At 33.4% G+C, this 57,671-nt stretch carries 36 protein-coding genes (2 of these 36 cut by a window edge); 16 read left to right on the forward strand and 20 right to left on the reverse strand.

Features of this window, described 5'->3' with window-relative positions; genetic code table 11:
• Nucleotides 1-436: the 3' end of a biosynthetic arginine decarboxylase gene (gene speA / locus RINTHH_RS02230; RefSeq protein WP_008232395.1), read on the forward strand. It extends 1,598 nt beyond the left edge of the window; the window shows 436 of its 2,034 coding nt (coding positions 1,599-2,034); its start codon lies beyond the left edge, outside the window; its stop codon occupies nucleotides 434-436.
• A gap of 465 nt (nucleotides 437-901) precedes the next feature.
• Here the strand turns inward: speA and pcrA are convergent, their stop codons facing one another.
• Nucleotides 902-3,238, reverse strand: a complete 2,337-nt coding sequence (gene pcrA / locus RINTHH_RS02235) for a DNA helicase PcrA (RefSeq protein ID WP_044304413.1) — start codon at nucleotides 3,236-3,238, stop codon at nucleotides 902-904.
• A gap of 547 nt (nucleotides 3,239-3,785) precedes the next feature.
• Nucleotides 3,786-6,431: an alanine--tRNA ligase gene (alaS, locus tag RINTHH_RS02240; RefSeq protein WP_008232405.1), complete on the reverse strand. Its 2,646-nt coding sequence runs from the start codon at nucleotides 6,429-6,431 to the stop codon at nucleotides 3,786-3,788.
• A 1,983-nt stretch (nucleotides 6,432-8,414) separates the two neighbouring features.
• Here alaS and RINTHH_RS02245 point away from each other — a divergent pair.
• Nucleotides 8,415-9,419 (forward strand): diguanylate cyclase, encoded by a 1,005-nt coding sequence (locus tag RINTHH_RS02245; protein WP_008232408.1) that lies wholly within the window; start codon nucleotides 8,415-8,417, stop codon nucleotides 9,417-9,419.
• Nucleotides 9,420-11,384: 1,965 nt separating this feature from the next.
• Here the strand turns inward: RINTHH_RS02245 and RINTHH_RS02250 are convergent.
• A complete protein-coding gene (locus tag RINTHH_RS02250) occupies nucleotides 11,385-12,650 on the reverse strand; it encodes a glutamate-5-semialdehyde dehydrogenase (RefSeq protein ID WP_008232411.1) in 1,266 nt (421 codons plus the stop codon).
• A gap of 1,037 nt (nucleotides 12,651-13,687) precedes the next feature.
• On the opposite strand from RINTHH_RS02250, the gene RINTHH_RS02255 reads away from it, so the two are divergent.
• The 3 genes from RINTHH_RS02255 (at nucleotide 13,688) to RINTHH_RS02265 (ending at nucleotide 15,643) form a co-directional block, all read left to right on the forward strand.
• A complete protein-coding gene (locus RINTHH_RS02255) occupies nucleotides 13,688-14,179 on the forward strand; it encodes a YbjN domain-containing protein (protein WP_008232413.1) in 492 nt (163 codons plus the stop codon).
• Nucleotides 14,180-14,634: 455 nt separating this feature from the next.
• Nucleotides 14,635-15,312: a lipoate--protein ligase family protein gene (locus RINTHH_RS02260; protein ID WP_008232415.1), complete on the forward strand. Its 678-nt coding sequence runs from the start codon at nucleotides 14,635-14,637 to the stop codon at nucleotides 15,310-15,312.
• A 46-nt stretch (nucleotides 15,313-15,358) separates the two neighbouring features.
• Nucleotides 15,359-15,643, forward strand: a complete 285-nt coding sequence (locus RINTHH_RS02265; RefSeq protein ID WP_008232417.1) for a DUF3288 family protein — start codon at nucleotides 15,359-15,361, stop codon at nucleotides 15,641-15,643.
• 960 nt (nucleotides 15,644-16,603) lie between these two features.
• Here RINTHH_RS02265 and RINTHH_RS02270 read toward each other — a convergent pair.
• Entirely contained in the window at nucleotides 16,604-17,029 is a 426-nt protein-coding gene (locus tag RINTHH_RS02270; RefSeq protein ID WP_044304415.1) for an NUDIX hydrolase, read from the reverse strand.
• 1,367 nt (nucleotides 17,030-18,396) lie between these two features.
• Between RINTHH_RS02270 and folD the strand changes: the two genes are divergently transcribed.
• The 3 genes from folD (at nucleotide 18,397) to RINTHH_RS02285 (ending at nucleotide 20,987) form a co-directional block, all read left to right on the forward strand.
• A complete protein-coding gene (gene folD / locus RINTHH_RS02275) occupies nucleotides 18,397-19,275 on the forward strand; it encodes a bifunctional methylenetetrahydrofolate dehydrogenase/methenyltetrahydrofolate cyclohydrolase FolD (protein WP_008232423.1) in 879 nt (292 codons plus the stop codon).
• A gap of 75 nt (nucleotides 19,276-19,350) precedes the next feature.
• Nucleotides 19,351-20,277, forward strand: coding sequence for a geranylgeranyl diphosphate synthase CrtE (gene crtE, locus RINTHH_RS02280; RefSeq protein WP_044304416.1), 927 nt, complete (start codon nucleotides 19,351-19,353; stop codon nucleotides 20,275-20,277).
• A gap of 254 nt (nucleotides 20,278-20,531) precedes the next feature.
• On the forward strand, nucleotides 20,532-20,987 hold the full coding sequence (locus RINTHH_RS02285; RefSeq protein ID WP_008232427.1) for a divergent PAP2 family protein: 456 nt from the start codon (nucleotides 20,532-20,534) through the stop codon (nucleotides 20,985-20,987).
• Nucleotides 20,988-21,067: 80 nt separating this feature from the next.
• On the opposite strand, the gene RINTHH_RS02290 is transcribed toward RINTHH_RS02285, so the two are convergent.
• The 5 genes from RINTHH_RS02290 to recN form a co-directional block, all read right to left on the reverse strand.
• On the reverse strand, nucleotides 21,068-21,751 hold the full coding sequence (locus RINTHH_RS02290) for a hypothetical protein (RefSeq protein ID WP_008232429.1): 684 nt from the start codon (nucleotides 21,749-21,751) through the stop codon (nucleotides 21,068-21,070).
• 186 nt (nucleotides 21,752-21,937) lie between these two features.
• Complete coding sequence (locus tag RINTHH_RS02295) at nucleotides 21,938-22,267, reverse strand: MgPME-cyclase complex family protein (RefSeq protein WP_008232431.1); 330 nt, start codon at nucleotides 22,265-22,267, stop codon at nucleotides 21,938-21,940.
• Nucleotides 22,268-23,245: 978 nt separating this feature from the next.
• Nucleotides 23,246-23,971, reverse strand: coding sequence for an ester cyclase (locus tag RINTHH_RS02300; protein WP_044304417.1), 726 nt, complete (start codon nucleotides 23,969-23,971; stop codon nucleotides 23,246-23,248).
• A 114-nt stretch (nucleotides 23,972-24,085) separates the two neighbouring features.
• The gene (locus RINTHH_RS02305; protein WP_044304418.1) at nucleotides 24,086-24,850 is read right to left on the reverse strand and encodes a pyridoxine 5'-phosphate synthase; all 765 of its coding nucleotides are present in this window, start codon (nucleotides 24,848-24,850) and stop codon (nucleotides 24,086-24,088) included.
• 1,211 nt (nucleotides 24,851-26,061) lie between these two features.
• On the reverse strand, nucleotides 26,062-27,807 hold the full coding sequence (gene recN, locus RINTHH_RS02310; protein WP_008232437.1) for a DNA repair protein RecN: 1,746 nt from the start codon (nucleotides 27,805-27,807) through the stop codon (nucleotides 26,062-26,064).
• 427 nt (nucleotides 27,808-28,234) lie between these two features.
• Between recN and RINTHH_RS02315 the strand changes: the two genes are divergently transcribed.
• A complete protein-coding gene (locus RINTHH_RS02315; RefSeq protein WP_008232439.1) occupies nucleotides 28,235-30,220 on the forward strand; it encodes an ABC1 kinase family protein in 1,986 nt (661 codons plus the stop codon).
• A 1,497-nt stretch (nucleotides 30,221-31,717) separates the two neighbouring features.
• Here RINTHH_RS02315 and RINTHH_RS02320 read toward each other — a convergent pair.
• The 3 genes from RINTHH_RS02320 to RINTHH_RS02330 form a co-directional block, all read right to left on the reverse strand.
• Nucleotides 31,718-32,146: an acyl-CoA thioesterase gene (locus RINTHH_RS02320; protein ID WP_008232441.1), complete on the reverse strand. Its 429-nt coding sequence runs from the start codon at nucleotides 32,144-32,146 to the stop codon at nucleotides 31,718-31,720.
• Nucleotides 32,147-33,339: 1,193 nt separating this feature from the next.
• Nucleotides 33,340-34,419, reverse strand: a complete 1,080-nt coding sequence (locus RINTHH_RS02325; protein ID WP_008232444.1) for a T3SS effector HopA1 family protein — start codon at nucleotides 34,417-34,419, stop codon at nucleotides 33,340-33,342.
• Nucleotides 34,420-34,476: 57 nt separating this feature from the next.
• Entirely contained in the window at nucleotides 34,477-35,649 is a 1,173-nt protein-coding gene (locus RINTHH_RS02330; protein WP_331270887.1) for a phosphotransferase, read from the reverse strand.
• 1,615 nt (nucleotides 35,650-37,264) lie between these two features.
• Here RINTHH_RS02330 and RINTHH_RS02335 point away from each other — a divergent pair.
• Entirely contained in the window at nucleotides 37,265-38,515 is a 1,251-nt protein-coding gene (locus RINTHH_RS02335; protein WP_008232447.1) for a hypothetical protein, read from the forward strand.
• 233 nt (nucleotides 38,516-38,748) lie between these two features.
• Here RINTHH_RS02335 and RINTHH_RS02340 read toward each other — a convergent pair whose 3' ends face one another.
• The 6 genes from RINTHH_RS02340 to RINTHH_RS02360 all read right to left on the reverse strand — a co-directional run bounded on the left by RINTHH_RS02340 (nucleotide 38,749) and on the right by RINTHH_RS02360 (nucleotide 46,913).
• Complete coding sequence (locus tag RINTHH_RS02340) at nucleotides 38,749-39,330, reverse strand: CPBP family intramembrane glutamic endopeptidase (protein WP_008232448.1); 582 nt, start codon at nucleotides 39,328-39,330, stop codon at nucleotides 38,749-38,751.
• Nucleotides 39,331-39,360: 30 nt separating this feature from the next.
• Complete coding sequence (locus RINTHH_RS02345) at nucleotides 39,361-40,434, reverse strand: DUF3326 domain-containing protein (protein WP_008232449.1); 1,074 nt, start codon at nucleotides 40,432-40,434, stop codon at nucleotides 39,361-39,363.
• 34 nt (nucleotides 40,435-40,468) lie between these two features.
• Entirely contained in the window at nucleotides 40,469-41,050 is a 582-nt protein-coding gene (folK, locus tag RINTHH_RS02350) for a 2-amino-4-hydroxy-6-hydroxymethyldihydropteridine diphosphokinase (protein ID WP_008232450.1), read from the reverse strand.
• Nucleotides 41,051-41,155: 105 nt separating this feature from the next.
• Complete coding sequence (locus RINTHH_RS10645; RefSeq protein WP_155943887.1) at nucleotides 41,156-41,404, reverse strand: hypothetical protein; 249 nt, start codon at nucleotides 41,402-41,404, stop codon at nucleotides 41,156-41,158.
• A 1,554-nt stretch (nucleotides 41,405-42,958) separates the two neighbouring features.
• Entirely contained in the window at nucleotides 42,959-43,633 is a 675-nt protein-coding gene (locus tag RINTHH_RS02355) for an aspartyl/asparaginyl beta-hydroxylase domain-containing protein (RefSeq protein WP_231291144.1), read from the reverse strand.
• A gap of 1,582 nt (nucleotides 43,634-45,215) precedes the next feature.
• Nucleotides 45,216-46,913: a GH3 auxin-responsive promoter family protein gene (locus RINTHH_RS02360; protein WP_008232456.1), complete on the reverse strand. Its 1,698-nt coding sequence runs from the start codon at nucleotides 46,911-46,913 to the stop codon at nucleotides 45,216-45,218.
• Between the two features lie 457 nt (nucleotides 46,914-47,370).
• Between RINTHH_RS02360 and RINTHH_RS02365 the strand changes: the two genes are divergently transcribed.
• The 5 genes from RINTHH_RS02365 to RINTHH_RS02380 all read left to right on the forward strand — a co-directional run bounded on the left by RINTHH_RS02365 (nucleotide 47,371) and on the right by RINTHH_RS02380 (nucleotide 53,447).
• Nucleotides 47,371-48,633, forward strand: coding sequence for an FtsX-like permease family protein (locus RINTHH_RS02365; RefSeq protein WP_008232458.1), 1,263 nt, complete (start codon nucleotides 47,371-47,373; stop codon nucleotides 48,631-48,633).
• A gap of 531 nt (nucleotides 48,634-49,164) precedes the next feature.
• Nucleotides 49,165-49,818: an ABC transporter ATP-binding protein gene (locus tag RINTHH_RS02370; RefSeq protein ID WP_081606218.1), complete on the forward strand. Its 654-nt coding sequence runs from the start codon at nucleotides 49,165-49,167 to the stop codon at nucleotides 49,816-49,818.
• Between the two features lie 1,515 nt (nucleotides 49,819-51,333).
• A complete protein-coding gene (locus RINTHH_RS02375) occupies nucleotides 51,334-51,738 on the forward strand; it encodes a hypothetical protein (protein ID WP_052312022.1) in 405 nt (134 codons plus the stop codon).
• Between the two features lie 1,174 nt (nucleotides 51,739-52,912).
• On the forward strand, nucleotides 52,913-53,035 hold the full coding sequence (locus RINTHH_RS11330) for a hypothetical protein (protein ID WP_008232464.1): 123 nt from the start codon (nucleotides 52,913-52,915) through the stop codon (nucleotides 53,033-53,035).
• 73 nt (nucleotides 53,036-53,108) lie between these two features.
• Entirely contained in the window at nucleotides 53,109-53,447 is a 339-nt protein-coding gene (locus RINTHH_RS02380; protein WP_044304419.1) for a P-II family nitrogen regulator, read from the forward strand.
• 44 nt (nucleotides 53,448-53,491) lie between these two features.
• Here RINTHH_RS02380 and rdgB read toward each other — a convergent pair whose 3' ends face one another.
• Both rdgB and RINTHH_RS02390 read right to left on the reverse strand, forming a co-directional pair.
• Entirely contained in the window at nucleotides 53,492-54,085 is a 594-nt protein-coding gene (gene rdgB, locus RINTHH_RS02385) for an RdgB/HAM1 family non-canonical purine NTP pyrophosphatase (RefSeq protein ID WP_008232466.1), read from the reverse strand.
• A gap of 391 nt (nucleotides 54,086-54,476) precedes the next feature.
• Nucleotides 54,477-55,913: a phosphoglucomutase/phosphomannomutase family protein gene (locus RINTHH_RS02390; protein ID WP_008232467.1), complete on the reverse strand. Its 1,437-nt coding sequence runs from the start codon at nucleotides 55,911-55,913 to the stop codon at nucleotides 54,477-54,479.
• A gap of 1,465 nt (nucleotides 55,914-57,378) precedes the next feature.
• Between RINTHH_RS02390 and hetI the strand changes: the two genes are divergently transcribed.
• Nucleotides 57,379-57,671, forward strand: partial view of a 4'-phosphopantetheinyl transferase HetI gene (hetI, locus tag RINTHH_RS02395; RefSeq protein WP_008232468.1) — the 5' portion only. The gene runs 427 nt beyond the window's last position; 293 of the gene's 720 nt are visible here — the first part of the coding sequence; its start codon is at nucleotides 57,379-57,381; its stop codon lies off the right edge, out of view.

Consider the following 57,671-nt stretch of genomic DNA (forward strand, 5'->3'; position numbering starts at 1 on the left):
GCCAAATCGCCGCGCAATTCTGGCAGATCTTACCTGTGATAGTGATGGCAAAATTGATAGCTTTATTGATCTTAGAGATGTTAAGTCAATTTTAGAGCTACATTCACTACAAGCTGGACAGCCTTACTATTTAGGAATGTTCCTAAATGGAGCCTACCAAGAAATTATGGGAAACTTGCACAATCTCTTTGGTGATACTAATGCAGTTCATATCCAACTCACTCCCAAAGGCTACAAAATTAAACACATCGTTAAGGGTGATACTATGGATGAGGTACTAGTTTATGTACAATATGATACAGAAGATATGATAGAAAGAATTCGTCAACGTTGTGAAAGAGCCTTAGAAGAAAAACAAATTTCCCTAACAGAGTCTCAAAAACTGCTGCAAACATACGAAAAGAGCCTCAGTAAATATACTTATCTTTGCAGCTAGTTTTTTTGAAAAGTAAGGTTACTAAGAAATTAAAATATACTAATGAGATAATATTAGTGATTGTAAATATGTAAAGAGAACAAAAGATATTTTGTTTACCGAACAAATATTCAGCCGAGAATGAATGATGTTGGCAATATGTGGTTTAACAGGAAGATGAATGACAATCTATTAGGAATATCCAGCGATATAACCATTATCACTTATAACTAATAATAACATATTATGAATTATAAGAAGGCAATACTAGCTACAATAAATGATCAGTGATGAATTAACATTTAAAGGGTGAAGTGCTTTCCATATCTTAATTAAGGACTATAGATATGTTTATCCAATACTCCAATATAGGTAAAGATTTATAGGTACATTCATACTCGCGAATATTATAGATACCATCCCAAATGACCATTTTATAGAAGGTATTCTGGAGTTCAGCGTGAAATAGTCAAAATTTAGTCAAATTCAATTAACCTGTTGTAGTTGTAAAGGATTGACAATTTTTTGCCCTAGATAATCAAATTTAACGGCTAAAGAAATTTTATCCCCCCCACCAAAAACATGCGTAATTTCACCCATCCCAAAAGTTCTATGTAAGACCTTATTACCTACCTTCCAGCATGGCATACTTGCATAATTGCTAATATCAGATGATTTAGGAAGAAAAGTATTTTTTGTATCTTTTTGACTTTTGCAAAACTGCGTTACAAGCAAATCCTCCGGTAATTCATTTAAAAATTGTGATCTTAGGGCGGGTTCTCTATAACCATAGAGTCGCCGCTCTTTGGCATGGGAAAGGTATAATCTATCTTGAGCACGGGTAATTCCGACATAACACAGGCGACGTTCTTCTTCCAATGCCATGGGGTCATTCATTGAACGGTAATTGGGGAATAGCCCTTGTTCCAGACCTATCACAAATACTATGGGGAATTCTAATCCTTTGGATGCATGCAGTGTCATTAAAGAAATTGCACTGTCTCCCTCCTTTAAATCATCTAAATTTGAATTGAGAGCAGTACTAGCAAGGAAATTTTCTAAACTTACTTCTTCATTCTCTTCTTCAAACTGTAGAACAGCATTAAATAATTCCCTGACATTTTGAAGACGGTTTTCAGCTTCATCTGTACCATGGTCTTTCAAACTGTCAATGTAGCCAGAACTTTCCAAGATTTGTTTGACTAATTTACTTACAGATAAGATATCAATTTCCCTACGCCAATTGATAACCATTTGAACAAAGTTTTTAATTGATTTGCTTGCTCTTCCAGCCAGATTATTAACTGATATCTCATCAACCAGTACTTCCCAAAGTGGTTTTTTCAACTCATGAGCAGCATTAACTAAATTATTAATAGTAGTTTTGCCAATTCCCCGCCTAGGAGTATTAATTATACGTAGCAAGCTCACCATGTCTGATGGATTAACAATGAATCTTAAATAAGCTAGTACATCTTTAATCTCTTTACGGTCATAGAATTTCAAACTACCAACCACAGTATAAGGGATACCTAATCTAACTAAAATATCTTCAAAAGGACGTGATTGGGCATTAGTCCGATACAAAATAGCAAAACTCACCCAATCTAATTCAGGGTTTTGGTTTTCTAGAGTACGAATTTGATTAATGACAAATTGGGCTTCTGCCACTTCGTCATCGGCCGTATGGCAGCAAATAGATTCCCCTGAACCCTTTGTAGCTTTAAGTATCTTATCGATCCGTTGTGTATTATTTTCAATTAGTCCATTTGCTGCTTGTAGAATATTCTCAGAGGAGCGGTAATTCTCTTCCAGTTTCACCATAGTACTCGTATATTCATCAGCCAATCCGTCCCCAAAGTCTCGCTGAAATTCCAGCAAAATTGTAAAGTCAGCCATTCTAAAAGAGTAAACAGATTGATCTGCATCTCCCACCACAAAAACCGAACGCTGGTTCCAATTTCTATTACTTTTTTTCCTTTCCCCATTAGTAACTAATTGCTGAATTAACTGATATTGGGTGCGGTTAGTATCTTGATACTCATCTACTAAAACATGATGAAATTTTTGGTGCCAATAGCCCAGTACCTGCTCATTTTGTTGGAATAATCTTGCTGGTAATAGGATTAAATCATCAAAATCTAGGGCATTATTTTCTGCCAGTTTATCTTGATAATGACTGTAGACTTGGGCAATTACCCTGCCTTTATAATCATTGCACTCTAATTCTAATTCTCCGGGAGAAAAACCCTGATTTTTGGCATTACTAATTGCATACCGCACAGAGCGAGAGTCGAACTTTTTGTCATCCAAATTTAACTTTTTACTCACAATTTCCTTAACTAAAGTTTGGGAATCCGACTCATCAAAAATGGAAAAATTGCGATTCCACTTTCGTCCCTGTTCATCCTGATACTTTTCGATATCAAAACGTAATACCCTTGCAAATAAGCTATGGAAAGTGCCTATCCACATCTCTTTAATGTAATTGTGCCATACTCTTGACTTGATTTTTGTTTTCTCATATTCCGGCAGAAAATTCAATTTCTCCCCATAGTCAAGTAAGGCAAGTTGTTCAGAGAATAAATTCTGCACCCTTTCTTTCATTTCTCTTGCAGCTTTATTAGTGAAGGTCACTGCTAAGATATTCTCTGGGTTAACTCTATGTTGCAAAATTAAATTAGCAATCCGATAAGTTAAAGTACTTGTTTTACCGGAACCTGCACCAGCAACAACTAACAAAGGACCACAAAAATGCTCTACGGCAAAACGCTGGTTGGGATTAAGATGGCTAAAAAACTGGGTGGTTGTTGATATGGACATTATAGTAAAAGTAAGTATAAGGGCTATGAACAATTCTTAAAAGACATCATTATTATTACTCAGAGCATCGCACTATAGTTTATATTCCCAAAAGAATTACTGAATATAAAAAGTTTTGGTCAATCAGAAATATTCCTGAGACCTAGCACAAAGTAATTGGTGATATTCGTGGCTGGGGGGCAGTTTTGGGGCTGCTCGGTTACTTAATGGCAAGTTGAGGAGGGCAGTTAGAAGCTTTAGAGTATAATTTTGATTTATCCTGATTATTAATCAGGATAAATCAAAATTCCAGGGTTTAGATTAAATATCCCTGCTCTAGCAGAAATCCATTGATATTAAATGAATTTTGGCAATCAAGGAACTAGTAAGGTGGACCTGCAATTTTTAGATATATTTAGAACATAATCAAACATGCATTACTCAGAAGTAAATTTAAGAGAAAATTTATTTTCCAGAAATTACAAAAGCTTTTTGCAGATATAATCTGCCTTCGTTCAAAAAAACACTAATTTATTACAAAAATTGAGAGACTAAGAGAAAATATAAATTATTCCAAACAAGCTTTTAAATCAGCCCTTGCCTTCTCCAAGGCTTCTGGTAACTTGTCCGCATATCTACCTCCAGCCATGGCCAAATTTGGTCTTCCACCACCACCACCACCACAAATCTTTGCAATAACATTAATGAATTTACCTGCTTTTATACCTTGATTATTGACTTCTAAGGAAAATGCAGCAACTAAACTGACCTTACTAACTTCTGTAATTAAACCCAAAACCACCGCAGCACCATTACCAATTTTCTGCTGTAATCTTTCCGCTACTATTTGTAAGGAAGTAGGATCTATATTATCTATTTGTGCGACTAATATCTTAAAGTGACCTACAGTTTCCATAGTTGAAATCAAATTATTAGATTTGGTAATTGCTAACTGAGATTTCAAATTATTTACTTGTTTCTGAATGTTTTTTAGGTCATGTTGTAGTGTGGTAATTCTTTCTGGTATTTCCTCTAGTTTGACTTTAAGCCTATCTGTTAAATCCCTAATTATTATATCTCGGGGGTTAAGGTAATCTAGAATTGCATTACCAGCAACAGCTTCTATTCGTCTGACTCCAGAAGATATACCACCTTCAGAAATTATTTTGAATACACCTATTTCCGCCGTACTGTTTACATGGGTTCCACCACATAATTCTATGGATATTCCAGAAAAATCAATTACCCGCACCATATCTGCGTACTTTTCCCCAAAGAGAGCAATTGCACCTTTGGCTTTTGCTTTTTCTAGGGGCATGATTTCTATCTTAGCGATGTGTGCTTCTCCAATCCAATTATTTACCTGTAATTCAATTTGGCTAATTTGATCGGGTTTTAAAGCTTGGGGATAGTTAAAGTCGAAGCGCAATCTATCGAAGGACACCAAGGAACCAGCCTGGGAAATTCTATCATCTACAACATTCCTTAAAGCCGTTTGTAGGAGATGAGTTGCAGTGTGATGTACTTGGACACGACGACGATAAGCACAGTCTATTTGGGCTGTGATTGTATCCCCTACTCGTATTTTTCCATGTTCCACACGCCCAAAATGAACATAGAAATCTGACTCTTTTTTCACATCTCTAATTTTGATGAACAAGTCATTACTGAACAAAGACCCCTTATCCCCAATTTGTCCACCAGATTCTGCATAGAATGGGGTTTTGTTGAGGACTACTTGCACTTCCATTGCTGCTTCCGCTTCTTCTTTAGCAATTCCATCTACTAGCAATAATTCAACCCGTACTGATGTAACCGTTTGGGTATAGCCAAGAAATTCCGTCGAATGGATATGGTCTGATGACTTATTATCTAAGGGATGTTTTACAGTTAAATCAATGGTTTTGTGAGAAGATTGCGCCCTTTTGATTTGCTTTTGCATTTCTATGGTAAAACCATCACTGTCAATGGTTAAGCCCTCTTCCTCAGCAATTTCTTGAGTTAATTCTTTAGGAAAACCATATGTATCGTATAGTTTAAATATTTCATCACCACTAATAATGGTTTTATCTTGATGTTTCAATTTATTAATAACTCCTGCTAATATTTTTTCACCCCTCGCTAATGTCTTTAAGAAGCAGGATTCTTCCTGTTGTAATTCTGTCTTGATTGCACTTTCCCTCTCACGTAAGTGAGGGTAGGCAGATTCACCTAAAATGATGACATTCTCAGCTAGTTTGGTAGTAAATTCTTCATCAATACCGATTAATCTACCATGGCGTACAACCCGGCGAATTAAACGTCGCAATACATAACCCCTTCCCACATTGGAAGCATAGATATGATCAGCTATCATATGAACAATAGCCCGCATATGATCACTAATTATCTTCAAAGAAATTTTTGTCTTCTCATCACTTTTACTATAATCAGCCCTGGCAATATCTCCAACTTTTTTAATAATTGGTAGGATTAAATCTGTTTCATAATTGTTAGGAACCTGTTGGAGGATTTGTGCCATCCGTTCTAAACCCATTCCTGTATCAATATTCTTACTGGCAAGGGGAGTTAAATTACCATTTGCATCCCGGTTAGATTCCATAAATACTAAGTTGTAGAACTCAATAAACCGGGAATCATCTTCTAAGTCAATATCATCCCCTAACTCTGGGTGAAAATCATAGTATATTTCTGAACATGGACCACAAGGCCCAGTTACACCTGAGTTCCAGAAGTTATCATTTATACCCATGCGCTTGATGCGTTTTTCTGGTACACCAATTTTATCCCGCCAAATTGCATAGGTTTCTTCATCTAGATCAAAAACACTGATAATTAGCCTTTCTTTTGGTAACCCAAATAACTCAGTGGATACTTCCCAACCCCAACTAATAGCTTGTTCCTTGAAATAATCCCCAAAACTGAAATTTCCCAACATCTCGAAAAATGTATGATGACGCTTTGTTCGTCCGACATTTTCAATATCATTAGTACGAATACACTTTTGAGAAGAAGCAGCACGGGGAAATTCTGGAATACGCTGGCCCAAGAAAATAGGCTTAAATGTCAACATCCCTGCAATGGTTAGCAGTACAGTAGGATCTTCCGGAATCAGTGAAGCACTTGTAACGATTTGGTGCCCCCGTTTACGGTAGAATTCGAGAAACTTCCGGCGAATCTCGTCACCACTGAGTTTTTGGGGATAGTCAGTCATAAGTATTTATCTAATGTAATATTCAAAGGATATGAGCTTATTCATTCATTTGTTGGTTAAATGATTGCTAATTGGATGAAAGTAGTTATTTCAAAGATCCAACTGTTAACAATAAACCCTACCAATAAAGTAATACTATATGCAATTAGGTACCTGTAATGGCAGCTAAGTAACTTTATGCTAGAGTCTATAATAGTTGAGATAAAAAGTTAATTTACCCCTACTCTTTTTATCCTAACTATTTTAGGTGAAAGCTTACCATTTCCTAGCAAGCCCAAAAATCCAAAGTAAATACTCAGCGTAATCTCTATTAGATACAATTTTTATTGTAAAAATAAATAAATCTTATTGTAGTCTTATGGAATCTACGTGAGACTATAAATAGCTTTGCAAGAACCTCATATCCTAGTTTAGGAAAAATACACGTTTTTTCTAGTTCAGGAAGGCAACTATTAAAGTTTTCACGTAAGTGTATACATAATTATTTATATATACATTTGGGCAGGCTCAATAGGAATGGTAAATCTATGACCCTACAACTAAAAATTCCTGAGATATTATTCATAAATATACTGAACTTATTAATACATCTATAGTTTAGGAATTAAGATTAAATTATGGATATGGGTAAATTTACTAAGATTATAATTTCAGAAATCTGCTTGTTTCCTAAAAAATGTAAAACAGGCAATTGTTGGTCTTCTAAACAGCAATATCATTATATGATTAAATTATCATCTTTACACTAAAATGCCCTAATCAATAAATTGGTTTTTAATGAATAGATTGGTTTAGATAGTTTTTGTTGGAACCATAACGAACCAGATACAACAGTAAAAATTATTCTATTGATAAGACAATCATACTTGGATTAGTTAAGCCAATAAAAATATTAAGATGTTTAGATAAAATAATAAAACTCTATGTGAAGAGATGACAAAACTAGAAAAAATCTAGGAACGCTTAGTCAAAGTATTGCAATGCTGCTACTATAGTAGATAGACTTAATTGAAAAAGTAATTTGAGGATATTCAAATACAAGTATAAAAATCGTAGTAGTTTTATACTATTAATCATTGATCCCTAATTTTTCAACATATATTATTTTCTTTTTACTATATCTAAGATATAGTCTTGATATTTTTAACCTCACTACTATCTGTACTAGAAGTTAAGCTATATATTTTTATTGCTCTCTTTTATAATTTTGTTGCTCAGGTCGTTACTTAAACTAATTATCTGCATTAGTAGTTAATTGGTTTAAGTAATATGTACTATTTCAATGGATATATTTTAGGTGAATTATATCATATACCTAAAATTCAATTCCTGATATTTATCGTATTATCACTGGTTAAAATTTTATATGAATTTTCCGGTAGTTCGGATTATACTTAAGTCCAAAATATAAAGTGTGTAAATAAACCAATATAAATTACATAATATTTACTTCTTTACGGTGAAAATATTGATTACCAGATTTGACCTGTGTAATTAGATATCAAGTATTTTTGCTGTGTTATTAGAGATAGTTCTACCCTGGAAATTGCGGTCACACTTTTATACCAGGAAAAAATATTCAGTATTTCCACTGTTTTAAATGAATAATGTCAGGACAGAAATTATGTATCAGAAATCAAGGTTAAAACTGCTTAGACAAAAAGACAAATTAAGAGGAGATAAATTAATGCCCAAGTTATAATAGTTGTATTGTTTGCACCGCAAATATAGGTTTATGCGCAGGCAAAAAGATTAGTAATCATAAAGTTTAAGCTTTTCAATGATACCCTGACACAGTTGAGTTGTGCTATGAATACACAGACGACATACTAGGAGTTTTATATACCTTACAAGGCTCTCAGTATTATAGTCATAATACTTGCATGCCCCATATACAGTGTTTATGAGGAATATCTACAAAAGTAGAAAACTTTATTTAGGGTCATTCCCAATTACAGTTAAAATAAGGCAAGAATTACCAAAATGAATATTTCCATTCTGGTTTTTGGAAGCGAACATTTCTTAACAGGACTTCCAGACCAGATATACTATAAGACCACATTCAATGTAGAAGTGATCGCTAATCTTAATCAAGCGGTTTCCCTCATTAGAACATCCCCTCCGGATATTATTTTAATACAGGCTAGCTTAGATGGTAGTATCACACTATGCAGTTGGCTAAAGGAGCAGGCAAAATTATCCTCAGTTTACTGCATTTTATTAGAGGATCGTTGTGAATTAATTACTCTCAAACAGCAGTATAATTGGGAATGGGAGCAAGAAATGAGCGCATCTGCACTTCAACAAGGAGCAGATGCTTACATTTGGCAGAAACCAGAGCAGACAGATGCGACACACCCTTTATTATTAGCTCAGCTTGCTGTTGGTGTACGAAAGGCACAAAAATGCCGGGATCTAATTCGTACCAATGACTTACTATCTACTATTGCTTTAGCAGATTCTTTAACAGAACTAAATAACCGTCGTGCTTTAGAGTGGGATTTGCCACGGCAAATTAGTATAGCTCGTAATAATGATACTCCATTCAGCCTAATTATTTTGGATGTTGACTACTTCAAAGGTGTTAATGATACCTATGGACATTTAGTGGGTGATAGCCTATTACAAGTTTTGTGCACTCGTATCCGGCAAAACTTGCGTTCCCAGGATACTCCTTTCCGTTATGGTGGTGAGGAGTTTGTTGTACTTTTAAGCAATACTCTTTTCCAAGAAGCAATGTTGGTAGCAAATCGTCTGAACCGAATAGTTGGCGAGCAGCCATTTGCAATCAATACTACTTTAGTAATTAATATTACTATTAGTTTGGGTCTGGCTTGCCTACAACCTGAAGATGATATGAAAGGTATAAGTCTATTAGACCGTGCAGATAAATATCTGCTAAAAGCAAAGTCCAGTGGTCGTAACCGTGTAATTAGCTATGAACATCACCGTTCAGATCCACCACACCTGAAATTGCTTTCATCTTGATGTCTAGCCGTATTTGGGGAAGTAAAAATATCTTAGATTGAAAGTAAGATATGCAAACCTTTTACAGTTTAATAGGCAAACCAAAATGAAACACCCTTATTAGTGGTTTAAGTACCACTCTAGTCTGTAATTTGATTACCTAATTACAAGATTATTTTTGTTATAGTTTAACTTCAATTATATGTATATATTCAGGAAATTAATATTAACTTATTATTTATATTGGCCTCTCATATCAATAAAAGATAATATACCAACCAATTTGTCTGTAGCAAGTTTTGAGCATGTAGATAACAAAATCCTTGTTTTGGAATATGAGCCTAATCCGAAAATTTTGAATATTGAGGGAACTTGCTAGTTTTATTGTTTATCTAGTCCAGTCATAAAATCCTAAAAGACCAGCTATTCTACAATAAATATTACTATACAAATATTACAGTAGCAGTTACATGTGTTTGCATTTTTATTATCTCCCTCTAGTTTGTATGATAATTGATGTTCATTAACAGTCAGTACTTGATATTTTCTAAGTACTAATTGGGATAATTTAAAACATAAAAATCTAGCAGTTAAGCTATTAAGAAAATGTATAGGCTCATTATACATAATTTTTTTCATTATGTTTTTGAGGAAAATTAATAATTTTACTTAAAAGAAACTTACTACCTTGGCAAGGGTAAATCAAACCATAGAAAGTAGCAAAAGATAACAGAATGATAACTGTAGGGGCTAATTAAATAGAGAAGAGCATTAAGAAAAAAGATATAAATAGTAGATTCAGGCTAATTTGAAAAATTCGTATTATTAGGATTAACTATTTCTTTGTATAACTGATACTGATTTTATTACCAAGCTAGAATCAATTCTAGGCTAAATATTATGAAGATATATGGAGGGTTAGTAATTTACTTCTAATGACGGTTACCTGGCCAGTAACTAATAAGTATAATATGTTGATTTTACTAATTTAATAAACTGAATTAGATTTAGATTGACTTATAAATTTTAGAGAATAGTGAAGCGATCAAATAAATTGTAACAGCCCTAGATATTCGGTAGCTATTGAGTCAGGACTACAAGATGTAGGGTAGTCATATTTAAAGAAGTCTTAAAACACTTAATACTTATTACATATGAGCACCCAATATTTGACTCAAAGTTGAATGAATAAAGCATTCAACTTTGAGTCTCTAAAGTTAGAGGATAAGATGGTAAATTCATTATTTTTACCTTGCAATATAAGTTGGTAAAATCTTAGTATTTTTTAGACTATTTAGGGGTAATACACTAATAGTAATTTGGCTAAACAAGTCTTAGGTTTGGTACTTAACAAAAGTGGTACCCCCTATAAGGTGGTTTCAAGATAATAACTATGAACTAATAGTCATATAGACTTGTTAAAATCTAAGAAAGAATTTATGTAATTGAGTTTTTTTTGATCAGGCTCTCAAGATGATTGTTGACTATGTTTTACAGATTCTCTGTGAATTCCTCAAATATAGAATTAGATGTTTATAAAGCAACTAAAAATAGTATTCCCCTATATCTGATTATACTGATGGCAGTCATACAACTTTTTCGCTACTTCGTTTTTTGATATCCTGGTTGCATATATTGCAGGAAAAGATTGCAACTTTTTAAGGAGCAATATGGTCAATTAGAGTGATATTGGCAGTAATTTATATGCCTCTAATATCCCCAAAAATATAAGGGGGAACTTATGGTTCGCAATCCAAACTTAAGTAATCCATCTATAGTCAACGAGTCTATTCTCTTTGAAAATATCGATATAAGATTCACCGAAAGAAGTAATTCAAGTCAACCTAAACACTCTATTCACTTAATTTTGATTCTAAAATTATGTCCAATTCTTAACTTTTGTACCATTTTTATGTTTGTTCATTCCAAAAAAATATTGGTCTAAAAGAAAACCATGTCTAAAATCTATGGGATAGTGGTCTTTTATTAAAATTGTCCATTACCCTGGATGATATGCTTGACAGTAGTTAAGCTCTCCAAATTAATTAAACCTCGACGGTTTCCTTTTTGATTAGACATACCTAGAAATATAGAATCACCACGTGGGGGATTACGGCAAAAACGGGGTGAAGCATTAGTATAAATAAAAGCACTGTTTACCCCCAAGGCGAATTGACAACTTTCTTGGTAGGAATCTGTAACAATTACGTCAGCATGACCACTACTATATTCATTAATCCAAGTAACTGCATGTTCTAAATTATCCACTAACTTGAAAGCTACTGTTTTATTTAAATAAGCACAACCCCACTCAGTTTCCTTTGCTAAATGTAGCTGGGGAAAGGCTTCAGCTAACTCTTCATCACCCCTTAGGTCAAAACCTTTCTCTTTTAAGGAATTACATAATGTTATTAAAGAAGATGGTGCACATTGGCGATGAATTAATGCTTTCTCAACAGCATTTACTGGATCAGGTTGGCTTGCATGACTATCAACGATTACCCAGTGAACCATTTCCATGGAGGCACTGGGTGAACAGTAAAGGTAACAGTTGCCCATAGCTGATTTTAAAACAGGATAGGTGGATTGTCTTGCGACCTGCTGAATTAGGCTAGAACGGCCGTAGGGAATAGCTAAGTTGATATACTGGTCCTGGGTAATAACGTCACGGACAGAAGTACCATGTTCCTGGGTAATAAATTGCAAACAGTCCTCTGGTAAGCAAGTTTCGGCAATTGCTGAGGAGAGAGCTTTCCCAATCGCGGCATTGGAGTGGCTTGCTTCCGTACTCCCTTTAAGAATAATACTATTACCTGTTTTGATGCATAAACCAGCAGCAATCGCTGCCAATTCAGGAAATGCTTCATAGATAAAGGCAATTACACCCAATGGCATAAGTTGAGAATAACTTTGAGAATCTTCCAATTGATAATCAGCGCCTCTAACTTTTCTTAGAGGATCTGATAACTTTCCCAATCGTTGCAGAATTTCCACAGTATTTTCTAAACGATTAGGAGTTAACTTCAGCCAATCTAAAATCAATTCTGGCACTGCCATTTCTCGACTGGCTTCTAGATCCAAAGTATTGGCTTCAAGAATTTCATCGGAAGAATTTCTGATTGATTCTGCCATTGCCAATATAGCGTAACTGCGGTCGCTACCTTTTGCAATGGCTAAACTTAAAGTAGCATGATAAGCACGCTTGGCACTCGTAATTATTTCTGCGTGATTGTCAAAAGCATCCACTGTCAAATTATTTTGGATTTTAGATTTTGATACATGGTTTATTCACAAATATATCTGTAAAAGTCTAATACTGAGAAATGAGTGGCAATTTATTCAACATCCGAAAGTCAACCAGAGTAATAGCACTAGTAAGACATCTGAAATTGTTGCGACTAAATTCTAGTGAGTAACACTATAAGTGTTAGTTGATCTTAGTATTAAGAACAACAATATAATAAATAATTGTCATGATTAATGATATCAAGTGATACTAAACACATGGCTTTCTTACACGCAGGAATTTATTATTTGCTCGGTGGCATTATTAGAATATAAAGTCCGTCTGTAGGAAATATATGTTTGTTGAAAATTTATTTTAATAGATAGCTAAGATTTTCAACAACAAGAACTTCCCGATAGTGGTGATTATAGGAAACAAATCCTATCAGCATTGTTAGATTAGAAGCTCATTGACTCTAGTGATGATGAGAGCAAGGGAATCAGTTGAGGGGGAATATTGAAAGAAAGATATTCCCAGACTCAAGCTTGTAACCTAAGCTGTACTTTGAACTTGTTTAATCTTAATGGGAAATTGTTGATCGAGAATTACCACGCTAAATTAATCTCCTGAAACTATTTCCGTATAAAAAGTTCAATAATCTAGAAGGGGCTTACACCAAATTATTGCTATGAAGTAGTCATTATGATTGTAAGACTTTTTCAAAAATATAGAAAATAATAGTCTTTAATATTCCTCAGAGGATGTTTGATAAAGTTCAGATATTCCGTGAATGCCTATTGAGTAAATATCTTAAGGTATGGAGAGAGATTAAAAAGTATGCTCGTACATAAAATGATTGAAGCTTGATACTAACAACTTCACCTATGTAAAATTTCAGTTTGTCAGCCTGCTATCTTGCTTATTTAGTTACCTTATGGTGTGGCGCTTATGTGGGATAATTCATGATCTACTCTTAATTTTAGTATCTGGACCTCGTGTCAATAAGCTAACTTGCAAGCTATAAATTAGGTTAGGAATAACTTATTTGAAAGGCAAAATCCTTATGAAAACTAACCAAGCTAATTTGGGTTCGCTACACAGTGAGGAATTAATTAATGAACTAATTTCAGATACAAGTAATATTAATCACATCGAAGTGATAGAAAATGTGATTAACACATTGGCAGAGAAGGGTAGTGCTATGGTTAGTTACCCTCCAAAAAGTGAATATCATTTATGGAAGTTTAATTATGGTAGTGTTAATGTGTTTGTCCAATTGACTGGCATTGAAGACGAGGATACTTTGACTGTTTGGTCTGCAGTATTGCAATTACCAGCTAAGAATGAAGACAAACTATACCGACAGTTGTTAGAGATGAATTATAGTAGCACTTTTGAGGCTCGTTTCGGTATTATCGATAATGAGATTGTTGTATTAGCAACTCGTGCTTTAGCAGGAATATCCCCTGGTGAAGTTTCACGTTTGGTAACTGTAGTTGCAACCATTGCTGATGATAATGACGAGGCTTTGCAATCTACATTTGGATTTGTGTAATAGTTTGTTATCCACTTAATTGATATTTTTAGGTCAATGAAGACTAGTTAAATAATAACGGTTGCAATCTAAATGGTAAAGCGTGAAACACTAGTATTAAGTAAACGGTCTCATTGAGAGCTCTCCTGAGAATATGTGTTTCCTCTGTTTTTTAAGTAGAGGGTTTCTCTTACAAGAAAATTAACCGGGGTCCATATTTTGTAAAAGTTTAGAGTTTAAAATCCTAGGATGCAGGCCTTTTATTTCAAGTTGATAGTTTGTTTATTACAGCCATATTGTGATAGCATTGGGGATGCCTTGACATTACTGAAACTCCCTGTGCTTTTTTTAGTATTTAGGTTGAATAGAATCAAAAAAACAAATTGAGTGCCAAATTAACAAAACACTGCGGAAATAAAACCTCAAAACCAGTTTGGAGATTAATTCCATTATTGGATGTTTCTGGAAATATTCAAATGGCAATTGATAGGTGGTTGTTGCAACAACATCAGTTTGGAAAGCACCCACCTACTTTAAGGTTTTATACCTGGTCGCCAGTAGCAATTTCTCTTGGTTATAATCAACATAAATACCCTCTGGAATGGCAATATTTTACCTGGCAAGGCACTAAAATAGACTTAGTACACCGTCCTACAGGAGGTAGGGCAGTACTACACCAGGGAGATTTGACCTATTCTGTGGTTACATCTGGATTGCCAGCTAGTCGTATTCAAGCTTATACTGAAATTTCCGAATTTTTAATTACCGGTTGGCGATCTCTTGGTGTAGATTTGCATTATGGTGAAGTCGGTAAGGGTTATATTGACAACAATAATTGTTTTGCTACTTCCACAAGCGCAGACCTAGTTTTGGATAATGGTTGTAAATTTATTGGTAGTGCTCAATTAAGGAAAGGTGACTTCATTCTACAACATGGTTCTATGGGCTTAAGTAGAGATCATAATCTTTTCACCCAGGTATTTGGCATGGAACCTAAGAGTGGTATACAACTTCCTCAACATTTGACAATAGAAAAAATTGCCAATGCTTTAACTAAAGCTGCCCAAGATTGTTTTACTATGCAGATTGATTGTAAACCTCTTTCTCCAGAAGAATGGAAACAGATTATGCATGGAGTAGAGAATAGAAATTAAGGTATATAACTCAAGGATTATATTCAACCTAACAGATAAAACTAATATGTTTGGTAAAGAACAAGAACATCCCCTATATAACCGTGACCGTCCTTTGGTAGATAATTTGTTAACATCTGTGGCAACAGACTATAACCTTGCGGAACTGGCCAGGTTAAGAATTCGGTATCAAGGGTTCCCAGGTGTTCTAGATATTCAAAGAGATCTAGATAAAATCTTGCTGCAATGGAGTTTAACGGAAGCGGAACTATTTACTAAAACCCGTTTAATACATGATACTGGAGGCACTTATAAAAGTCGTGGTAAGAAAGAAGAACAAGACTGGAACTAAAAAATGTACCTTTTACCTTGGTTTGAGTTGAAGCGGAACAAAACTTCCTTACTTCCTTAATTGATTGGTAGAAGGGCAGATATACTCTCATAGTAAGCATCTTCTACCTACAAACTTTCTATTAGTCAAGATCAAATCTTGACGTGAAGCAATGACAAATGCTAATACCACGTGTAATAACAACTAGTTCAAGAGAAAGTAACTAAGCTGAATAAGCTAATAGAGTGGAGAATAGTAAAAAATCCCAGCATATAGATAACTCTTAAACTAATTTCTGACTTGTAACTCTTAACTATTAATCTAAAGTTTTTTAAATGCTGGCCGTTCATTACGAATATTTGCATTTATTTGTATTACACTGACTCAATACAATTCTTATTAGTTTAATTTATCACTCTATAAAAATGATATTATTCGTAATTTAAATAGTTGCTAATAATACTTTTGGATTTAGATGACGATAACTTCTAAATCCATCCTTTTATTAGTTCCAGATAATAGAGAGTTATTGCTAAATTAGCATTTTAACAATTGCTTTACTTATCTATTCTCAGATTATCATAATTTCTTTAATTAGCAATTTATAGAAGGGATAGATGAGCTGTAATCGAGTTTATATACTATAGTAAAATTATTGCTATATACAATTTATGTTAGTCATAACATGCAGAAAAGAAGTCTTGGAAGTGTTAGGGTTCAATTCAGATTTTATAGGTATACATTTGCCTTTAAACAGTTGTAGAAAAGGCAATTACAGGGTAATTTTGGAGATGATTAATTAAATTGTGTATGCTATAGAAATGGAGTTTAAGAAAGTTAAGAATGTTCAGCAAGATTAGAGAATTTTTATAATCTTCCTTGACGTTCAATTTAACCATTCTTGTAAAGAAATTAAGAAAGAGCAAGTCATTAGCTTTTCTTTACTTAGTTAGGGCTATGTTTTCATGTTTCTTATCAATATTATTCCATAAAATCTAAGAGAATACGTTGGTGTATTAGTCCTAATGGCCTAATTTGTCGAGCAACGGCAGAATAACAGTTACCACGATATACATCTTCTAAGGGAACTAAACCCATATCCCAACCTTCATTGAGAGTGAGTTTGTCTAGTTCAACTAATAATGGTGCATGGAAAACATGACGAATTACCTTGTCATCAGAGTAAATACCAAACTCAGAAAAAGTTGCTGGTAATTCATAATTAATTTCTTCTAGTAACTCTCTTTTAAGAGTTTCACATGGAGTCTCCCCATCTTCCATGTGTCCTCCAAAGAACCCCCAATAACCTGGGTAGAGAATACCTGGTATATTTTCTCTTAGTTGCATTAAAAACTTTTTATCTTGATAAAGAATGGCGACTGCGACAGATACTGGTTGATGTTTCATAATAATTATAGCAACATATTTGAATTATTAGGTTAGATATTATTGTTAGGAATTAATCCAGAATTTAAGCTAAAATTTCTCACCAAGATTTGTTTTTGAGGGTTCTTTTATACTGACATAAAATCAAAGTTCTATATATTTAGTGGCAGCAATCATTAAACGGTTATCAAAATCTTTAATTTAGTTGATGAAAGTTTTTAGTCATCCCACTACTTTGTTCACCTCACTACAGGATTTAAATTTGGCAAAATAATTTTGATAAGTTACACAATCTTTGACTAAACTCTAGGTTTATATTTTTCCCTTAGGTAAAATTCATAACTTTTGTATCTTCATAATATTAGTAAGAGAATATTCCCTTACTCTTTTTATCATCAGATTCTATGGAAAATAAAATTTATATCAATCCAAATGTCATTAGACATAAAGCACTCTTCTATATTAAGAACTGCCGAGCTTCCCATCAAAAACTCTTCCTAGGTTTGCCTTACCTCAAACCAGAAACTTTCTACTTTGCATAGAATGTAGCCAAAGTATATTTTTGCTTCTACCATAAAAATTAAATTTTTTCCTGCACATTAGATCTTTTAAATCAGCCGCCATTAAACTTAATTAATGTAAAAATTCAATCAAATTACGACTTACTCAATATGATCAAAATTCTTTATGGAATATCCCATAAAGTTTAATTTGCATCCTGGTGTTATTGCATTTTTACTTAAATTTACTTTACCCTAAAATTCGTTGTAGTTTATGCGTACAGTAATAAGTGTAGTTTGTATATATTCATACTCAAATAATATCTATGATGGACAGAATTTTAAGCAAAAGCTCCAGGTAAAACAGAACATTAAGATCAATCTTCCTGAAAATAGTATAATAAGGTTTTGCTGAAAGGTAGTATTTGGAGCTACAAGACCTTATGGGTAAGATATTAAAGGTTTTGTGGAAATCTCTACTGTAGATTAGTAGGAAGGAAAATAACACTAATGAAACTGTACAGTTTCATTAGTGTTATTGGTTTTTAACCTTAGTGCTTGAGAATATGAACTTTCCAGGTTATGTTTTGAATAGCTTAGTTTAGTACTGAGTAGCTTATAATCGAAAGACAACAATATAAAGTATCAAGTACAACTTGAGAACACACTAAGTTTCATATGAATCTTAATACCCGGGCTTTAAAACTCAATTGCCTTTGAGCCAGTTTTTTTTAACACTAAATTCAATCTGAGCTCCAGCAATTATATCAGGGTAAGCAATTTAAGAGGGAATATTAGGATAGCTTCATATCCAGCAAAAGTTAGAACTATTTACTTAGAGAGTTGCTCTTTACTACTAGGGATCAACATAATTAAAAAGATACTTGCATGGAACTAAAAACAGCCAAATTACTGGATGGGAAAGCCTTAGCTAATAAAATATACCAGGAGTTGTCACAGACAATTACACAATTACAGTCTTACATAGGAAGAGCTCCTGGTTTGGCAGTATTGATGTTAGGGGATAACCCAGCTTCCGCAGCTTATGTGGCTGGGAAAGAAAAGGCCTGTGCCAAAGTAGGGATTACCTCTTTTAGCAAATACCTTCCCACAGGAATTAGTCATGAGGAAGTTATAGGATTAATTAAGAAACTGAACCAAGATGAAAACATTGATGGAATTTTGGTACAACTTCCTTTACCAGATCATCTAGACCCTGCAGTTATTTTGCAATATATTACTCCGGAAAAAGATGTGGATGGATTGCATTCAGTAAATTTGGGAAAATTGATGCGTCGAGAACCAGGTTTGCGGAGTTGTACTCCCGCTGGAGTTATGCGACTGTTCCAAGAGTATAATATACCCTTGGAAGGAAAACAGGCTTTAGTAGTGGGTAGAAGTATTTTAGTAGGTAAACCTTTAGCATTGATGCTGTTAGAAGTAAATGCAACAGTGACAATTGCCCATTCCCACTCTGAAAACTTGCCCACAATCGCCAAAAATGCTGATATTCTAATTGCAGCTGTTGGCCGTCCAGAATTTATTACTGCCGAAATGGTCAAATCAGGGGCTATTGTGGTAGATGTAGGGATAAATCGCATTGCTGATCCTGGAGGCAGGAGTAGACTAGTTGGTGATGTTGATTTTGCCTCAGTACACAAAGTAGCAGATTTTGTCACACCTGTTCCTGGCGGTGTTGGTCCGATGACAGTTGCAATGTTATTGCAAAATACAGTTGCTAGTTATCAACTACGGGCAGGTAATTAAATTCTCTCACCACACTATAAAACCCTACAAATTGCAAAATTAGTAACGACAATCTAGAAATTTAAGGATTTGAGGATGATGGCAGCGGATGATCTTCTAGAAACTACCAGGGATAGCAAATTCGATTTAGTTACGTATTTAAGGTCAAAACAACAACTGTGTGAAGAGGCTCTAGAAAAAGCTTTACCCATCCAGTATCCGGAGACTATTTATGAAGCTATGCGCTACTCTTTATTATCTGGAGGTAAACGTCTACGCCCAGTTTTATGTCTAGCGACCTGTGAAATGCTTGGTGGTATTATTGACATAGCGATGCCTACAGCCTGTGCCTTGGAAATGATCCATACGATGTCTCTAATCCATGATGACTTGCCCGCCATGGATAATGATGATTATCGTCGAGGCAACATGACCAATCACAAAATTTATGGTGAGGATATTGCAATTCTAGCTGGTGATGGCTTACTTGCTTATGCTTTTGAACACATTGCTATGCAAACCGAAAATGTCCCTCCCCAAAGGATTTTACAAGTAATTGCAAAATTAGGCAGGGCAGTGGGTGCTGCCGGTTTAGTTGGTGGTCAGGTTGTGGATTTAGAATCAGAGGGGAAGTCTGATATTTCCCTGAAAACCTTAAATTACATTCATAAGCACAAAACAGGAGCTTTACTAGAAATAAGTGTGCTTTCTGGGGGAATTTTAGCAGGGGCTACACAAGAGAATTTAGAAAGATTATCCACTTATGCTCAAAATATTGGACTAGCATTTCAAATTATTGATGATATTTTAGATATCACTGCTACTCAGGAGAGACTGGGTAAGAGTATTGGTAAGGATCAGCAGGCTAAGAAAGTAACTTATCCTAGTTTATGGGGAATTAAAAAATCCCAAGAACTAGCTGAGGAATTAGTTGCTGAAGCCTGCTCAAAATTAGAAATATTTGGTGTAAAAGCCCAGCCACTATTGGCATTGGCATACTTTATAATTAGCCGCGACCACTAAATATAAAGCGTGTTTCATGATAGGACAACTTTTTCCTCTAAGATTACATTCCTGGGTTTTCTAATATTCTATGGTTACAACCATAGAATATTAGTTCTATTTAATAAGCTTATACAGTATTTATATCTATTTGACGATATAAAATTCATAGATACTAATGCACTTACCCACAAGGTAATCTGAAATCCAAAATGGTATAAGCTATGTTTGTGAAAATATCGCTGATGATTGTTTACTAGTATCACCAAAGAACCATGCAGGACATTGGTAATATATTAGACAACCGGGTGCTACTGGTTGCCTTAGTGGCTTGTGTAATTGCTCAATTATTAAAGCTAATTATTGAAGTAATTCAGAATCGGAAATTAAGTGTACAAGTATTAGTAACTACAGGGGGTATGCCCAGCTCCCATTCTGCACTGGTAACTGCCTTGGCTACTGGTGTTGGTCAAACTGTTGGTTGGTCATCATCAGAGTTTGCTGTGGCAACAGTCTTTGCAATTATTGTTATGTATGATGCTGCTGGGGTGAGGCAGGCTGCAGGAAAACAAGCTCGGATTCTTAATCAAATGATAGATGAGCTATTTAACGAACATCCTGAGTTTAATCAAGATCGTCTTAAGGAGTTGTTAGGGCATACTCCATTTGAAGTTATTGCTGGTTTTGCGTTGGGGATTACTATTTCCTGTCTGGCCAGATATGCTTATTAATAAGCAAAAGAAAATTAGATTTATAATGGAGTTGTACTATTTGATTGAGGAGTTTGAACGGAAATTTTATGAATCCTTAATTAAAATCCACCAGGTATTATAAACTGGCAACATGAATGTGGCAATAGCACTTTGCGGCTATCAACTATTGATGCAATAAGACCATGACCACCCAGTTTTTTTAGAGTCTGATATGCATCCGTTTGACTATTAGTATAAACTGCTAGCAGATATGAACGCTTTCCATAGGATGCGAAACACACATCACCACCCATAATCCGATAAATCAATTCAAGCATTTCCGGATGTTTCAAATAGTCAACTAAAACAGCATAACCATGTCCCAATTGATGTAAAATGCCACTTTCATCATTATCAATTTTAAATTGACTGTTACCTTTTGGTCGGGTGCTAATAATAGTGGATAAACCTGTTGAATCTTTCACATATCTAGCCCAACGGTTGGCATTTTCTACTTTCCTAAATCCTCCTACACGAATAACCGTATTTTGAATATATTTACAGACTAGAATGTTGGTTTTTGCTGGTAGGATACGACGTAATTGACTTCGATTATGTTTAAAGTTGCTAATTACAAGTACAAGATGCTCCCCTGGATCTGGTGGCTGACATACAGGAAGGGGTTGTTTGTTTCCAGCGATGCTAGGGCTTATAAGGCCAATTACACTTAATAATGATAACAAAAAACTGGTAGCTGACACACTAGTTAATACGTGAAACTTATGCACTGAAGATAAATACATTGGATGTTTTCTCTCCGAAAAATACTATTCACAAATATTTTAAATATTGTCAATGGCTTATCAGTTAACATTTCAACCAAAGCCAAAACAAGCTGTATTCTTTTACAGCTCATTCAACATACTGTCCATAATGTGAAAAATTGTTAGATTAATCAATTTGGAATTGCTGAGTGGAACTCATCTCAGTTAACAAATAGTAGCTAATGATGCCAATGCATCATTAATTTCGCTACTAGGTGCCTGAAATTCTCCAGTTAATACGTATTCTAGTCGTAATTTTAACCAAATAATAAACTGAGAATTAGTGGAGATGACTGCTGCTGATGGTTGAGGACATTTTGCCTTAATCTCTGCCATAGAAGGAGCTTGGAGAAAAGCAGGTTGTTTAACTATCCAGAAATCGATTTTTTTGTCTTGTTCGCGATAGTTACGGGTGCGTTCCCGTATTACTTCTTCTAAAGGTTCCTCTACTAATAAAAAATGTTGACTTGCCAAAACGTAATAGTATGTTTGCATTTTGAATTACTATTTTACTTACTATTCAATAATTACATGACTTAGAAGATTAGAGCGGTCTTCAGGTAAATGAAGTACTTGAAACCAATGTTTAAGTAAGAGGAATTAATAATATAAGCTAATAAGAGGTAATTTCCAGAACAAAAATATTTTTCCTTGTTCCACTTTCAGGGACAACTGCAAGTTCTTTTAAAGCAGGCCATAAATTGTAATTAAAGGAATTACTAATCTAAATATACCAGTCCTGATAGCGATATACCTATGTGAAAAGGAAAAACTAATAATTAATAAAGATTAACATTTACAGGTTTAAGTTTTTAATGATTCTTTTCCCCAGGTTAGTACATATACTTATTTATGTTGAAATATCAAGTTATATATGTATTTTACTTATAGTTCATCATGTTTGATTTATCTTAGAGTAAGGCTTGAAGTACCCTAATAGTCGAAGGGTGAAAGAATCCAATAGTGTGACACTCAAAATTTATAAATTTTTCAAATATGGATATGTAAGTTTTATCAATTACATCTGCAACAGTTTGCTGTTTACTTTTGGTATTTTCCCATCAACATAATTCTTCTGTTCTACACTGGAAAAACTTTTCACCCTAGGGTAATTTGACGGATATAGTCCCTTGATACCACTAACCACTTGATAATTTTAGCTAGAAGACAAATATTGTTAGGAAAAATATTCCCCCTTCGTAACAAGAAGTGATTAACAAATCATAAATGTGAAATTCACTGGCTGGAAACTATATACACAAATTCAGTATATAATCAACCACTTGAAGTACACTGAAAAAAGTTATCTTGGTTAGCTTAAAAATTTTATTGAATCAGTTTTTATACCAAAATATATTAATCATATATTAACTTTTTAATATTATTTACTTTAATTCTTATTAGTCTAAATTCCAGTTTCAAAAAGATTTAGTTATTTAAGGGCACAGTAAAACATACTGTGCCCTTAAATAACTAAATCTTTTTGAATTTCTTTAGCCAACTACTAAAGGGACAACGACCAGGGAGGTTGGAAATATCTTCCAATTTTCCCCCAGCAGTTAATTGGCTTAGGAACAAACTATTATCAAAATAGTTTTCCATGGAAATTATTTTTAAGTCACCTGCAACACGAACAACAGTTATACCCACCATTTCTATGGTTTCTCCTGTAGGTGCAAAACCCTTATACTCCCCCCTAAAATGACCCCAATGCCGCCATTTGAAGGTAACTTTGGGTGGTCCTGAATAAACCTCTATAACTTCCCAGGGAAATCCTTGAGGAAATGCAGAATGGAATATTTGATGGGATGACTCAAAGGTCTCTTCGGAAGACTGATAATGTTCCGAATTGGGCATAAAAGCATTATAAGTGCCTTTTGCTGCTAATTCTTCAGCAGTGAATTCCCTACCACCATTAGTGCTGACACGAAATTGTTCATTGATGACAGACAACCATTGCTGGGGGTTACTTTTAAAAGACACTTCCATCTCGAAGGTTCTCACTAGGTTTTGTACAATTGCCTCTAAGGAACCTTCTACATGATTATATAAACTTTCATGGGCGAGATTTTCTTTGGAACGGCTATAATCTGGGGGAGTGCCATTACGCCACTCGATATTAGCCTGTTTACTGTATACAATCACCTCATCCCTATCCTGTACCCACAAGGGTAGGTCATTAGATTGTGTTGAGCTCATATAATTCCGTACTTTTTATGATAATAGACACGATAAATTTCCAGATACCGCAGCAATATTCCCCCTCTTCAATTATCAGTTACTAATTACCAATTGAATGTTCACTGATTAAAATTATCTACTTATAGCTTGCTTCATTTCTCGTACAGCCTTTTCCATACCTACCAATACAGCCTGACTGATAATTGAATGACCAATATTTAATTCCTCTATGCCAGGAATACAAGCAACAGGATAGACATTACGGTAGGTCAGTCCATGTCCGGCATTTACTCTTAATCCAGCTGAAATTGCCTGTTTGCAGCCCATAGCTAAAAAGTCTAACTCTTTTTTGCGAGTGGCTTCATCTCTTGCTTCTGCATATCGTCCAGTATGTAGTTCAATAAACTTCACCTGTAATTTTTGGGATGCTCTAATTTGTACAGGTTCTGCATCTATAAATAAACTCACAGGAATTCCAGCACCCTGCAATTTATCTATGAACCTACCTATTCTGGGAATTTGACCTGTAATATTTAAACCGCCTTCCGTAGTGACCTCCTCCCGTTTTTCTGGTACTAGAGTCACATAATCTGGTTTAATCTCTAGAGCAATTGCCACCATTTCATCAGTGGCTGCCATTTCCAAATTTAAGTGGGTTTTCACGATTTGTCGTAGCAAACGTATATCCCTTTCTTGTATATGTCGTCTATCTTCACGCAGATGGGCTGTAATACCATCCGCACCTCCTAACTCTGCCAATATGGCAGCTGCAATGGGGTCAGGTTCCACTGTTTTACGGGCCTGGCGAATAGTGGCAATATGATCAATGTTTACACCGAGTGTAGGAGCCAACCTAGTTTCTCCCTTGGCTGAAGTGCTTAGAACAGGATCGTACATCAAATAAAGCATTTTATATTTTATATTTTGAATTTTGGATTTATTCAGAAAATAGTTCTCAGTCCTCTTGTCACTTGCATCATCTATCAACCGGAATACATTAAGATAGTATTTTGAACAATTACCTCGCACTATTGATTTATAAGATTGCCAAAATACATATTAAATCTAGAAATATTTGATACTGTTAGCAAACTATGACTAATATTTTTTTGATTTCATAATTTTCTACACCACTTCATTATGCTCTAAACTAAATTGATGAAACCAGAGCGTTCAGTTTACTACCGACATCAGTAACTACTTTAATATAAACACGCTATTTGATTAATCAGTTAATTCTTTTATGGCTTAGAAACAATGTCTTATTTTCTTCTATTTGCTAGGTTAAAATTGAAATGCTTTGTCTTTAATCTAAGGTCAACTACTTTCCTAAAAAATATATCTTTGGTAGTAATTGTAGTAGTCCCACATATGATTGTTAGTAAGTGGGTAAATACTAGACACAATGATTAGTCAGCAAAATTACAAGTCTTTATAATCTCATCCATCAATTGAAATATGGTCTCTTATGATAAATCCTAATATTGGGTATAACTAGGGATAAAATGCTTTGAGTCGAGATAAAGATTTTATGACACGAGTTGAAAATAAGTTTTCTTCTATAAGTTTTCTTCTATCATCTTCTATAGTCAGTCTAAATGGAGAACATACACTTCTTTTACTATTATAGATATAATATAGGTATGTTGTTTATGAGAGCAAATACTAAAGAAGTTTATTGTATATGTTTCAATTAAAAAAATAAGAGTTAGAGTAGGTTAATCTAACCTTCTATTTAGTAATGATTATATAATAAAATACCTATTTAAAATCCTGATAATACCATAATATTTATTATGAGAAGATCCTCAATTTTAATTTAGTAAATATCTGAATTATAAAATTCTGAAGTTAATACCTTAAAGCCAAATTTATTATACGTGTAAATTATGCTCCTACCATATTTTCCATTTCACAGATCAGACAACCTATAGTAAACTTGAAGTTATTATTTTATCAATAAAATTTGTGAAGCAAATTTTGATTCTAAGAATTTCCAGTAAATTATATTTTCCCCAAGAAAAACATGAAAGATAAATATAGTCACGACTTTGCATAATATTGGTAATTTAATAATTATTATTGACTATGTGTGTCAATTTAGCTTATTAATTTTGCTGGACACGATAATGAGCTGCTTGTGTTAATAGAGAATCTGCAAAGGTGATTGCATTCTGTGCAGATTTACCACCTGCTAGTTGGGCTAATTCCTCTCGACGTTTATTTAAGGTATCTAAAGCAGTAACTTTTACGATGGTACGCTCTTCCATTTTTTCGTTATTCTCTTTTGTACCTTTTTTCTTATCTATAACTTTTTTGGATACCTGAAAATGCCTGTCTGCCATAGCTGCTACCAGAGGTTGATGAGTTACACATAATACCTGACATCCTTGGCTGATTTGGTACAATTTTTCTGCTATTGCCTGGGCAACCATACCAGATACACCCACATCAATTTCGTCAAATATCATAGTTTCTACCCTATCAACCTCGAAAATACAAGCTTTTAGGGCTAATAAGAAGCGAATCATTTCACCACCAGAAGCAATATTGGATAATGGTTTTAGGGGTTCTCCATAATTGGGGCTAAACATGAATGTGATTTTGTCTGCACCATATATTGTGGGGGTTGTAGAAACTATATCTACATGGAATTTCACCTTTTCCATAGCTAGGCGTTTGAGTTCCCCAATAAGTTCTGATTCCAGCTTGTTACTTGCACTAATCCTTAGCTGTGTCAATTTTTGACATGCTTGGGTAAGTTTCTGCCAACATTCACGTTCCTCTAGTTCCAAATCCTCAATGGATTGTTCGCTTTTATTGAGCAGATCTATTTCTACTTCAATGCTTTGATAGTAAGCAATTGCCTCATTTAACGTTGGACCATATTTACGGCAAATTTGTTTTAATTGTCTAATTCTGCTCTCTACTTCCTTTAAACGTTGAGGATTTGCTTCTAAACTTTCTCCATATTTGTTTACTTGTCTAGCAGCCTCCTTAATAGTGGCTTGAGCATCGCACACCATATCCAATATCGCTTGAAGTTGACTGTCATAATCCACCATATTAGTTAAATCTACCTCGCTATCACTTAATAAATCAGTAGCAGTAGGAGTTTGTGATTCATCCTGATATAAGGCTTGGTAAACCTTGTAACTCATTTGTTGTAGTTTCTCTACATGATTCAGTCGTTGATATTCTTGTTGTAACTGTTCTAATTCATCACTTGTATATAAGTTTGCCCCTCCTAATTCTTGTAATTGGTGGGCAAGTAAATCTAACTTTTGCAGCTTTTCTTGAGCAGAGTCACGGCATTTTTCTAGTAACTCAGATACTGTTTGATGGCGTTTAAAAGCATCCATGATAGTTTGTCTTTGTTGCCCAATTTCTTTGTCTCCGTAAGCATCCAACCATTCTCTTACTTGTGCCGATTGTCCTATTTGTACAGTTTCTCCTTGGGCTGTAATCTCCACCAAGTATTCACGCATTTCTGCTATTATCTGTCGGTTGACTAATATCCCATTAATTCGTGATCTACTGCGGATATTTTTTATGCTAAGGGTAATTTCTCTACTTACAATCACTGAATTATCATCTATCAAATCTATTCCTTGTTCTATTAACCAAGCAGCTACTGCTGTACTAAGAGTAAAAGTGGCTTCTATAATTGCCTTATTATTTCCAGCCCTGACTAACTTACTGGATGCTTTACCACCCAATACAGCATCAATTGCGTCTAAAATAACCGACTTACCAGCACCAGTTTCACCGGTTAATACATTTAATCCAATACCAAACGAAAGTTCTAAACGATCCACTAAGGCAAAATTTTCAATTCGCAACACAGACAACATATAATTTAATTCTCCGTGATGGCAGGCACCATAAATTTTAGATTTTAAATTTTGGAGTAATTTATAGAGAAAGCATCATCAAGATAAATATAAAATTATGTAATCAATATTTCTCCTTTATTTTCATAGTCTTTTAGCATTAAATCAGGTGTTGTGAAATTTAAGTTCATCAGAGTCGTATAAAAGTTTGAGTAAAAAAAGATTCATGTCCACTCATAGACTTTAACTATATGAAATTACCAGATTTAGATAATGGTTATAGTTCTTAAACCAAAAGGCTTCATTATTTGAAAATCTTGTAAAAGCAGAAAATTATATTTTTCTTAACTTCTCCTATTTTCACAGCTAATAACTTAGAAGTATATGCATTGTCCTCGAACTGTTGTTACAATACTTAACATAATAATGCGAGCATAGTAGTCAACTTATGATTGTGAAGACAGAGACTTCTTCTTCCTCCGTAGATAGACCTCTAGACAACTCAGAAATAGGCGTACAAGTTTCTTCTGAACGTATGTCACCAAGGGAAAATACTCACTCAGTAGGGGCAGACATAGAGCTAGGAAACTTACGCTATAATTCAGAAGAAATAGCAGCTTATTATCAACGCCGCCCTTTAAAGGTTTTACAAAGAATAGTAAGAATTTTAACACCCACTATAACTTTTGTTTTTGGTTTATGGTGGGATAATAAATGGGGAATATCTGTAGAAAATGAACGCCACCATGCTGTAAGACTACGTGAACTGTTGACAAAACTGGGTCCAGCATATGTCAAAATTGGACAAGCCTTGTCTACCCGTCCTGATTTAGTTTCTCCTCTATATCTAGAAGAGTTAACCCATTTACAAGACCAGTTGCCTGCTTTTCCTAATGAGGTTGCTTACCAATTCATTGAAGAAGAATTAGGATACTGTCCAATGGAGATATATACGGAGTTATCACCTCAACCGATTGCCGCAGCTTCTTTAGGGCAAGTATATAAGGGAAAATTAAATACAGGGGAAGAAGTAGCAGTAAAAGTCCAACGCCCTGATTTACGAGAAGGTATTACGATTGACTTGTATATACTACGGAAATTAGCAACATGGGCAAAAAAGAGGTTTAAACGTATCCGCAGTGACTTAGTGGGTATTCTCGATGAATTGGGGGATCGCATTTTTGAAGAAATGGATTATGTTCATGAAGGGAAAAATGCAGAGCGATTTTGTGAGTTGTATAGCCATATAAAAGATATATATGTACCAAAAATATACTGGGATTATACTAATCGTCGGGTTTTGACGATGGAGTGGATAAATGGCATAAAATTAACCCGAGCAAGGGAAATTGAGGAGCAGGGAATCGATGCGCGGTATTTAATCGAGGTGGGGGTACAGTGTTCCCTACGACAATTATTAGAACATGGCTTTTTCCATGCTGACCCCCATCCAGGAAACCTACTGGCCACTCCAGAAGGGAAATTGGCCTACCTGGATTTTGGTATGATGAGTGAAGTGAAACCACCCCAACGTTATGGTTTAATTGAAGCAATTGTCCATGTGGTGAACCGTGATTTTGAGGGGTTAGCTTCTGATTATATAAAATTGGAGTTCTTATCTCCAGATACAGATCTGACCCCTATTATTCCAGCTTTTGGGAAGGTATTTGCAGATGCTCAAAGTGCTAGTGTCGCTGATTTGAATATTAAAAGTATTACAGATGATTTGTCTGCCTTAATGTATGAATATCCATTCAGTGTTCCTCCTTACTATGCTTTAATTATTCGTTCCTTAGTAACTTTGGAAGGAATTGCAATTTATATTGATCCTAACTTCAAGGTTCTTAGCGAAGCATATCCCTATGTTGCTAAGCGTTTATTAATGGATCCTGCTATAGAATTAAGAACATCCTTAAAGGACTTATTATTTAAGGATGGTAGTTTGAGGTGGAATAGGTTAGAAAACCTGTTGAAAAATGCTCAAAGGAACCAAGATTATGACTTAACATTAGCCTTAGATCAAGCAGTAGATTTTCTCTCATCAGAAAGAGGTGAATTCATTCGTGGTTATATAGTTGATGAGTTTGTAAAAATTTCCGGTACCTTGGGTAATAGTATCCTAAACCACTTCATTGGCCTTCTAAGAGAAAAGCTAGGGATAAACGTCACCACCCAAGAATTTGAAACCATAGATGAGCAACAAAAGGCTCTTGAACATATCAAAAGAATTATAGATATTTTGCGAGGAAACTATATCTTTGACCCTGTGGAAATGGCATCCCAGATCACTCAAATAGTTTTTAATCCCAATGTACAACTTTTAGGCCAACAGATTACATCCCAATTGTTGCAAAAATGTATAACCAAAATTATTCGGGACTTATTAACAATAGACGACCTGACTTTAAGCCAGGATCATTTTCAAAAGGAGTAGAATATACAATTTATCCTTTACTTTATCTACAAGTCTTAATTTAATTATAAAATAATAGACCCATTTGAATTAGTTGCGTGAAAGCTCCTGGTAATCAACCTGGAGTATTTTTATATATAATTTTGAATTGATAATATTAAGATTATTGAAATAACGTTTCCTGATAATGGGTAAAAAACAAAAGTGGTTGCTACTAGAATTGATAGTTTTATCTAGTTCTTGTTCTAAGAATTGACATTATATGTTTAATAAGGGTAACTTTACTGTGAATAAAGTGCCTTTATCAAGGCTAGGAATTACAATGTTGTCTTGAAATCGGTAGACTTTTGAACATGAATCAGGACCTTTTTAGGTAAATCCTGAGTGATAATATCTATGATATTTTATGGACTTAGACAGATCGGAGGAGATACCAACATAAGAATTCAGATGTATAACTGGGGAGTGATTTTATACGATGTAGTTATAGTAAACACTTAATTCAAATTCTGGTGCTAATTTAGCAAAAAGGTTTTCAATAATTAATTTAGGACAGGAAAAATAAACCTTATCATAAATTCAATTCTCGTAGGAATTTGATTCACCATTAGTTTTTTTTGCTATTTAATCGAAAGATGGTGATAAAAGTTTTAATCAATCAATTTTTTCCTAAGAATTGCGTATGGTTGATTCTGATTATTTTGCAGTATTTCTCTTATATAGTGCTTGTTCTGCTGCTGTAAATTATTAACAATGAAGTAAAATACTAAATAGTTCCTGCTAGAAGAATACTTACTCTAAGTCTATATAAAATAATGTCAAATTCGGGATCGTAATATTTTAATCTTATACCCTGAAAAATTAACCAATCTATAAGCATAATTGTAATTAATGGCAGGATAAACTACAGCTACAAGCAGGGATTCTCAGGTAATCTCCTACTTAGGATATTCATAATCTCTTATAAAAAGCCATGGATAACACTACAATATCCTGCATGAATATAATACCTTATGAAAACTGACAAATTGTAGTAATTCAAGTAAACTATATTTCTACTTATTGTACATTTAGATTCTATCGCACAAGATATAGCCATTAAGTATATTTGATATTGATTCATAGATCATTATATACAGAGTAAAGACCATTCATGATAAGTATAGATACATCTACTTTTATATTTATCTTACTGGTGATTTTAAAAGAATTTATATACTACAGATTTTTATTCCCAAAATATATTATATACTCATCGAAAATATTAAGTTAATAAAGTAAAATCATCTATATCTATTTAACTTCGATTTTTATATATCTCTACTTTGACTTTTTGTATAATTTACGGATTTCCCCTAAAAAATAACAATATTAACTTAATTAATATTTATCATTTTACCTAGTAATAATAAGAATTATTTCTAGATTTTTTGAGGTTTTTAGCTATTTTTTACATTCTTCTTACTATCTATTTACTACTATAAAATATAGTAACTTATTTAAATAATTATATCCTCATTAATTTTTCTCCCTATTATCTTCATCTCCGTGATTATTATGTAACCAATGTCTAATTTGATTAGGTAATTGATGCTTTTGTCTAGTACTAATTTCAATACATACATGTCTAGTAATAGCCTTACTAGCAATTAAATTTGCCATAAGGATTTCATAGTTCACTTCAAATTTATCAATTCCTAATTGCTGCGTTCTTAAAATTACCAATAACTTATTACCACAAAATAAAGGGTAGTTAAAATCTATACTAGAATGAACTATGGGTAATGCTAAAGGTGAATAAGCGAAAAATGTCTGTAAATCAATACCTGATGCTTCTAAAGACTCTTCGTATGCTTCGTGGCATATTGCTAACATATTAGCAAAATAAACTACCCCAGCAGCATCTGTATCTTTAAATCTTATAGTACGATAATAATTAAAAGACATTGATAAAAATAGTGATAATTTCCAAATTGAGTACAAGAATAATTAAGTAATATATATCCTAGTTTAACCTTAAACTAATTTGACTGCAGTTATAAAAATATGCCTATTAGGTGAAAATGTAGATTTAAATTTGAGAAATTAAAAAATAAGGTTCTATATCGCAGGAAGGTTAGAGCAGACCTGAGGGATTATTAGCATCTTTAAAATTCTTAAGTTATACTATCATTACTACCGAGTATCTTATCTATAAGATATTAGCCTAAACAGATTCTAATAATAGAATAACATTATTATTATTGAATTTTATCCTATCAAAATTAATTTGAGCTTAACTTTTTCCCCCTATTAATATTCACATATAGAATTAATGCTAAATTAAACTCTAAGTTTAGAACAATATACACTGATAAAACAGCATAATATCTTGACTTTATTATACATAAGCATAATTGTAAAAATATTGATTAGGATTATTTAGGTTGAGAAATTTGATTAATTTCCCGAGTTAATTACGTAAAAATGTACAAGTGATATTGCTTCTGAATATCACCTGTATAACCCTATAGCAATTAATCAAATCATAGGAACAGAGTATATCCTTATGGCCTGAACTCAAAATTGATGATAATTAATGACTATAAGACCCTATCTGCATAAATACTAGAGGTATCTTTTATTGAACTTCTAGTAAACATAAAAAATATTCTCAGAGTAATTTAAAAGTAGTCGGTCTACCAGATAAATTTTAGTTTTAGGTAAGATGAACTCGGAAAAATGTACTGCGACAAAGTTGAATATGTTGTAAACAAAATATATATCTGAATAATATATAAAATAAAATAGTTTGGAAATTTTGATATGTAATTCATAAAAATTAAATTTACATCTTCTCTACATAAATAATATCAAGGATATGAATATCATATTGTCATGAAAATGAATAGCTAGAAACAATTTTAATAACCATCGCTACTAGATTATATAAATTTTCTTAGCATTATAAAAATAATATCAAAAATAGGTGAAGTTAAGGAATAAACTAATAATATATATTTTATTCTCCAATATTTTATGTTTTTTACTACCCATTTGAAGAGATACATCTTTACTTGTGATACTTACCAGACAATTTTACTCTTACCAGCATAGTATCTTACTCCTTAAATCATTGTAATATTGGACTTCCATACATTTCAAAAATCATATATATCACAAGAATATGGATTTAGATAGGGAAATTGTAAATCAATACCTAAATGAGCAAAATGTTGGCGAATAATCCTCAACTTACTAACACTAGATTTTTTGCTTCTTTCCCAAGCATCGATCAATGCATTAGCCATAATTTGACAACCTTGCATGCCAAAGCTACGCGGTAGAGAGATTTTAGATATTGGTTGTTCTGCAAAACCAATTCCTGGTGCTAAATATTTAGTAAACAGTGGGGTTTCTGGGTAAAAATGACACTTATTTTCTTGATAGGCTGCCCTAACTACGTTAATAATTATTTTATAGTCACGGACATCAAAATATAGAGTTCCTGAATTCATACATTGGTAATTATCAGGGTGACAAGGAACTTGAAAACGAAAACCAACACCAGCATTGTTTAAATTTGTGGTAAATTTATCCATGAGATTAATTGCCCCAGTTGAGTTAACGTTAAAATATATTCCCCCACCCATAATTCCGGTGCCTGGCTGGTGTGATTTTTCTAACCCAATATTACTCACCGCTACATAAAATCCATTATCTAGTCTGCTATTATTCATCCAGACCATAATTGCATCATCCACTTTGGGGTATTTCCATGTAGATTTTATTAACCAATTTGGTTCGATATGTAAGTGCAAACCATTTTTAACAACAGCAATACTTCCATCTGGTTCTAAACGTCTTATTTGCCAATCAGGATCAAAATGGCCTACTCCATGATTATACCTATTTAATAGTTTATAAAATTTCCAGTCAACCCCTATGATTGATTCACTTTCTATATCTGGGGATAATAAGTATTTTTTATCATTAGAAATTGGTGATAAAATACTTTTTAATCTGCCACTAAAATAAATACCATAAATAAATCTTTTTAGTAAGATATGCAAGTATTTTTGCTGTAGTTCTAGAGAAATATTTTTTAATCTTTCTACTATTTTCGGTGATAATGTAAATTTATTATAGTTGTGGTGATTAATACAAAATTTAGATTCTATATTTACATTTTCAATAATATCTGATAGATAGTCACTTTTATTTACGGTATTTTCTAACATTTATGAAAAGTATCACTAGTTAGGTTATAAGCTTAAACTATATTTGCTAATGAACGGTTAACAGCCCTTTAACTTGGCTGTAGGATGGTAAATACGCAGTAAATTTCTTCCCTTATGTGCATATGGTATATTTTGAGGCGTTTCTATATCAGGAATCAATTCAGATATTTCCACTCCTAAAATTGTTTGTATAGAGTTTTGTGGCATGCTTAGAAGATTATTTGCTATTTTTAATGCGCACATGTTCTGGCTACTGCAATATTTATGAGTAAAGATTTTTTCCTGCATGCGATTAATTAGAACTAAGCCTGAAAATTGTATGGCTCTATAGATAAAATCATGTCGATAATTAATAATTGCTGGAAATTGTTTGAGGTAAGCCTTAATTAAGGCAATAATTGAAGGTTTAATTAGTTCTAAAGGAATTAAAGCCAACGCTAATGATTCTTCTATTTCCAGACTATTATCTGTTATTAAACTCTGCAACCAAATATTTAAGTAGCTAGCTATCAAACAACCTATGTCAACAACTGGATCTCCCCAAGATGCTGCTTTCCAATCAATAAATTTGATTAGACTATCATCTGATTGTTGCCAACGAGAGTGCACTATAATATTTTCTAGCCGTAGTCCATTGTGAGTTAAACAACATGGATGCCAATTATATGCCAAATCAGCAATTGCTGCTGTAATGCTCTCCTGACTCTGATAGACAGTGTAAAAATTGATTGCATCATCAGGGATATAAGATAAGATTTCTGTTCCCATAATTCCTATTCCCTGAGCTGGGTTGTGGAACTGATATCGATATTGTCCTTGGGGGGCATTAGCCATAAAGTCTCTATATTCGCGAAATTCAAGAGTACTCTGATGGATGACTGCTATGCCATTGCCAATAGCAGCAGCAATTGATTCTGGATATATATCCTGCTGCTGGTAAAAATTACCTAGTTCCAGATAATCGCTTAAGTAATTACGTACTAAAATCGAGTTTTCTTGGTCAAAATAGGTTGCCAATAGTGCAATTACTTTAAGATTTGCTAATACTGGAAATTTTTGCACAAGTTGATAAACTAACCATTCATTGAAAAAATCTTGGGTATTATTATCATCAATATTATATTTTTTCTGTTTGATTAATAACTGTTCTCCAGTAGAGAATGTAACTAAAAACTTATTATTTTCACCAGTATTTGTTAGATCATGTGCAAGTATATTTATCTCTTCCATTTGACATATTTTGGCCTTTTGCAAATAATGAATAACATTGTGAGCCGACAGTAAAAATAACATAGTTTATATCCTAAATAATAGATTTTATAACTATTAAATATTACATATGTTGATAAATATTTATATCAAGTAAATAAATACTAGTATCTAGTATTTATTTACAGATTAGTAAAATCTACTAATAACTGATTTTTTGAGGTAATACTTGCCAAAATGGCAATATACATTTGATACACTCCTTAATTACCAGTATTTATGATCTCTATTCAAACCTTTCCTTTATGTAGCTGTTATAACAATTATGATAAAATTCTGCTGATTAATTTTATATTGATGACTAATTGTTCCAAAGTCTCTAAAATGTTAATAGGATTATTTAGAGACTTTTCTCCTAGAGCTCTATAAGGATTTTTATATAGTTTATATATAACAGATAAGAATTATTTGTTTATTGAAAGTGTTATTTTATTCTAAGCATTAGTAATTCTAAGTTATAGGCTATAGACTTAATTATTGTAATAATAGTAAAAAATCAAGCACTTTAGTATGTTTGTGTTTCATAAGTGTATAGCACTATTTTTAACTTTAATAGGTAATTAGTGAATAGATATGATATTTTTTACAGAGGTAATTACCAATGCTTCAAGGTATTTAAAATAGAGGATAAGTCTGAAAAATTTATATATCAAACTAATAAAGAAGGAAGTTAATAAGTAAACAGGTGAAATGCTAAACATTTTGATAACATTGAACTAATTAGAAATTGACATAAGCAATTACCAAAGTGAGCGGAAAGGCTTGTAATAATCTCTTAGTAACTCTCAGTAATACCTGTAAGTAACAGGTATATTACCTTACAACTCAGAATATTTTTCAAGTATGATATAAAGTTTGCTTAAGAAACTTAAGAAATAGCTGTTTCATAACCAACCATACTTAAAATCCTACGTAGGATTTTAAGTATGGTTGGACTTTTATTTCATTAAGGTTTACACTAAAATTTGTAGCTGGATAAATAAACGACAAGTGATTCTAGAATATTTCTTGTATAAGAATATTAAATTATTAATAAAGTGGACTAAACATTACAGGGCAATCTACTGAGCATTTTTATGTGTTGAGACGGTTATTATAAGTTAATTTCAATACACTATTTAATTTTTCTGGTAAAACACTAAGGCACACTTGCAAGAACCTCGTAAAATTAGTTCAAGTAAAGGAGGTAATATTTTTAAGTAAGGGGAACTCAGAGAAAGTTTATAAAAAACAGTTTCATACTTCTGAAGATATAATAGCAAGTTGATTATCAATGATAAACATAATGTGATCATGTTCATATAAATTTTCCTCGAAAACTGATTTTTTATTAATAGCTCTAATATACTAGGCTTTCACAGTCCCCCTATATGGAAAAGATAAATATTTGAAAAGTCAATACATTGAAATCAAATTATAATTAGCAATATAATGCCTTGGTCTTATCTCAGCTATTATAAATTCATATGGATTTTATAGGTGAATCTTACCTGAAGTTTATTAATAGCTATGGGAGACATAATGGTATGAGAAAGTCATTTATTATAGTATGACTACAAGCCCAAAAATAAGCAATATGCAATCAGCTATGCTCAGTCACCGATTTGTTCTTGGTATAATTGCTTTAGGTGTTAGTTTTGGTTTAAGCCTTGCGCTTACCTGGGATTTTAGAGATGCATTGATCACCGGAATTATAACAATAACTATTACCTATACCTTACTGTTTATAGAACATAAACAAAATCGTTATGAGATGAAAGGGAAAATAGACCTTCTTCAACGAAGAGTAAAGGAATTAGAGGTGCTAAAGAAACATATTATTGGAGAAATTAATCAACTTGAAGCTTATTCTTCTTCTTTACAAATGGAGTCAAATAAACTAAAAAATCAAATAGAAAAAAATCAGCGAGAATTTAGTAGTTTAGGTGTTGAGAAAAAAGCAATAGAAAGACAGATTAATCAATTAACATTAGAGGTAAATAATTTACAAGCGAATATAGATCAATCAAGTAACTATCTAGATGAGTTGAATAAAGAAAAACGCAGTTTGGATATTAACGGTAATTTAGCAAAAGCTGAAATAACGCAGCTAAAATCCCAAATTGATGAATTGCAAGAACAAAAGCAGGATTTGGAAAATAATTTAACCCTGCTAAATAGACTCAGACCGCAGCTAGAAGAAAAACTTTATGAAATGAGGTTACAACTACAAGAATTAGAATTACAAGAGAGCAAAAAAAATGAAATCCTAAAAGTAAATGATGAAGCAAAAAACATTTTAGAAATGAGTTCAACAAGCTTAGATGATACAATTGCTCAGCAGAAAGCAGAATTTAGACAACTACAAGAACAGATCACCATATTACAAACTGAGAGAGACCAGTTGCAAAAAGAGATTTGGGAACTATTACAACAATTTGATAATGTTGCCCAAACACCTCTAGATGAACAGGTAGATTCAGAAATGGAATTATTTCCTTTTGCTGAACTAATACAAGAAGTTAATGATATGGAAATAGTAGATGAACTACCTCCTGAATGGAATCTACTTTTGCAAAATTTACCACCAAATGAAATAGAAGTGTTGAAAATAATATTACAAGAAGATAGTAACAATGAAATTGATGAAAAGAGCCCTGAGCAAGAGTTAAACATGCCTAGCTTGTTGATTAATTCCATTAATAAAAGAGCTAATAATATTTTTGGCAAATTAATTATAGAACTAGAACATGAATCACCAATTATTTCTCCAGAGCATCGAAATAATGTTAGTAAGTTAGTTCATACTTATGATATTTTAAGCAGTAAACAGTCTTCTTCAAATTGAGAAAGTAAGTATTACATAATTCGGGAACTACTATTTAACATAATTATTACACCTATTCAATATCTTAACATCTTATTTAAAGAATGAATAGTTTCCAAATTAGAACAAAGATAATACTATCATTATCCATAAGCACATGTTAAATATTGTGTGTTGAGCTGGTAAGAAGAGAATTATTATTGAGTGCCTAGTCAAACTTATAGTCTAGAAAAATACATTTAGTAAGATTCATCCTACAATTGCTTGAACTTCCATAAATAACTGGATAATAAGTTAGTAAATATATGAGCTACAGTTGGTACTAACAGATTACCACTCAGAATTGCACTATACCCTAACAATAATCCAATGATAGTTGCCCAAATGACATATGACCATTGCTGGGAATTACTTAGGTGTAATATGCCAAAGCAAAGACTGGACAAAATTACGGCGAGGTGGCTCATCCCTAATCCTGGTAACATAATACCCCGAAATAATAATTCTTCACTTAATCCTGGTAATAAACCTAACCAAATTAAATCTGGTAATACCAATGGTTTAAGAATAACTTCTAGATAGTAATTAGCACTCCTACGATAGGAAGACCAATATTGATAAATTAAACTGCTGAAGCCAGTAATACATAACCCAAGGCCGAGACCAAGAGAAAAATCTTGGGGAGACCAACGCCAAGACATAAGGGGAATACCACCAATGTGAAGCCACAATTTGGCAACTGCCCATAATAAAATGGCAGTTACACCCATAGCAACGAGTACTTGAATACGGCTAAGATATGGAATTTCTGGTTCTTGTTTTTCAATCACGGGCATTAGGATGGGGGTAGCTTATATTACTAGTAACTAAATAACCATTGGCTGTAAAGAGGAGATGGTGGGGTTAAGAGTCAAAGGGTCAATACCTGCTTTATGTGCCACTATCACACCTACAGCTTCCAAATAGGATCTAACCTGGATTGGTTCTATGCCTATGAGTTGGGGGTAAACTTGTATCTTCGTTTGGTTTTCTTCAACTGTGATTATTTGACATTGCTTCTGACTTAAGTTTAACAAAGTACTATTACCACATGCACTAGCTGGTAGAACTACTGAATTGATTTGTTCTGCCCAAATGCTTAGATGGTCAACAATTGTACCAGTTTTATTTAAAGATTTTCTGGTTATGAATTGAGGAGCGTGGCTTAATCCTACGAGTACACTGGGTAGAAAAGTGTGTCCTAATTCTTCTGCTGCTGTACGGGGTGATACATTTCTCTCTAAGGGTAAGGGTAAAAACGTGGGTGCATGGGCACATGGTATTTGAAAATGTCGTACAACTAAATGACTAATTACCGCTTCTGCACCAGCTATGGGATCTATTCCTTGTCCCAGTCGATAGTTTTTATCTACCTCACTATCAATTTCATCGGGGAACCTAGTAACAACAGCAATTGCAGTTGCACCTGCTTTTTTTATTAATACCTCTGCACCCCGTAATAAACTATCAGGGTTGCCAATTGTCCCCCAGCTTATACCTGATTCTGATATACGTAATTCTATATTTAAAGGAGCATCTGTAATAACATAATCGGTCAAAGACAAACCCAAGGTTCCTCTCGCAGCATCAGCAGCTTGCAGTTGGCGTAACTGTAACTCCGACTCGATACCTTGGTCTAAAAGTAAACCAATTTTGTTTTGATGGACTGGGTAGAGACCCCAATCACCGGCTGTAAATTTATCTAGTCCGTAACCCTCAACATACAAAGTATTGGGGAAATTCCAGTAGAGGCAGGCTCCATTGAGAACATTAGGATGGGTTATTAAGCGCTCACAAACCTGTGACAAAACTCTGGCAACAGGTATAGCATCACCAGCATAACCCCCAATAGATGCACCAATACCACTAGGAATAATGAGAATAGCTGTATAGGGTAGCATTAACTTCTATTTGTGGATTGAGAGACTAATATCTCTACCTTTTTGACTGGTAGGGATTATATATACCTTCACCTTTATTTTTTACCATTTTTACAAGATGTACGTCACCACACTCAACATCATGAAGTAAGTATTGAATCGTACATCCAGAGATTGGTTCTATCCAATTTGGCGCTATTTCTGATAGAGGTACTAAAACAAAAGAACGATCAATCATCCGAGGATGGGGAATTTGCAGAGTTGGAGTATCTAAAATCAAATCTTCATAAAGCAACAAATCTAAATCTAATGTTCTGGGTCCCCAATGCTCTTGGCGCTTCCGACCAAATTGATTCTCAACGAACAATAGTTTCTTTAATAATAATCGTGGTGCAATCTCCACTTCTAATAGAGCACATGCATTAAAGTAATCTGGTTGGGAAGGACCAACTGCTTTAGTTTTATACCAACTAGAATGCGATTTTACCCTGATTCCAGATATATGAGACAATTGACTTAAAGCTCCTTCCAAAATACCTAGGGAGTCGCCCAAATTACTACCTAGAGCAACTGCACACTTACAGCTGTGATTAGTCTTCTGGCGGTCCCATTTTAATAATAATGATGTATTCTTCATCAGTTATATCTAGTATTACTCATATGAAAGCAATAATAAAAGTATAGATTTCCCTAAAGCCACAAAGAAAATACTTATTTTTCAACGAGTTTATTTTTAAAACCCTTAACAAGTCATTGCGACACAATTTTGGCCTGTAAGTCTGGAAACTGCTGCTGGTAGTTGGTTGAATAAATTGACAGCAGGACTAACCCAAAACTTGAGTAAATAATCAGTCAAACTCAGGGGTATTTTTATGGAAAAACTCAAATACCCACTAATTAGCTGAAGGTAACAAATCATAAAGTAAAGTGGCAAGTTAATTATTGGAGATATTCGCAACGTGTTATTTAACATTGATGCATCATGACTCATAAGCCAGCGTAAATAAATCTTATAAGGCAGGTGGTTGAAAATATTGCGAAACTAAAGAGGGACTTATTTAATAAAAATGAAAGGAGCCTTATTGGAGTTTTTTATATTTATACTCAGAAGTATACAGCATAGTAGATAAAACCTAATTATATTTCATTGATAAGGTAGTAATCCATCGATTAGTGATATTCAAAAAATAATTACTTGGCCAAATATAAATATATTTCTATAGTGTAAAGATCCTTAAACCTTCGAATAAGTAAACAGCTCCTTATAAAAATTGTTAACAGACTAATTTGACCAATGGCAATTTCAGAATTTAAATGGGCTATGATTGTAGAAATAAACCTCGTGCTTGCGAATAATAGCTATGTTAGCAGTCACAATAGGTTTTATTCTGTTATGCAGTTAGAAAGCTAGTTAAAATATATATCTAAACTTTATATATATAAATACTACTAAGAGAAGCATCGACTATAAATGCTGCTACTTTACCTTCGATTGTGGGTGCATATCGACCAAAAAAATTTTATACAGGTTTCTTTCTAAATCGGATAACTATGTAAAATAACCTCACGAATTTGCGATTATAGTTACTGTGAGAATTTTTCCTAAAGTGAACTTCGAATTGATTATTAAGTAAGCGAGAATAATAGAAGTAAAATATGAAGAGGCTCAACTCAATGTGTTCTTTTGAATTTAGTTACTGCAAGCACTGATGAGACTAATAGTCTCATCAGTGCTTGCAGTAACTTTGCCAACATAATAAATTTATGAGATTAGGAGTATTACCAACTTCTAAAACAAGTAATTTGGTCGAAAAATATAAACCCAAATAATATTCATATAAAAATATTATTTCTGTTATTTTCTGGTATATTTAATTGTTTTTTACTTTCATTCAAAGTGTACCTACCAATCCTTATATTATCAATAACTAGAAAAATATTTACTACAAATAAAACTAAGGAGATATGGTTAATATCATATATTTCTAAATAAGATAATCTCCTGAGATTTAGTTAGGTGATAATAATAATTAAGAATTTAGGTCATTAATACTACTGACTTTGACTTGGTGAATATTTATGAAAAGAATGAGCATATAGGTAAAAATAAAGTCAAGCCAGTCAAACTACAATGGCTAATTGATAAAAGTGCAATGGTAATCTATAATTTTATAAGTCTTAGAGAAATAAAAATATCAGACTACTAAGCTGGAAGCTGTGATTATAGGAAGCTCTTATTGTTAAAAGAGTTTTTTGTCATTCTATTATGTTTCTTATGAAGTTAATATAATGTAATTTTTAATTACCAGCAATATTCTTATTGTAAGATGTCAAGATAAGGCTAGCAAGTTTCAATTAGTATCTGGAAAAATTTAAGGTCTATCACAAATACCCAGTATGGGCAAAAAAGCTTCCCCATAATACCTACCCCAGTAGCTAAATATACTGCCTGAGATACTTTCCTCTTGTAAGTATAAAAGGGTTGAATCAATATTACTGAATAACTAACAGTAACCCATGCGGGGAGGAGTGATTCATAAAGTTTTTACTTAAGATTTTCCCCTGCTTCTTTTTCAATCCTATTTGCTATTTTCCTTTCCCAATGTTCGTGATTCTTCTGTGCTTCCTGAATCATGGGTGATGCAGCAATTAATCTATTGACAAGCCAGTTGACCATAGATATTGGAAATCCTAAAGGTCGGGCAACATCTAAAAATAGCACCACGCGATAACCATCAGTATCGTTCACAACTTCATGGTAGAAGGTATCATCGAAAATCAAACTTTTCCCTTCTTCCCAATAAGCTACTTGATCTGCAATCCGAATCCAACAATTAACTTTTGGCTTGGGAACTATTAGTCCTAAATGATAGCGGATGATACCCTTGTGTTTCCCCCTATGTTCGGGAATATGCTTCCCAGGAGCAAGGATGGAGAAAAATGCTACCTTCATTCCCGGTATTTTTTCCAGAAGTTTAGTGGTTTTAGGACAGTAATCACAATTCTTTTTAACCTTGAAACCAAAGGCATAGAAGAAGTATGTTTTCCAGAGATTATCCTTGGCAATACGAGATTGTCTCTTGACAATATCCTGGAAGTTAGGTAAATCGTCCACATTTTGCAGTACTTCTTCTAATTCCTTGCGAATTACAATCCAGTTTGCTTCTAAATCTTCAGCCCAAGGAAATTGCTCATTTTCAAAAAAAACTGAGTCTCCCACTAAGGAGTATCTGCTGACTAATTTTTCTAGCCAAGAGCTTTTAATTGCATAACCTTCAAGATTTTTGATGATTGAATTTAGTAAACCTTTCATTAGGAAAATATATCTTATCAGGGGGGGAATAGGTAATAGTTTTATGATTGTGAACTAGTCTATTCTAGCCCTGTGTTGATTACTATATTACTTACATACAATGTTTTCTATACTGCTAAAAGTTGAAACATTTAGGAAATATATAAGATCTTAAACTAAAAACCCGTAATTTTATACTGGTTTCAGGATATCAATAAATTGAACTCCCACAACCCAGCAAATGTAATTATTTTAATACCTATATAACTAAGTAGCCTGATTTCATAAACTATATGTAACCTAATATAGGGTTTCAATGTGACAGGAGCATGTTGAAAATTACATGATGTGATTGACTAAATTCTAAATTTTCATACTGTTTGGAGGTTCTACTTAGGAAGGTCAAGTATGTCAGTTATGATTTACTCGAACTTATCCAAAGGATTAATTAGTTCTTCAAGATAGTCCAACTTAGGTTCTGTATTCTACAGCCTGTAACTAATTCATGCATTAAATCATAGCTTAGCCAACATTGACATAAAATAAAAATTATCATTAGACTAAATGTTACCTAAAATCCGACTTAACACGAAGCGATAAATAATTCGTATAGCAGATTCCATAATCAGGGTTTATCTCTTCCTTGTACAAGAAACTGCGTCAAAATATAGGGTACTTGTTTTTTATGAGCAGTAATTGGTATTGACACAAGACTTTCTAGTTTGACTTAGTTATTGCTTGTATCATTTACTCTTAGTTCAATGCCCACTTAACTCTTATCATTTCTTCATCTGGCTTAATTTCTAAACCACCCTATTGTAGCTAATTATTCTTTGAGTTGAGACAATGCCAATAGATTTGCTAAATAAATAATAAAACCTATCAGATGCATAAAACTCTTGATAAAATCTCATATACTAAGTTTTTTAGATTGACAAATTGCCCTTTCACCCGAGTAATTTACTCTATCTTACCAATCATGAATAAAAATGATTTTTTGTATTCATGATTACTTTCAATCTATAAGGAACGGAAGGAAAATATACATTTAATATTTATGGTATGAAACAGAGTCTAATTGTTATTAATAGATATAAACTATAAATGAAGAAATGAAGACACGAACCACCAACTATAGTACAAATGAGATATTTTTTGGGGAGTCGTTGTAGGATAATTTTATACCCAGATATTTGGTTTATGTCTATTTAGCACTGTACAAAGTAAAATTGGTGTATTCTTCGAGCTAAATTTACCCAAATACATATTTTTATTCAAAAAATTTTGGAAAAGGCCATCCAGTATCATATAGTTATGATTCCCCACATGAATTCCAGTTCAGCCATCAAATAGTCCTAATTAATATAAATAAATCATATTTGTTGATAAATTGTGAATAGCTTTTATCTAACTGATTCGGTAAATACTTTTTTGTTAATAAATCACTATCTTTAGATAGCATTTACACAATCCCATATAAATTTAGGCAAGCTATTTATTAATGATTATTTTAAGTTGTGAACTGGCAATCCCCAGGTAATCTTACTTCTTGTTGTATAAGAATTCCACTCAACATTTTCCTATCTTCACTAACATGAGCGAATTTGAACTGCGAATCAGAAATACCTCTCTTGAGAGATCTTTGTCGTATTTTAGCAAAACTACCATGTGCGACGATACGCAGTCTAGGAGGTGGTACGATATTATTTTTTCTTTTGTCTTGATAGGATATATTTGCTTGCTGCAGCTTATTATCAAACTCAGCTAAAAATCTTTCTGGGTCCCTAATTTCAGAACCAGGAATTAGCTCAATATTTAACAAATAATGGGCTGGTAATTCATGCTCTGAGAGGGTGATGCAAAAATTTTCCAGGGGTAAATTAAATTCCTTCTGTAATTGTTGCATTACTTGGATGGCATGAAATTCACTAGTTTTTTCAGTAGTAGAAGATAATAAGCCTCCTACCCGGTGGCGGAAACTAATTAATGGTGTTTGATTAAAAAAACCAACAACTTCTATCACATCGCCAATATCATAGCGGTATAGACCACTATAGTTGGTTACCAAAATTCGGTAATGTTGACCAACCTGAAGTTCTTGAGGCAATAGAGTTTTGGGATCTTCTATATTCCATTGTTCTGGGGGAATAAATTCAAAAAATCCGCTATCAATTGCTAAAATTACGCCGTCATTATTAAATTCATGATAAATGCCGAACGTAGCTTCTGATGATGCATAAATACCACCAAATATTGGTATATCACCAAAGTAGTCAGGAAAACGTTCAAAATAAAAATTGGAAGTGCCACCACGGGCCGTAATTATAAAAGAAAGGTTCGGCCATGCTAACTGGGGTGTCAGTTTCCCTTCACTTTTTAGGATCTGTTCTAATCGCATTGCTCGTTGGGGTAATGGAGAAAATTGTCGTTGTAGCTTTACCCTTAAATTTGGTTCTAATTGTAGCCATGGTGCAATCTTTCCAGTTTTCAAGTTGTGAATTAACTCTTCTGCATGAGAGTTAAGATAATTAGCCAATTGTAAGCCTAATATGGGAAAATTTGCCCCAATTATACGCATATTGCAATTTCTTAAGGCAAACAGCAGACACACATAGTAACGAGTTCTTGGCTCTATTGGTAGTAGGGTTTCGTAGGGATGGGCAAAGAGTTGTTGGTAGAGCATTTTATTTAAGCGCAAATCACCTGCACTGATGTGACCAAATGGAATACCTCCACTGCTACTACCAATCAGCTTTACTGAACTTGTAAGTAGCAATTTACCTATGGGTAAATTGCATTTGTGTGCTGCTTCTGTGATAAAGCCAATACCCACTTGATTTGTATGATTGAGAACTTGACGTGATCGCTTAGTAACGGGAATTAATTTCTGCTTTCCTGTAGAACCACTGGTAAGATTGAGATATACCACTGGATCTGGTGTGAGAATGTTAGGCTCCCCTTTAGCTATTTTCTCAATGTAGGTTTCATAATTCCTGTAGGATTGTACTGGTAACCTCTGGCGGAACTGATCAATATTTTTAATATCCCCCAGTCCATACTTTTTCCCCAGTTCAGTTCCCTGATAAGCATAGAGTAGTGAATACAAAAATTTTTCCTGAAAAAAGCTTACTTTCCTAGTTCTACGGACAAAACTGGCTTTTCTGATTTTACCTATACTAGTAAGTGTTGGTAGTACTAAATTTTTCATTTGCTCTTCACTAAGACTAATTCTTAATAGAATTAGGATACTAACTTTTTTAAACTAGGATGATTAAAATCAAAATTAATAAAGTCAAAAGTTAATAATTCATTCAATGGATATAGAAAATCAACACCATGCTTTATGCAAACTTCCTGAAAATGTATAAATGTTAATATACTAACCAATGTATACCAAAGACACTATTGCCTATAGACTATATTTTCTGTTTTCAGACCCCTGACTTAAAACAGCTAACAATTTAAAGAAAATATCCTCATCTTTGGTTGTAATATTTTCTTGTCAAAGTTTAATGGTTACCACTTAATAATAGGGCATAAAGCTAGAAGTTTTGATACTCTATACATAGAATATATGGTAAGTGGCTATTACTTATTTCCTTCTCTTAGGAAACTTGTACTATGTGTAACCTAATCTAAGTGTTTATAATTCCCAACTGGTTTGAATGGTGTCTATTGCTCGTAAAAATCTTTTAGAAGATATTCCCCGTTTTTTGGTTGCCCAAGCAGGTATCATGTTTGCAGTCAGTCTGGTAACAATTCAGACGGGCATATTTCAGGGGGTAATTCATTCTACAATTTCATTAGTTACAGATTCCCCAGCAGATATTTGGATTACTTCCCGACGCATGGTACATCTAGAGTTAACTGAACCAATTTTGTTTGAAAATGTGGTCAAAGCTAGTGAAGTAAAGGGTGTAGAAAAAACAGATGCTCTGATTATTGGTTCTGCAAGATGGCTGGTTTCTGCTAGTGAAATAACAGTAGTCAAGGTCTTTGGATTTAATCCTGCTAAGGAATTACTATTTCCTGGTAAAGTCATTGAGGGCTCCGTAAAAGACCTAAAAGAACCTTACACTTTGATTGTTGATCAAAGTAAATTGAGGCCCTTGAATATTAAAAAAATTGGCGACCATGCAAGACTAGGTTCATTATCCGCTAAAATAATTGGAATTACTCAAGATTCTCAATCCGCAGTTTCAGGCTCGTTTGTATTTTCCTCACTCGAAACTGCTAATGCCTTGATTAACTCTCGCATAACCTCCAGTGTAAATTGCAAATGGGAAGCTGAAGAATTTCTATGCGTTAATATATACAAGAAAGTTAATTCTACTCCAATAACAGACCAGCTAAAGAAATCTAATACAGTTAAACACCAACCTATTGTACTTAATACTCCCATTTCTTTTGTTTTGGTTAAGGCAAAACCGGGTGAGGACTTAAAACAATTGAAACAGAGATTACAGAAAGTAGTACCTCAAACCAGTATTTATACCAGAACAGAAATGATAGAAAAAATACGCAATTTTTGGGAAAGAAGAACAGGGATAGGATTTATACTCGGTTTAGGAGCAGTCGTGGGCATTATCGTTGGCATTGTGATTGTGGGTCAGATTCTTTACTCTTCAGTCTCTGATCATATTAGGGAGTTTGGGACCCTGAAAGCAATGGGAGCATCCAATTATGTAATATATAGTATTATCTTTGAACAAGCTTTATGGATGGCTGGGATTGGCTATATTCCTGGAATATTGGCCTGCTGGGGCTTGGGAACATGGACATCAGCAACACAAGGCATAGTTATACTAATCACACCAATTACAGCTGTAGGGGTTTTTGGTATTACTTTATTTATGTGTTTAAGCTCAGCCATTTTTGCTATCCAAAAAGTGAATCTTGTGGATCCGGCAATTGTATTTAAAGCTTAGTCGGATTTCCACAAAAATAATTATTTAATCCATCTAAATGTTATGTAATTTATGTTAAAAAGTTAAATCAAAAATAGGCAAGATAAAGATTATTATTATTTATATATAACTTTTCGGTTATCATTGATATGATTTTTTATCATCAGTAATTATAGGCAAAGTCAGCTTGATTAAACATTCTTGGCAAAAATAAAACATCATAATATATGCTATAAAAGCAATACTGAATTGAATTTAAATATCAATTTGTAGGCCATAGCTGATCTCTAATTACTTACTTACAAACTTCCCACATGTCAATAATCTATCCCATGGAATTCTCTTCGCAGTAGTGTAAGGCAAAATTCCTACGAGAACATAACCACATATTCAAATCAAGTAAATAAACAGTAAAGTACATAAATAAATATAATCATTACTTCTCAAGTTAGAATTACAGGTAGTTCTCAAAGTTACAGATGAAAAGCTTATTATTCTAATGATCAATTAACTACAGTGAAAAAGTTTGCCATTGCAGCCAGTAATATTCAAATGACGTACAAATCTGGTTCTGCGAGTTTTGTGGCACTGAAGGATATTGACTTGAGTGTTCCTTTGGGTGGAATTCAACTATTAATGGGACCGTCAGGTTCTGGCAAAACTACTTTGCTATCTATTTTAGCCGGAATATTAACTCCTACAAGTGGTGTTGTTCATTTACTAGGTCAAGATATTACTAAAATGTCAAGTGGAAATTTATCAAAATTTCGCTTGGAAAACGTAGGGTTCATATTTCAGGGTTTTAATCTTTTCCCTGCTTTAACTGCAGCAGAAAATATAGAAGTTGCTTTAAGTCTTAAAGGGATTAGAGGTAGAAAAGCACGGCAAGAATCCCTCGATTTATTAACAAAGGTTGGTTTAGCTATTAAAGCAGACACCCTGCCTCGCAACCTATCAGGAGGACAAAAACAAAGAATTGCCATTGCCCGCGCTCTGGCAGGTAGTCCCCAACTCATTATGGCTGATGAACCCACGGCTGCTCTTGATTCTCACAATGGTCAAATTATTATCGAACTATTATGTGAACTAGCAAAACAAAGGGGGACTACCGTAGTAATAGTCACCCATGATCCTCGAATCAAAGTTTTTGCCGACTATATAACCCATATGGAAGATGGATTGATTACGAATACCCCCCCTATATGATATGTATGGAAGGTATAACTCCTTGATACCTTAAATCAATCAAAAACTAGTATCAATATGTAAGTAAAGCAGCGGGTGTTTTACTTACAGCCAGTGTTGACAAGTGTAGATTATGTAGGACAAACTAACTTATAGGTTGTGATGCCCCAGGATACCAGTATAACTGAATTCATAAATTCAATAAATTCTATATAATAAACACTACATGTAAACTGCCAAAGGTACTCTTCCAGTAGTACATCATTATTGAGTTTGCACAAATCACGGTAACCTAATACCCACAAATATTAATTATTCTATATAAATAGAAATATTAGCTACTTATTTATGCTACTAGGATTAAATAGTTTTATAGTAAATTTCTCACTAATGAGGCGACTATTCTAAATAGACTAGAAATTTACTTATTGGAGGGTATGATAAAACTTTTCAAATTATCAGTCCGAGTTTAGTATCAAAAACTATACTAGTTAAGGATAGAGTAATAGAAGGCAAATTTTGGAGTTTGAATATTATTTGGTTTAAAAGAGCACATCTCCAGGAACTATAAACCGGGTAAATTGATAATACAAGTATTTTTTATAGTAAGGTTTATACCCTCTCAACTGAAATCGCAATAAATTTGACACAAAGTAAAAACTTATTAGTAATAGTATCACAGGTAAATCAGTCTGTCTTCAAGGCCGTGTAATAAAATGATTAATATTGGTGAATAAATCAGATACTACAGGTCAACTTTTTCCCTAACTATTATGTAATGTCAAGAAATATTAAGAAGCGAAAAATACCAGATATAGCAAATTGGCATAGTCTTCAGAAAATGCAAAGAGAATAATAAGTTACTAAATAATGTTAAATATTCAGCGGGCATAAAACCAAAACTGACTAATGTGGCCAATGACAGAATTTTATAGGAGAGCCTTTGAAGGTTGACTACTCGACTTTAGATAAAAATAAGGGAGGCAACTATCATACAGGTATTTTCGGGAACAAATTATTTTAATAATAAAATGATACCCTTATTCAAAACAAATACCTAACGAAACATATAAAAAGTTCCCAACTTTTGCGATTCAAATTACATTGAAACTTGAAGAATATGATTAAGAAACATATGTATATCTGGCTCAAAGTATCTGGAGAAAGTAAAATAAATTACTGTTCACATGTCTCTAATCTGATGTAGCATCTCCACATAATTAAGTATTAAACATGAGGTATGAATATATTTGATAGCAGCATCAAATGGGTTCTAAAAGTAAATGTAGTTGTAAAATCTAAGCTTAAACCCTAAGTTATTATCATAATGACTATAATACAAATTGAGAAGACTCGATGCCTAAAAAGTTAAATTAAAATCGACTGGCAAAAAATAATAGAGATATATTCTGACTAGATGAAAATTATTAGTGAAAGATATTATATCAATCCTTTTCTGGTAGATCCAGTCTGAAATCTGACTTTTTATATTGGCAATAAGACTCAACACATGAAAAAGATATCTGAATAATAGCAATGCGAACTATTATAAAAAACATACATAGCCAGCCATCAAGGACAAGCAATAACCATTATTTTCCTTCTGTCCCACTCTCTATTTATCGAGAGTTGGTAGCAGAATTACAAACAACTCAAGGTAAATTAGAGGCCCTGATTATCAGAAATCATAAAATAACTGAAGAGAACAAGATTTTACGACAGGAAATAGATAAAGTTATCCGGTTGGGATTTCAACTACAACAGCGGATTAATATTCATCAGCAAAACAAAAGCTCAAATAACCCAGAGAGTTTTCCTAGACAGTGGCAAGAAAAACCATCGACCCAAAAATCTCCTAAACCCCCAACAAAAAAATACACAATATCCCTACTGCTAAACCCCAAGAATATGACTATTCCTCTGACTTTATTTCCCCTATAATCAGAAAAACAGTATTATCCTCAAAACCATTAACTGTTGAGGATCAGAAGTTTTCTCATTATTCAACTAGTAGTAAAAATGACACTATTAGTAATTGGCGTTTGTTTTTTTGTGTATTGTTAATTGTAATTGCAGGTTTCAGCGCGGGATATATAATTGTTAGACCTCTATTCCAAATTAACTATCGTTAGATATATAAAAATAGAGGAGTCTTGATATATATATGTTTTACCATAGGTAGGTAAGGGTGATTAACCTTTATTCTATGCTTTACTTAGGTGTTTTTTATGGTGAACAAGTTACAAAAAGGCTAAATATTTCTCGATATTATATTAACAATGCTAAAGATAAATAATTTCTAGTTAGATATCTTAGCTATTAAAGTTACTCTTGTAGTTAAATCTCCATAGAATTTGACTACGGTATAGTTATCTTTCCCTGAGTTACTAGTGAAATTTACTGATTCATTAGTGAATTAAGTTATACTTAGGCTGTGTTTTGTTCTCTTCAAAGGATTGAAAATACTCATTTCTCTTATAATCTGCGGGTGACTTTGCTAAAAGCACTGCTCTCAGGAAAGTTTTGACTATCTGTTACATATAAAAATAAGCAAAATTTTTTAGTTTTAATAGTTTATAAAAATTATTTAGCCAATAATAAAAACGTAAAATATGCACACTACTATACTAGGCCAATAGTAAAATGAAAAGGCAATTCACAAATATTCCTCAAGGTCTTATAAGGTTGGGTTCAGAATGATTTACATTGTTATTCAGTATGATTGATAATTCACTGGGCTAGTTGTAGCCAAACTTACATAACATATTTGATATTTACTTTATAAATCATTTTGATAATGATAACTTGAGTTCTGGCAATCCCATAATTAACAACCCAAAGTTTGGGGCTTTGAAATTATTGTGATAAGAGATTTATGGAACTCAAAATAGAACATACAATTCCTGTATTAGTCTATCCACTATAGTCTTAGATGGAAAATACTGGCTGGTTCTATACCCATGATGCTAGTATAAATCTCATTATCAACACAGATGTAATATTTAGTACATACTTGTGAGTAATTACCTTGCTGTTTGAACGATAATTCATCTATTTTTTGGCAATACGAATGCCAATACTGAAACCTTTATGGGAAAGTGGTTAGGGTGTTTTAATGTCAACTGCATTTATCACTATTAGTATAGTGATAAATGCAGTTGATGATACTGAGGATTTTTTTGCTAAAAAGCCAGAGTTTTTGCCATTTAAGAAGAAGCAAGTTATTAATTTTGGGTAAATTAGAGTAAAAACTTCAGGCAGAGAAATTATTTAAACAAATCGACAAAACTAGTAGAAACAAAGAGTTAAAAATGAAAAAAGTAGAAGCTATTATCCGTCCTTTCAAGCTTGATGAAGTCAAAATTGCTTTAGTCAATGCTGGTATTGTTGGTATGAATGTTTCAGAGGTTAGGGGATTTGGTAGACAACAAGGACAAACAGAAAGGTATCGTGGTTCTGAGTATACTATTGAGTTTTTACAAAAGTTGAAATTAGAACTAGTAGTAGAAGATAATCAAGTAGAGATGGTAGTAGAAAAAATTATTGCTGCTGCACGCACCGGTGAAATTGGTGATGGCAGGATTTTTATATCCCCAGTTAGTAATGTAGTGAGAATACGTACTGGGGAAAATATTATAGAGGCTATGTAATTATATACTGGATAATAAGATTATTCATCCTGACTCATATTACCTCATTGTCTTGATTCATTATAGACATTTAATTTATTCAATTGGGGTAATAAAGCTGTAAATGCCTTTCCCCGATGACTTGTAACTCTTTTGAGTTCAGGAGACATTTCCGCAAAAGTTAGTAGTTTTTCCGGAATGTAAAAAATGGGGTCGTAGCCAAATCCACCCTTACCACTAGGCCTGTGGAGGATTTCTCCAGAACAAAACCCTTCTGATTTTAATGCAATTACACCATCTGGGCGAGCAAGCGCAATTGTGCAAACAAATTGTGCTTGACGATTGGTTTGATTCTCTAACTCTCCTAATAGACGCTCAATACGAGCGCTATCCGTTTCGGCATAACGAGCAGAATATATCCCTGGTAGACCATTGAGGGCATCTACAACTAAGCCAGAATCATCTGCAATTGCCCATTCTCCCATTGATAATGCCACTTGAGAGGCTTTTAACTGGGCATTTGCCATAAATGTATTACCTGTTTCTTCTATCTCTATTCCTAGCGGTTTCGGAATTAATTCCCAACGGGGGTCGTCTAAATATGCTTGTATTTCTTTGAATTTCCTTGAATTGCTAGTAGCGACAACAAGTACTGTCATAAAAGTTGCGATATATAAATTATGGTTCTTTTAAAGTATTCAAATTCTAACCCTGACAATACACTAACTTAGGTAATAAGAAAGGATACTGCAGAAAAATTAAGAATGTAGAATAAGGGGGTATAATTCTAAAATTGATAAGGGTTCAAGTTTAAATTTGAGTAACTGCACGAAGGGGTTTACATGGCATAATTAATCACTGCCTTTACGGAATATTCAAAAAACAAATTCTACAATGTTTTTTATGACAACAAGTTCATATTTAGCCCCACAAAACAAGTTCATATTTAGCCCCACAAAAGGAGAGGTTAGTATTGCTCCCCTTTTGTGGGGCTAAATATGAACTCTATCCTGCTGAATCATTATCAGATCGTATCCTTTTTGGCTGTCTCTACTCTGCCCACTGTTTTACCCAAGCCAAGTTTGCATGTACTTGCTCAAGGGTAGGAGCTTCACAGTATAGCCGTAAAACAGGTTCAGTACCACTGAAGCGAATCATCAACCAGCTTGTATCTTGCAAACGGAATTTATAACCATCAATTATTTGACAATCAATAACTGGCTTACCAGCAATGTTGTTTAATGGGTAAGTTTGTAATTGCGTTAAGAGTCGGGCTCGTACTTCCATACTTGCAAGGGGTAAATCGATGCGATCATATGCGGAAACAAAATCCGTTTGTAACTGCAATTGGCGGTAGTATTCCCCCAAATTCAAACCCGACTCCACAACTGCTTCTAGTATGTATAAGGCTGATAATAATGCATCCCTTTCAGGAATATGGTTTCCATAGCCAATTCCTCCTGATTCCTCACCTCCCAACAGCACCTGTGCGGTTAACATTCTATCGGTAATATATTTGTATCCCACAGGTGTTTCAAATACAGATAGATTATTTAATGCAGCAACACGGGGAATTAAGTCAGAACCGCTGACAGTTTTTACTACCTCCCCGCTAAAATTCCGTCTTTTTGTCAAGTGATCAATTAAAATAGGGATTAATATTTGAGAACTGAGAAAATTTGCATCTCCATCAACAGCAGCAATACGATCACAATCCCCATCAAATACCAAGCCCACTGTTAACCCTGTAGATTGCTCGTGCTGATAATTCTTCATAGTCTGGATAAAGTAAGATAGATACTTTGGCAGGGGTTCTGGAGCACCACCTTCAAAAGTTGGATCACGATTACTATTTATTTCTTTAACTCCTTTTCCTAGAAGTCTTTCCAAACCACCAGCGGCTGCACCATGCATCACATCTGCAAACAGGGTCAACTTACCAGAAGCAATAACTGAACGAATCTTGGCAATATCCACCTTACTCTCTAATTCTGCACAATAATTATGCCAAGAATTAAAGTATTCTATTTTGCCTGGCTCCTCCGCTTGAGGAATTTCTTCGTTCAATGATCTTTCAATTTCCCGAGTAACTTCTGGAGGAACTGAACCACCAAAGGCACTCTTAACTTTTAATCCAGAATATTTACCTGGATTGTGACTAGCGGTAATAACCAAAGCCCCCAAAGCATTTTCTTGTTTTGCAGCCCAACTAAAGGCTGGTGTTGGGGCATAGGTTTGGCTAAATAAGACGTCAAACCCAGCTGCAGAAATAGCTTCAGAGACTTTAGCAGCAAAGTCTTCCGCCATAAACCGGCGATCGTAACCGACAACAATTTTACGGTTGCCTACTTGCTCTCCGTAGGTATTAAGTAGTACTTTTGCAGCAACTGGTGCAACTACAGCCAAGCGTTCAAAAGTGAACTCATCAGCTATTACACCACGCCAACCATCCGTACCAAACTTAATTGAGTTAGCTGCAACTGGCATCGAGATATCTCAACTTTCTAAACAAGTATTTTTGATTTCATAACCAATATACCGAACTATTGGATTTATACCTATTAGGTCATATTCAATTTATACTTCAACAGATTAGTTAAATTAAACTAATCATACAATCTTAGCCTTTTATTAAAGAATTTGGTAGATAAATAATAATAACAAGTAATAATTATAAATAGCACTCATTAATGAGTGCTATTTATAATTATTTTAAAAATAAATGTAATTATAGAAGTTAGACTTCAAAATAGAGATATTAGGAAATAGCTCTAGCAGCTATTATGATGGAAGTAAGTCTATATATCTACTATATCGAAAGGATTATTTATTTAAAATAGGAGTTAAGGTCTTGGAAAAAAAATAAAAAGCAAGAATAAAGAAGTGATAATTCTCTGAATGCTAATTTTTAATTATATCTTGAAGTACTACAATAATTCTATATTATAAACTTACCTATTGTAGAGTAATTAGGCACAATCATTTATGCCAGAAAATTAAATTAACAACTTCCATTTATTACCTTGAAGATGTACTTTTAACCATCCTGATCTTTTATCTTAGTTATGTAAATATCAAATAGATAATACAAGTATTTATTGATATTTTACTAATTTTTATTAGCCTATCCATAAAGCATTATGACTTCTATTTTTATCAGAAAAGCTAATTGTTGAATAGATTTTGAACAGGTAATTAAAATATATAGCTATTTTGGATAAATTAATTATTGCCTGAAATTCTATTTTTATAGATTCATTTTTATATGATTGATTATCCTTTAGCGCACATTTTTCTTGTTATTTTGATAGTATTTTACTATCTGTGCCAATATTAATAACTATATTTACCATTTACCCCTGTTCAATATATTCTGACATTTAATCACCTATTTTTGGATTTAGATAGTCTTATTCTATATCTGTAATATTTCCTAAAATATGTTGGTCTTTCCATTGCTCTAATATCTTGAATCTAAAAAAACAAAATCCTAATCAATCATCTTTCTGTTTCTTATAGCCTGAATAGTACTATGCATAGTCTTAATAATTTAAAAATACTGACAAGTAGACTACCAGAGAAAAAATACAAAGTTGTATAATACTTATAAGGTAAAATTATTTTTTATTTGTCCAAGACATTATTGATTTACTAATATAAATATTACCTTTTGTTTCTTTGCACACAGTTATATACATACTAATAACAGTGAGAAAGTAATATCGATAAAAAAATAGCGGTCTTTTCTTTTCTTAGTAATCCAAGTAAAAATTAAAAAATATTTACCTTCCTCAAAAAAAGTTTCAACTGTAACATATTCCTTACAAATATTTTGGGAGGGATAATTACGAGAGGAAAAATAAAGTAGATTTAGGAAAATCTATCTTACCAAATATCCCTTCCAATCCAGATACCCAGAATCGATATTTTTGCCAACAAAACAAGCCAAATCATGACTGTTATTAATCCTAAATGGATACCTGTGCCAACAGATTTGACATTATTATCGGATGATGTTCACATTTGGCGAATTCACCTCGACTTGCCAGAAGCAGAACTTCGAAACTTACGTCGAACCTTGTCTGAAGACGAAATTACCCGTGCAGATAGATTTTATCAAAAGTTACATAGACATCGCTTTATTGCTGGCCGGGGCCTTTTACGAAGTATATTAGCTAATTATTTAGATATCGAATCTAATCAGGTACAGTTTGAATATGAACCATTGGGAAAACCCAAGTTAGT

Origin of the sequence: Richelia intracellularis HH01 (assembly GCF_000350105.1) — a bacterium.
In the GTDB taxonomy this organism is placed as follows: Bacteria; Cyanobacteriota; Cyanobacteriia; order Cyanobacteriales; family Nostocaceae; genus Richelia; species Richelia intracellularis.

What these genes read in the sequence shown, in the direction of transcription:
- RINTHH_RS02340 (WP_008232448.1), bottom strand. Translation starts at nt 39,330, where the DNA reads ATGCCCGTGATTGAAAAACAAGAACCAGAAATTCCATATCTTAGCCGT.
- folK (WP_008232450.1), bottom strand. Translation starts at nt 41,050, where the DNA reads ATGAAGAATACATCATTATTATTAAAATGGGACCGCCAGAAGACTAAT.
- RINTHH_RS02320 (WP_008232441.1), bottom strand. Translation starts at nt 32,146, where the DNA reads ATGTCTTTTAATTATTATCGTACTATAAGATTTAAAGATACAGATGCT.
- RINTHH_RS02295 (WP_008232431.1), bottom strand. Translation starts at nt 22,267, where the DNA reads ATGCAAACATACTATTACGTTTTGGCAAGTCAACATTTTTTATTAGTA.
- RINTHH_RS02260 (WP_008232415.1), top strand. Translation starts at nt 14,635, where the DNA reads ATGGCAATTGATAGGTGGTTGTTGCAACAACATCAGTTTGGAAAGCAC.
- RINTHH_RS02375 (WP_052312022.1), top strand. Translation starts at nt 51,334, where the DNA reads ATGCGAACTATTATAAAAAACATACATAGCCAGCCATCAAGGACAAGC.
- RINTHH_RS02370 (WP_081606218.1), top strand. Translation starts at nt 49,165, where the DNA reads ATGACGTACAAATCTGGTTCTGCGAGTTTTGTGGCACTGAAGGATATT.
- RINTHH_RS02330 (WP_331270887.1), bottom strand. Translation starts at nt 35,649, where the DNA reads ATGGAAGAGATAAATATACTTGCACATGATCTAACAAATACTGGTGAA.
- rdgB (WP_008232466.1), bottom strand. Translation starts at nt 54,085, where the DNA reads ATGACAGTACTTGTTGTCGCTACTAGCAATTCAAGGAAATTCAAAGAA.
- RINTHH_RS02360 (WP_008232456.1), bottom strand. Translation starts at nt 46,913, where the DNA reads ATGAAAAATTTAGTACTACCAACACTTACTAGTATAGGTAAAATCAGA.
- RINTHH_RS02265 (WP_008232417.1), top strand. Translation starts at nt 15,359, where the DNA reads ATGTTTGGTAAAGAACAAGAACATCCCCTATATAACCGTGACCGTCCT.
- alaS (WP_008232405.1), bottom strand. Translation starts at nt 6,431, where the DNA reads ATGACTGACTATCCCCAAAAACTCAGTGGTGACGAGATTCGCCGGAAG.
- RINTHH_RS02390 (WP_008232467.1), bottom strand. Translation starts at nt 55,913, where the DNA reads ATGCCAGTTGCAGCTAACTCAATTAAGTTTGGTACGGATGGTTGGCGT.
- RINTHH_RS02365 (WP_008232458.1), top strand. Translation starts at nt 47,371, where the DNA reads ATGGTGTCTATTGCTCGTAAAAATCTTTTAGAAGATATTCCCCGTTTT.
- RINTHH_RS02305 (WP_044304418.1), bottom strand. Translation starts at nt 24,850, where the DNA reads ATGTACGATCCTGTTCTAAGCACTTCAGCCAAGGGAGAAACTAGGTTG.
- RINTHH_RS11330 (WP_008232464.1), top strand. Translation starts at nt 52,913, where the DNA reads ATGTCAACTGCATTTATCACTATTAGTATAGTGATAAATGCAGTTGAT.
- RINTHH_RS02300 (WP_044304417.1), bottom strand. Translation starts at nt 23,971, where the DNA reads ATGAGCTCAACACAATCTAATGACCTACCCTTGTGGGTACAGGATAGG.
- RINTHH_RS02315 (WP_008232439.1), top strand. Translation starts at nt 28,235, where the DNA reads ATGATTGTGAAGACAGAGACTTCTTCTTCCTCCGTAGATAGACCTCTA.
- RINTHH_RS02345 (WP_008232449.1), bottom strand. Translation starts at nt 40,434, where the DNA reads ATGCTACCCTATACAGCTATTCTCATTATTCCTAGTGGTATTGGTGCA.
- RINTHH_RS02380 (WP_044304419.1), top strand. Translation starts at nt 53,109, where the DNA reads ATGAAAAAAGTAGAAGCTATTATCCGTCCTTTCAAGCTTGATGAAGTC.
- RINTHH_RS02255 (WP_008232413.1), top strand. Translation starts at nt 13,688, where the DNA reads ATGAAAACTAACCAAGCTAATTTGGGTTCGCTACACAGTGAGGAATTA.
- folD (WP_008232423.1), top strand. Translation starts at nt 18,397, where the DNA reads ATGGAACTAAAAACAGCCAAATTACTGGATGGGAAAGCCTTAGCTAAT.
- RINTHH_RS02325 (WP_008232444.1), bottom strand. Translation starts at nt 34,419, where the DNA reads ATGTTAGAAAATACCGTAAATAAAAGTGACTATCTATCAGATATTATT.
- RINTHH_RS02285 (WP_008232427.1), top strand. Translation starts at nt 20,532, where the DNA reads ATGCAGGACATTGGTAATATATTAGACAACCGGGTGCTACTGGTTGCC.
- RINTHH_RS10645 (WP_155943887.1), bottom strand. Translation starts at nt 41,404, where the DNA reads ATGAGTCATGATGCATCAATGTTAAATAACACGTTGCGAATATCTCCA.
- RINTHH_RS02270 (WP_044304415.1), bottom strand. Translation starts at nt 17,029, where the DNA reads ATGAAACATCAACCAGTATCTGTCGCAGTCGCCATTCTTTATCAAGAT.
- RINTHH_RS02290 (WP_008232429.1), bottom strand. Translation starts at nt 21,751, where the DNA reads ATGTATTTATCTTCAGTGCATAAGTTTCACGTATTAACTAGTGTGTCA.
- recN (WP_008232437.1), bottom strand. Translation starts at nt 27,807, where the DNA reads ATGTTGTCTGTGTTGCGAATTGAAAATTTTGCCTTAGTGGATCGTTTA.
- pcrA (WP_044304413.1), bottom strand. Translation starts at nt 3,238, where the DNA reads ATGTCCATATCAACAACCACCCAGTTTTTTAGCCATCTTAATCCCAAC.
- RINTHH_RS02335 (WP_008232447.1), top strand. Translation starts at nt 37,265, where the DNA reads ATGCAATCAGCTATGCTCAGTCACCGATTTGTTCTTGGTATAATTGCT.
- RINTHH_RS02245 (WP_008232408.1), top strand. Translation starts at nt 8,415, where the DNA reads ATGAATATTTCCATTCTGGTTTTTGGAAGCGAACATTTCTTAACAGGA.
- crtE (WP_044304416.1), top strand. Translation starts at nt 19,351, where the DNA reads ATGATGGCAGCGGATGATCTTCTAGAAACTACCAGGGATAGCAAATTC.